The sequence below is a fragment of the Acinetobacter sp. VT 511 genome (assembly GCF_001077515.1).
GTDB classification, from domain to species: domain Bacteria; phylum Pseudomonadota; class Gammaproteobacteria; order Pseudomonadales; family Moraxellaceae; genus Acinetobacter; species Acinetobacter schindleri.
Genome location: NZ_LFRE01000047.1, coordinates 1 through 56289, shown reverse-complemented (window position 1 = coordinate 56289; position 56289 = coordinate 1). Strand labels below are relative to the sequence as shown.

Below are 56289 nucleotides of genomic sequence, written 5' to 3'. Positions count from 1 at the left end.
GCCTTTGGAAAGTACTGTTTTCGGATTCTGGATCAGCGTTTCACGTAACAAGGCTTCAATCTGTTGTTGTGCAATTCGGGTTTGCTGGCGGGCCAAATTGCTGATATTAGATTTCAATTGAGTAACTTCTTTGAAAGCATCCGAGACTTTGGCATTGGCAATACTTTGAATCAATGTCATCAATTGATCATTCTGGTTTTGATAGGCCTGAATCTGCTGCCGGGAACTACGCTGAATAATTTGCAGATTGGTAATGACATCCTGCACACGCTCCACAATATGATTGCGAATCCCAGCGATGACTTTACTCGGGGTATCAAAGGAGCGATGTGCAATTTCATCTAGAATGGTTCTGTCTTTTTCATGACCAATACCAACCCAGATTGGCACACTACGCTTACACAGTAGGGCAGCCAGTTCATAATCATTCAGGTAGGCCAGATCATTGACCGCACCACCACCGCGGATAATCACGATTAAATCAGGCGCCCTTGTGTAATCTTCTGCCCACTGTTTCAGCCCTTGTGCCAGGCTCTGGCGAATACTTTGCGGTGCAGTATTTCCCTGAAAAGTCGCCGAGTGATAAACAAACTCACATACCTGTGCATCCGCTAGTGCATCTGCATCCTTTTTAAAATCCCCTAAACCAGCAGCATTTTCAGGAGCAATCACCAGAACCCGGTTTAGGTCGAATGGTGTCGGTAATTGCCGGTTGCGTTCAATCAAACCTTCTGCCGTGAGTCGTTGTAGGATTTCCTGATAACGTCTGGCGATATCACCGAGGGTATAACTGGAATCCATTTCAACAATATTCAGGGAAAAGCCATATTGCGGATCAAAACTGGCTTTGACCTTAATCAGAACATTTAAATCACGACTTAACTCAATCCCGGTTTCCCGTTCAAATGGGGTCACAATTTTCTGTGCAGCAAATTTCCAGATGGTGGCACGGCAACTGGCAATCACCTGATCATTGTCTGGATCTTTTTCTGCCAGTTCCAGATAGTAATGACCTGCCTTGATATTCAGGTTGCGTATCTCTGCCTTGACCCATACCGGTGTATCGAAAGTTAGTTTAACCACCTCCTGCACGGTAGAGAGATATTCCTTGAGCGAGAATTGGGGATCTTGCATAGCCGCAGAAAAGTTTAAAATTCAAGCAAATTTTAGCTTAAACCTGCATATCACTCAAACCAGATTACTAAGTATTCTTGTGGCTTAATTGCAGCAGGGCAATATAAAAGCATCATGATTTATCGCTGATAGTAGCTTCAGCATTGATTTACATACATTTAGATAAACTTTCTTGAGTATGACTATGTTAAATTAAGTCGGAATGGTCCTTTAGAAGAAGATCGCCAATGAAAAGAATCATGTATCTGGGCATGTTGATCGCCCTATTAACAGGATGTGCAGCACAGCAACCAGAAGAAACACCGCGTATTGGCATGCCGAATCCTGCCAGTGCTTATTGTGTGGATCAAGGTGGGAAGCTTGATATCCATAATGAAGTGGATGGTCAGGTGGCCTATTGCCATCTGCCAGATGGTAAAGTGGTAGAGGAGTGGGCATTGTATCGTAGCAATCAGGACATCTGCCTGTCTGAAGCAGCACATAGTCTGATCGGTCAGTCTGGTCTGAGTGAAGCGCAAATCAAAGCCAAAACCAAAGCTAAAATTGTGCGTATGATACAACCGGGACAAGCAGTAACTATGGATTTCCGTGAAGACCGTGTTACGGTCACCGTAGATCCAAAAACTGGAAAAATTGTTCAGTCCAGCTGTGGTTAAATCATTTTGACAACAAAGCCCTGTAGAGGGCTTTTTTGTTGCAGCCGGACTTGGCAAATTAAATGACAAATGCGCTGTGATCTTTTATATTGCCCTGCGTAAGGAGAAGTTCATGAAAAAGTTATTTGCTTTATCTGTTTTGGTGGCTTTGGCTGGCTGTGCTGAAAAGAAACCACTCACCCCTGAAGAGCAGTGGCAAGGTTATTGTCGTAGTGTGGGCAATGCTGCACGCAGTATCATGCTGGACCGTCAAAATGGCATTGAGAAAGAAAAAGCTGTTGAACATGCCAGCAAGGTTGAAGATGAAACCACCAAAGCCTTCGTCATGACCATTATTGATGACGTCTATAAAATGCCATTGGATGAAATCACCAAAGATGTGAAAGAATCGCGTGAAAAAATCCGTGCCGAATATACTGAAAAATGTATTGCGACACCGCATGACGAATTGCCAGATTATAAACCGTTCTAAGGAACGGTTTTTTATAGCTTTGCCATATTCAAATTATTTTATGCAAGCATGAAGAAGTTATTTATCTGACTGCTGATTTCTTATAAAAATAGCCTAAGCCCTTTGTACAATTTGTGACAAATTCTAAATCTAAAATATAGCAATACTTATCTAAATATCGAATAATGAAAATATCTCCAAAATAATTAGAAAGGAGCAACATTATGAACGTTGTGGGATATTTACATCATGCAGATCTGTTGCTCGAAGATGAACAGGGCATGGCGATCATTGGTGGTGGAAACTACGTGCTGAGCGTTGGTGATAAAGTCAGTTTAAAACGTATTCTTGATCAAAATAAAAAACTCTATCTGGTGCATATTTCCTTTGCCAGTAATAATCATAACGGCACCTACGAAGACCAGTGTGTACTTAAATTTGAAGGCTGTCGTGATGCATTTAACCAATATTTGAGCACAAGCACAGTACACTAAGGTGGAGTATCTTTTTTCTTATAACTCAGGCAACATTCGTGTTGCCTTTTTTATAAGTGAAATTCAGCTAAAAGTGCTCAATTGGAGCTTAATTTATGCAAGAAAACAGATTTTTGATTATCAAATAATCATTATGCACATCATTTATTTACAAAATAATGAGCATCACAAAGAAACACTTTACTTGCATTAACTTTTAACTGGAATTTTAGTAAAATTTGAGAGTCCATATTATTTGTGAAGCTTTATAAAGTAGGAATTCACAGATAATTTTTTAAAAAAGAGGAATAAACCGTGCTAGAAGCTTACCGCCAACACGTTGAAGAACGTGCTGCACTCGGAGTCCCACCGAAGCCACTTGACGATGCTCAAACTGCTGCATTAGTTGAATTATTAAAAAATCCACCAGCGGGTGAAGAAGCATACCTAGTTGACTTGCTTGAAAACCGTGTTCCTGCAGGTGTTGACCAAGCTGCATACGTAAAAGCTGCGTTCTTAGCTGCATTGGCAAAAGGCGAAGCGACTTCTCCACTAGTTTCTAAAGAACGTGCGGTTTACTTACTGGGCACTATGCTTGGTGGTTATAACGTTGCTCCTTTAGTAGAACTTTTAGACGACGCTGCACTAGGTGAACTTGCTGCAGAAGCGTTGAAGAAAACTCTTCTTGTATTTGATGCGTTCCATGACGTTGCCGACAAAGCACGTGCAGGCAATGCAAATGCGAAAGCAGTTCTTCAATCTTGGGCTGACGCTGAATGGTTCACAAACCGTAAAGACGTTCCTGAAGAAATCAAACTGACAGTTTTCAAAGTAACTGGCGAAACGAATACTGATGACCTGTCTCCAGCACAAGACGCTTGGAGCCGTCCAGACATTCCATTGCACGCAAATGCAATGTTGAAAAACGTACGTGATGGCATCAACCCAGAAGTTCCTGGTGAAGTTGGTCCATTAAACCAGATCAAAGAACTGATCGCGAAAGGCAACCAGGTTGCTTACGTAGGTGACGTTGTTGGTACAGGTTCTTCTCGTAAATCTGCAACTAACTCTGTGCTTTGGTTCTTCGGTGACGAAATTCCGCACATTCCGAACAAGAAAGAAGGCGGTTACTGCTTAGGTTCTAAAATTGCTCCGATTTTCTTCAACACGATGGAAGATGCTGGTGCGTTACCAGTTGAAATCGATGTAGCAAACATGAACATGGGCGATGAAATCACCCTGAAGATCGACAAAGCTGCTGCTAAAGTAACTGCGTTCAAAGACGGTGCTCAAATCGCTGAAGCTGAACTGAAAACTCCGGTACTTCTAGACGAAGTTCGTGCGGGCGGTCGTATTAACCTGATCATTGGTCGTGGTTTGACAACTAAAGCACGTGAAGAGCTTGGTCTTGAGCCTTCAACTCTGTTCCGTACTCCAGTACAACCTGCTGACACTGGCAAAGGCTTCACCCTTGCTCAGAAGATGGTTGGTCGCGCTTGTGGTCTTCCTGAAGGTCAAGGTATCCGTCCAGGTACTTACTGTGAACCACGTATGACTACAGTTGGTTCTCAAGATACAACTGGTCCTATGACTCGTGACGAATTGAAAGACTTGGCTTGCCTAGGCTTCTCTGCTGACCTGGTAATGCAATCTTTCTGTCACACAGCTGCGTATCCAAAACCAGTTGACGTTCAAATGCAACACACGCTTCCTGACTTCATCATGAACCGTGGTGGTGTTTCTTTACGTCCAGGTGACGGTATTATCCACTCTTGGTTAAACCGTATGCTTCTTCCAGATACTGTTGGTACTGGTGGTGACTCACATACTCGTTTCCCAATCGGTATTTCATTCCCAGCGGGTTCTGGTCTTGTAGCATTCGCTGCAGCAACTGGTGTTATGCCACTTGATATGCCAGAGTCTGTTCTTGTGAAGTTCAAAGGTAAAATGCAGCCTGGTATCACTCTACGTGATCTAGTACATGCAATTCCTTACGTAGCGATCCAAGAAGGTGACCTGACTGTAGAGAAGAAAGGTAAGAAAAACATTTTCTCTGGCCGTATCCTTGAGATCGACCTGACAGAAATGGAAACTGACCTGACTGTTGAGCAAGCATTCGAACTTTCTGATGCTTCTGCTGAACGTTCTGCTGCTGGTTGTGCGATCACGCTTTCTGAAGAGAAAGTTGCTGAATACCTACGTTCTAACATCACTATGCTGAAGTGGATGATTTCACAAGGCTATGGCGATGCTCGTACTATGGCGCGCCGTGTTGAGAACATGGAAAAATGGTTAGCTAATCCATCACTTCTTAAAGCTGATGCTGATGCTGAATACACTAAAGTGTATGAAATCGACCTTTCTACAATCACAGAACCAGTTCTTTGCTGCCCGAACGACCCAGATGATGCGAAACTTCTTTCTGACGTTCAAGGCGTAAAAATTGATGAAGTATTCATCGGTTCTTGTATGACTAACATCGGTCACTTCCGTGCAGCTGGTAAACTTCTAGACAAAGTACCTGGTGGTTCTTTATCTACTCGTCTATGGTTGGCTCCTCCAACTCGTATGGACGAACACCAATTGATGGAAGAAGGTTTCTACAATACTTATGGTAAAGCGGGCGCTCGTACAGAAATGCCAGGCTGTTCATTATGTATGGGTAACCAAGCACGTGTAGCTCCAAACACTACTTGTGTATCGACTTCTACTCGTAACTTCCCGAACCGTCTAGGTCAAGGTGCGAACGTTTACCTGGCATCTGCTGAGCTTGCTTCTGTTGCTGCTGTATTGGGTAAATTACCTTCTCCAGAAGAATACCAACAGTACGCTGCTCAAATCGACAGTATGTCTGCTGACATCTACCAATACTTGAACTTCGACAAGATGAGCGAGTATACAGATGCTGCTAAAGACATCGATACCAAGAAAATTGCTGCTGCTCAATTGGCTTAATTGATCAAAAAGTAGTTTAGAATAAGGGCTGATTTATCAGCCCTTATTTTTTTATAAATCTAAAGTTTAAATTATGAATCCATTGCATTTATTATTAATAGAAAATTTTACAAAATTAACCAATTTATTTCTTAATTTAATAAAGTTTGGGGCAGGTATAGGGGGATTGAGTTTAATATATTATCTTTTACTTATAAGTTATTTACCAAATGAGTTTGCAATTGGCGATGGATTGCTATTGTTTATGCTATCTATAGTAATTGGTATGATATGTTGCGTAATCTTTTTATTACTATGGATTCAAGGAAAATTAATATTTGATGTATTTTTTCTAATTTATAAAAAATCACCTAAAATAGTTAAAAATATTATTAGCAGGAAAGTAGCTGGAGATATTAAATTAATTATTCCTAAATTTGATAAATTTACTAGTTTTCTTATTTGTCTAATATCATTTTTTATTTTTTTAGTTGTTTCCTTTAGTCTTGAATCTGCTGAATTTTTATACTATATAATTGTATGTATTTATTTATATATCTTTTATATATTGATCTATAATATCTCTCTAGAATATAAATATTTATCTAAAATATTGAATAATAATTCTAGTATTGAAAATGCTTATGAAAAAATTCTCAAAAATAAACTTAGAGAAAGAAAAAATGCTTTATCTATTCTTATGGGGGCTTTTTTGATCATACCATTTTTAATGGGTGGTCAATATAATGTAATTGAAAAAATAGTTAACTTTTCAATGGAAAAAACTAATGTGAGAGTCATGAAAACTAGTATTTATATTAAAAATGATTTTGCACAGTTGATATTAATGAAGAGTATGGGGGGAAATAAAATAAATTATACTAGAATTAATAATGTTGATATTCTTTTTAGGGGCGGAGGTAAAAATACATTAATAGGCTTCTTAAAGAATGGGGTTTATATAAAAATGGAAGTGCCAAATGATTCTCTTTTAAACGTTTATCATGTTAAGAATTAAATTATAATATTAATATCTTCAATTATTGATGTAGATACATGCCCAAATAATCCCGCTTTCTCTGTATCGGTGGCTTCCTAAACGCAACCCAAGTGAAAGACCAAGGCGACAGTTTTATCTGTGTCGAAAATGGTAAACAGGTGACTTACCATAAAAAAGAAATCTTCCATCAAGATGCTTGGGATCACGATTATTATGTCTGTGAAAGTATCACAGACCAGCAAGCGCGCAACTGGGTCTATGATATTGCACCGCATTAATTGAATCCATTCAGGTTATAAATTAAACAATTACTAGAAACAGTAACTTGCATAACATTTCTAAAATTGATTTTTCATACTGTTTTCCTAAAACTGTATAAAAATAAAGCCAATAGGGAATGTTATGAATTATGAGATCGATGCCTTTGGCACCTTGGTGATTGCAGTATTTTTTCTTTTTATTGGGCGGTATCTGGTTAGTAAAATTGGCTTCTTTAGAAATTATAATTTACCTGAACCCGTGATCGGCGGTTTAGTCGCAGCGATTACAGCTTTTATTCTCTATAAATTTTTTAATATCAGTGCCACATTTAATTCAGAGATTCAAACCATCCTGATGCTGATGTTCTTCACCTCCGTTGGTTTAAGTGCAGACTTTTTAAAGCTCAAAGAAGGCGGAAAATCACTCTTGATCTTTCTGGTCTGTGTCATTCTATTTGTAGTCGTACAAAATGCGGTTGGTATGAGTTTAGCGACAGCACTAGGACTTGATCCATTAATCGGACTAATTGTCGGCTCGATTACTTTAACGGGTGGACATGGTACTGCCGGTGCTTGGGGTGAAGTTCTGGAAACTCAACATGGCATTCAGGGGGCGATTGTCCTCGGTATGGCAAGTGCTACTTTTGGTTTGATTATTGGCGGACTTGTGGGTGGTCCGGTTGCCAAATACCTGATTAAACGTAATCAACTGGCTGAAACAGTGGCGCAGGAAACCAATGAACAGCAACTCGATGCTAACATTAACACGGCACCCTTTGAATATCCAAAGAAGACCCGACTCATTACAGCCAGTAATGCGGTATCAACTTTGGGGATGTTCGCCCTATGTATTTTTGTTGCCAATCAGATGACAGAAATCAGTCAGGGGAGGTGGTTTGAACTGCCAACCTTTGTTTGGGCTTTAGGGACAGGGGTGATTGTACGTAACATCCTGGAGCATGTGCTAAAAGTCGATATCTTTGATCGCGCCATTGATGTATTTGGGAATGCCTCATTATCCTTATATTTATCTATGGCTTTACTGTCACTACAACTCTGGTTGTTGGCCGATCTGGCAGGCCCGCTTATTACGATTTTATTGGTGCAGACAGCAGTATTGATCCTATTTACTGCAATTGTGACCTTTAGAATCATGGGGAAAAATTACGATGCAGCGGTATTGGTGGCAGGGCAGTGTGGTTTTGGTATGGGGGCAACACCGACCGCAATTGCAAATATTCAGGCAGTAACCAATAGCTATGGTCCATCACATAAAGCCTTTTTAATCGTGCCGCTGTGTGGTGCATTTTTTATTGATATTGTGAATGCTGTGGTGATTCAGAGTATCATTGCATTTTTCGGTTAAATTTTAATACGACTTCAAAATCATACAGACATGAAAAAGCCCCATGGTTAGGGGCTAGTCGTATGCACATCTAAGGCACATACTGTAAGAGGCTCATCTCATACTGTAAGCATTAAAACATAAATCTCCAGTAAAAGATAATGAAACATCAACTGTTTAAAATGATTCAATGTAGGAACATCATTTTAATTTAAGTTTGTTCAAACTATAAAATTCAATTTAAATACTTTAGCTTAATATTGAAAATGCTTTTTACATTCTCTGCCAGCAAAGGTTCGGATACTGAGCCGTATCAATTTCAATCAAAAGGTTGAGAGAGATCATATTTCTAAAATTTAAATAAAAAGAATTGCTTTTAAATTAAACAATAACATCAAAAGTTTGCTATAAAAAGCCTGACCGAGTTCTTAGAATAGCGGCTATTTTTCAATCTTAAAGCGCATTGATGCCAACGTAAGAACAGCTTTTATCCGTCATTCATACCCAAACAGAAATTATAAAACTAGACCATGATCTGAATGCAGTCATGACACTGATTGCAGATAAAATTCAACAGATTACTGGTGCTCAAGGTGCTGTGGTGGAATTGGATGAAGGCGAAGATATGGTCTATCGCGCAGTGTCGGGCGGGGCAGCACATTTATTGGGTTTACGCCTTGCAAGAGAGAATAGCTTGTCCGGCTTATGTATCGCAGAAAACCGTATTTTATATTGTGAAAATGATCCACGGGTAGATCGTCAAGCCTGTCATCGAGTCGGCCTACGCTCTATGGCAGTCGTGCCTTTAATTCATGCCAATGAAGTGGTCGGTGTACTTAAAATCTATTCTGATCAAGTTGCAGCATTTAAACTTCGTGATTTAAAATTATTAAACTTGATGTCCGAAACATTTGCCGCAGCGATGTATCATGCCACCAAATTTGATGCACAAGTATTATATAAAATGGCAACTCAAGACAGCCTAACCGGACTTGCCAATCGGGCATTATTTTTAGATTGTCTACGGCAACGCATGAGCTTGGCGGAACAGCAACAGCAATCACTAAACGTTTGTATGCTGGATATGGATAGACTGAAATCGATTAATGATCAGTATGGGCATCGAGTAGGAGATGCAGCATTAAAAGAAATTGCAACACGACTAAAAGCAATACTAGACGATGAGGTTGTCATAGCTCGGCTGGGTGGGGATGAGTTTGCACTTATTTTAGACATGAATACTGACCGAAATCAGGCACTATTAACGATGCAAGATATTTCTCAAGCCTGTGATGCAGTTTTTAATTTTGAAGAAATGAGCTTACAGATTGGTTTAAGTATCGGACTGGCAGTTTATCCTGAAGATGGTGTAGAAATTGAGACATTATTAGAGTGTGCCGATTTACGCATGTATGCGCAAAAACACCAACGTAAGCAACAGGGCATAAATAAAAACCATCAGGTCGGGTTACAGGCCTGATGGTATAAATCAACAAGTTGAAAAAGTATTAGATTGAAGCCATTTCCTGTTCAATCACAGGCCATAAATTCTGATGGCTACGTTTAAACATCAACATATGACCAATGGCCTTATGTGCATAACTTTTAGGTTTGAGCTCAATCATCTGGGTTTTTGCGTTCGGGTATAAACGCAATAAATCTTTTACATTGGCTTCAGTGGCAATTTCATCATCCGATGACCAGATTGCAGTCACAGGGCAGGTGATCTGGTCATGATAATCATGTGATGGCGAAATTTTTTTACCAATCGCATTGATCACATAACCCGGCTTGCTACAGAACTGTGCCCATTGTTTAGCCACATCTTTAGGCAGGTTTTCCCCCATACCAATCTTGCTGGTCGGTCCATAACCCAGTGTAAAACGTGACAGTGGAAAAATTACATCAAACATCACAGGAGCGAGTAGTTTGGTTCGACCTTTTAAGCCTTTCACATGACCGGTTGAGCCAGATACAGCTATAACTTTGGCTACTTTGTCATAGTTCGGTACGATCCCGAGTAACTGCCCACCAGCACTATGACCGACCAGAATGACTTGTTCAGCTTTGGTTTTATCTCTCAAAGCATCAATCGCTGCAGGAATATCTAACTGTCCCCATTGCACGATACTGGCTTTAGATTTTTTTAAAGGACCATTTAAGGACTGACCAATACCGCGAAAGTCAAAACACAATACATCATAACCTTGTGCCTGCAGCCACACATTAAAACTGTGATAGAACTGTGCTGTAATTCCGGTCGCCGGGCAGATTAGTATAGGTAAAGCTTTTCGGCTAGCTGCATTGGTGGCGTAAAAACGTGCTGTCAATGGATAGCCATCCTTGCACTTAATGGTCAATGTTTCAAATTCGGACATGCGCTACACTATATTTTTGGGATCATTATCAAGAATTAATCTACACCTGTTCCGGGTAGGAGCGGTTTTAAAACATGACTAAAAAGTCAAAATAATGAACATAATGGAATTAGGATATGCAGCTAATCGAGCTTAGTCTGGCAGTTAAACTGGCAATTTTATTTAGTGGAATTTTCTTATGGGTAGGGATGTTGACAGGAGTGTGGAAATATCTGCAGATCCGCAATTCAGCCCAGTCACGGGCACATTATTATGTCGATATTGCCCATCGTAGCAGCTTGCTGTATGCACCAGCAGCACTAATTCTTGCGGTATTGGCTTATTATTCTCAATTTTCAGAGACTATAAATCTGATCTGTGTAGTATTGAATCTGGCTTTTTTCAGCTTCTCAATTGGGGCTTATATTCTGCATGGCATGCTAAAAGACACCACCAACCAATTCAAAAAACCGCATCAATTGGGCAAGGTTCAGTTACCGGGCATATTGATGACTTTGGCGATGATCGGGTTAATTGTGGCAGAGCTGGGTGGAACAGGAATTTTACTTTGGGGCGCAGCACACGGGCTGTTTTAGATTATTTTTATTCTGATTGGAAGGAGAAATACTTGAATTGGACTTTTCTTTTTCTTCTACCACATGGATGAGTGGCGAAGTCATCCATGTGGTTCAACATCAAGGTTGATTAGCGATATTTCTGGTCAATGACCACCCATAGGTAAAATGCAGCCGAGACGATCAGCGCATACGCTAAATACTCTGGCTTTAAATTGCCTTGAATTACGCAGTGAACGATTAAAGTCAACATCAGCGCAAAGGTGGTGCTTAGAAACACCACAAGGTTAGAATTGGCTTTAAGAGCGTCAATGAAGACTTGCTTTTTGAAATGTACTGATAACATCTCCATCCCTCCTATTTTTAGTGTTATTGATGTCCAAAACTGAGTGGATTGATCAGAATTGAACATACAGTTGTACTTCGAATACCAGAACTTTTCAATAGCTCCGGATGACTGTTCTGGTGAAATACAGCAACTTTAGTCGTAGAGCTATAAAAATTGTCAAAGTACAGCAATTTACCTGGACCATTTAAATGCTTAAATTAGGGTTTAAGGTAGTGCTGGGTGATAAAATTTAAATGGTACAAGCAGGAAAATGCAAATTTTACGCCACAATATGTAGTTTGGTCGGCAGAGAATGTAAGCACATGTATGCGGGATGCTGAAGAATTATAAAATTTGTTAGAATATTGATATAAGTAAATGAAATTGAATAATTTTGGAAATGATTAGGTTAGTTTAGCTAAACGAATGGTTAAATTGTGTATCAGCTAAATTTTTATCTACTTTTAACTGAGCGCTTGCTTAGCGATAATCATGCAGTGAATTGAACCAATAAATGTCCGTTTGGGTAAAACCTGACAATTATTGATCACGCTTAAATCGTATTCTGGGTAAAAAGACGATTTATTGACACTGCGCAGAAAGATTAGTTTCTGATACGGTCAATCAAAGCTGAAATCACGAGAACAATCAGGGCAGGGATAAGCCATGCCATGTTTTGCTCAGAAAGCGGCAAATTCTGAAGTGCAGCAGGTAAATCAAAACCGGCAACTTTAAGACCATCAAATATACCGAAAATAAATGCAACCAGTGTGGTGGGTGCAACAACTTGAGCAGGCTTTTTAAAGAAATGTCCACAGAAGCTCAGCAGGATCACTGCAATTGCAGGCGGATAAATCGCGCTCAGTACAGGCACAGAAACGGCAATCAGTTTGGTCAAGCCAAGGTTTGAAATCACCAGCGAGAAGCCAACCAGAACAAATACAAAGGCTTTGTACGGTAAACAGGTAATCGATGAGAAATATTCAGCACATGCACAGGTCAGCCCGATCGCAGTTACCATGCAGGCAACAAAGATCATGATTGCAAGGAAATAGGCACCCATATCACCAAAGGCATGTTGTACATAAGCATGCAGAATAATCGCACCATTGGCAGCATTTGGGGCAACTTCATGACTACCCAGACCCAATTTAAACAAGCTGAGGTAAACCAAGGTTAGGCCGATCCCGGAAATAATGGCAGCATTTACCGCATATTTGGTAATCAGCTTACGGTCAGTGACCCCACGAGAAGTAATTGCACGCACAATCACGATACCAAAGACCAAGGCACCCAAAGTATCCATGGTCAGATAACCATTGACGATGCCCTCAGTGACCGGGCTAGAAACATAATTACCAATCGCAGCAGGTGGGTTACTCGCAGGAATAAGAACTGCAGCCACACCTAAAATGACCAAGGCGATAATTTTCAATGGAGACAGGAAGTAACCCACAGTATCCAGAATTTTATTTGGATACAGTGAAACCAGTGTCACCACAGCAAAATAGATCACGCTATAGATCAACAGATTGCTTGGCTCATTGCCAAAATAAGAGGAGAAACCAATTTCATAGGAAACGGTTGCAGTACGTGGCGTTGCGAATAAAGGTCCAACAGTGAGATAACAAACTACGGTCAGTAAAAGACTTGCAGCTTTACCTAAAGGTGAACTTAAGATCTGGATTGAACCTTCAACACGAGACAGTGCCACGATGGTGATAACAGGCAGGCCAACTGCAGTAACCAGGAAACCTAGAGCAGCTAACCATACATGCTCACCGGCTTGTTGAGCCACAATCGGTGGAAAGATAATGTTGCCGGCACCGATGAACAGTGCAAAGGTCATAAAACCTAAGGCAACAATATCCCGAGTACGGAGACTTGTCATAGAGGGAGAATAAACGCAAAAAAGAAAGCGATTTTAAAGGAAATATGCTGATTTTTGGAGCACCTTTTGGCTTGAGCTTCGATGAATTTCTTTGAGTGATTTTCTGTTTAACTGATGGGTAGAAGTTTGGTTAAAATAAATTTATGAATTCAATCAAATAAATTTATAAATTATAAAAATCATCATAAATTATCAATATTTCTAAAAAATCCTGAATAGTTTTATTTGTTTAATCTATAAACAATACATGTTTTAAATATACATTTTCCGATCGCTGTTATTGAAGGAATTCACCGCATCTTTCAGAAAAAGGGTCTATAATTCAAGGATTGACCAAGAGGATGAACACATGAGAGCTTCGACGATAAGTCTTAAAACTGAACAGGATATCGAAAAACTTCGTATATCGGGCCGTCTGGCTGCTGAGGTTTTAGCAATGATCGGAGAGCATGTGAAGCCGGGTGTCACGACAGAATACCTGGATGACATCTGTAATGATTTTATTGTGAATAAACTCCAAGTTATTCCGGCGAATGTGGGGTATTACGGTTATACCAAGACTACCTGCATTTCACCCAATGAAGTGGTGTGTCATGGCATTCCATCAGCAACTACCGTATTAAAAGATGGCGATATCATCAATATCGATGTTGCGATTATTAAAGATGGCTATTTTGGTGATACTAGCCGAATGTACTATGTCGGTACGCCTTCGGCTGAAGCAAAAAAACTGGTTGAAACCACTTATGAAGCCATGGTTGCCGGGATTCATGCAGTAAAACCGGGTGCAACCTTGGGTGATATCGGTTATGCAATCCAGTCTGTGGCACATCGCGAAGGTTATAGTATCGTACGTGAATACTGTGGTCATGGTATCGGTAAGGTGTACCATGAACAGCCAAACATTCTGCACTATGGTCAACCGGGCCAGGGTCTGGTGCTAAAAAAAGGCATGGTATTCACTATTGAGCCAATGGTGAATCTGGGTAAAGCGCGTGTTAAAGAACTTAAAGATGGCTGGACAGTAGTAACTGCAGATAAATCGTTATCTGCGCAGTGGGAGCATATGGTTTATGTGACTGACACTGGCTTTGAATTGTTATCTCCATGGCCAGAAGGCACGGGCTTTTATCCTGCAATTTAAATAAAAGATAAATCTCTGATTATGAAAACACTGATTTTTAAAAAATCAGTGTTTTTTTTTAATTGTAAATGAGCATACACATACGTTTTCAAAACAATACAAAATACTACGACTTGCAGTGGTGCAAATGAGATTCATTCTCTATATTATATGAGTTAGATAGATAGGCTGTATCAATCTCTTTTATTTATTCTTGCTCATATAATTAACTGATTAAGAGCCAAGAGAACGATCTAAGCGATATATTTTTTGATTTACAGAGTAAATATTGTTACCCCTTAATGCTGTAGTGACTCTGACTAGCTCATCCTCCGTAGATGAGCTTTTTTTTACTTATTATTTTATTTTACTTAGATGCTCATTAATCTAATCATGATGCAGGTGCTCAACCAGATAATCGATAAAGACCCGAACAGCAGGTAACAAGCCACGACGTGACGGATAAACCATATGGAAAATACCATGAGCTGCTTTCCATTCCGGAAGTACACGTACCAGTTCACCACGTTCCACATATTGCTGCACGACGTTATCAGGTAACAGGGTAATACCACAGCCTGAAGTAGCCAGTTGTGCCAGCATGCTTAGATCGGAGCCCAGTACTGTTGGCATAACGCGGATCTTTTTCTGTTGTTGCATATTATTGTGTAATATCAAAAACTGTTCAGTATGTTCATCCGCCATGCTCAGGATTTTATGCTCGGACAATTCTTCCGGATTTTTCAGATGACCAAATTCATTCAGATAGCCTTGACTGGCAAATAGATGCTGTTCGATCTGGTCAAACTGACGGATTACCAGATTTGGATCATCATCCAGACTGGAACGGACGCGTAGGGCAATATCAAAACCTTCATTGATAATATCCACACGACGATTCGTGACCATCATCTGAATTTTGATTTCAGGATATTGTTTCAGGAATGCAGGGAGAATGCGCGCGATTTCGTTTTGTGCAATGGATACTGGCAGGCTGAGTTTAATAATGCCGCGTGGTTCAGTACTGAGATGATCGACCAGATCATGGGCGGCTTGGGCGGCACTGAGCATAACCTGGGCATGACGGTAAATATTCATACCGATATCGGTTACGGCAAAATGACGTGAGCTGCGTTGAATTAGCCGAACACCAAGACGTTCTTCCAGATTATAAACCCGGCGACTGAGTTTGGATTTAGGAATGTCAGTGGCGCGTTCTGCTGCACTAAAGCCACCATGTTCTACGACTTGAGCAAAACAATAAAAGTCATCTAGATCCGTCAGCATGAGTTCATTCCATATACGCAACAATAAGGTGATTAAAGAATTATTGTTGCAATGTGTCAATGCTGACTTTGTCTTTTTATTGACTATCTAGCTTAATTAAGCAGTTTATCTTTCAGATATTGCATGCCTTGGGTAGCAGTCATGGCAATTTTCTCAAACTGAGGAGGTAAGTGCTGCTGATTGGCTTTAGGATCAATATAGTAAGCGCTGCAATTCAATGGAATCTCATGAATCAAGCCAGCAACCGGATAAACCTGCAAGCTGGTGCCAATCACAATAAAAATATCAGTATCCTGCACACAGTCCTGTGCTTCTGCATAAGCAGGTACAGCTTCGCCAAACCACACGACATGCGGACGCAGCGGATAGCCATCCGTACAAAGGTGTTTATTAAGATCCAGTTCAGCTCCATCAATCGGATAAAACTCGGTGGTGTATTGCGCCTTCGGTCCAGATGTTTTTGCCATCCGGATATTGCCGTGCAGGTGAATGACTTTTGAACTTCCAGCACGTTCATGCAGATAATCAATATTCTGGGTAATCACATGTATGTCATAAGCAACTTCCAGTTCAGCAATCAGTTGATGCGCAGCATTGGGTTGTGCAGCCAGAATCTTTTTGCGCCGTTCATTATAGAAGCGCTGTACCAGTTCAGGATCACGTCGCCATGCTTCTGGTGTTGCCACATCTTCTACGCGATGCTGTTCCCAAAGACCATCACTGTCGCGGAAGGTATTGATTCCGCTTTCAGCACTCATACCTGCACCAGAAAAGACCACCAGTTTTTTCATCTTGTTTCTTTTCTCCTTTAAGCTGCATGATTGTTATGTTTGGTACTGGCTTTTAAGAATACCGCGATTTCCTTGCTAAATTTTACCGGTTCAGTCAAAAGTGGAGTATGCCCGGATTTTTCGAAACGTACCTGTTTGGCATGTGGAATACTTTGGGCAACCAGGGTTTGACCTTCAACTGGATAAAGTTTGGATTGTGAGCCGCTAAGGAAAGTCACCGGGCATTTTAGTTTTTGAATCGCCGCACGGTAATCTTCTCGATGGTAAAGATAATTATTGATATACCAGGCCATATAGTCGACCCGGTTTGATGGTAATAGCAGACTTTGCAGGCGTGGCTGATTCAGAATCCATTCAATGGCTTTCAGGCTGTATTTATTGTTATTTTGCAAGCCAATAAACTGCAGCCAAAGTTTGGCAATCTGATGACGAGTGTTACTGTCCAGATCCTTAATGTATTTTACATCCTGATGTGGTGCCAATAATTCTGAAATCTGGGTCAGAATAGAAATAAATACCGGATGATGTTCACCGAACAGACCATAGCCCCAACTGTCATCTACCGGGATTTTTGGGGTCTGGTCAATATGCAGATAAGCAGTGATATGCTCGGCGAAATTCGCATAGTGCATACCATGCATGGCCGTAGTGGCACCCATGGAATATGCAATTACCATCACCTTATCAAGATGTAATTGCTGGATTACCGATTGCACATCCAGCCAGTGACTGGAAATTGCATTCATATCTGGAATCTTGCAATTACTGGAAGCCCCAAAACCGCGCCACTCCGGAATAATAAATCTGAACTGATGCCGATGCGGATAGAGGAAAGCCGCCCATTGCCAGCTCAACATCCCCAGGCCGGACAACACCACTACCGGCTGACCCTGTCCATATTCGCGTACAAAAAGCATTTCGCCATCGGGCATTTTGTAATATGACATCGACTGAGTCCTTATTTTTATATGCTAGCCAGCAGCTGCATTATTAAATTGTTTTAATTTTGGAATCATGATTTCTAACCAGCTAATCCAGCCTACTTCCAGATCGATACCCAGTTGCAGAATCATTTTATGAATATACAGTGTGCGGTTATTTTCGTCAGCTGTTGCAAAATCTTTGGCAAAAATCTGTCGGTAAATATTCAGTTTTTCCCGGTGCAACTCTAGGTGCCTTTCCAGTTCTGGCAAGATAGTATTGCTGCCCATTTGGGCTTCAGCACGTAAGCGTACCATTAGTTCTTCACGCAGTTGAGCCGGTGGACTTTGTTCCAGCATCCAGTTGGTCAGTTCTTCACGTCCTGGACGTTCTACCTGATAAGTCTTTTTACGTGAACCGCTGTCTTCATCTTCTATGGTGGAGATCCAGCCTTTTTGTAACATGGCATTCAGTTCACGATAGATCTGCTGATGGGTGGCATTCCAGAAAAAGCCCATCGAACGGTCAAAGCGGCGTCCTAACTCAATACCGGTACTTGGTTTTTCCAGTAAACTGGTCAATAGAACATGCGATAAAGACATAAACGTCTCAAGAAAAATGACTCGGGATTATTATGCAACATGTTGCATAAAAATCAATTCTGAACTATAAATTAATGCAACAAGTTGCATAAAAGCTGATGACTGAGGGGAATTTCACATCAGCCGATATAAAAAATAGCCAGCTGACAGGCACGCTAAGGAGTCGAAATGTCAAAGTATCCGCATTTACTTGCCCCATTAGATCTGGGCTTTACCACATTAAAAAACCGGGTTCTGATGGGTTCTATGCACGTCGGGTTGGAGGAAGCCCCGGGTGGTTATGATCGTATGGCGGCATTCTATGCTGAACGTGCCAAAGGGGGTGTGGCCCTGATTGTGACTGGTGGCATTTCGCCAAATGATCACGGTGTGACTTTCCAAGGTGGCTCTAAGCTCGATACGATAGAAGAAGCTGAGAAGCACAAGGTAATTACTCAAGCAGTGCATGAAGCTGGCGGCAAGATCGCCATGCAGATTTTGCATACCGGACGTTATTCCTATCAGGCTGAAAATGTCGCGCCGTCTGCGATTCAGGCGCCAATCAATCCGGTCAAACCACATGCCCTAACTTCGAGTGAAGTCCAGCAGACTATTGATGATTTTGCCAACTGTGCACGCTTAGCCCAATATGCCGGTTATGACGGTGTGGAAATCATGGGATCGGAAGGCTATCTGATCAATGAATTTATTGCCGCGCGTACCAACCACCGTGATGACGAGTGGGGTGGCAGTTATGAAAACCGTATCCGTTTCCCGATTGAAATTGTGCGCCGGACCCGTGAAAGCGTAGGTGAGAACTTTATTATCATCTATCGTCTGTCGATGCTGGATCTGGTCGAAGGTGGTTCAACGCTAGAAGAAGTGATTCAGCTGGCACAGGAAATCGAAAAAGCAGGTGCAACAATTATCAATACAGGGATTGGCTGGCATGAAGCGCGTATTCCAACCATTGCGACCAAAGTGCCACGTGCAGCTTTTACCTGGGTAACTGAAAAGCTAAAAGGTTCAGTCAAAGTTCCTTTAATTACCTCAAATCGTATCAATACTCCAGAAATGGCAGAATATGTCCTGGCTGCCGGTCATGCGGATATGGTTTCCATGGCGCGGCCGATGCTGGCGGATGCCGAATTTGTCGTGAAAGCCGAGCAGGGCCGTAGTGATGAAATCAATACTTGTATTGGCTGTAACCAGGCCTGTTTGGATCATATTTTCTCGATGAAAATTGCGACCTGTCTGGTCAATCCGCGCGCCTGCTATGAAACTGAACTGATTTTCAAAGAAGTGTCTACACCAAAAAATATAGCAGTAATTGGTGCGGGTCCAGCTGGTTTAAGTTTCGCGATTTATGCTGCAGGTCGTGGTCATCATGTCACTGTTTTCGAGGCATCCAATCAGATTGGCGGTCAGTTTAATATTGCCAAAACTGTTCCGGGCAAAGAAGAATTCTACGAAACCATTCGTTACTTTAAACGCCAGATCGAATTGCAACCCCGTATTCAGCTCAAACTGAATCATACAGCGACTTTTGAGCAGCTGCTGTCTTCAGAATTTGATGAAATCGTCGTAGCGACTGGGGTGAATCCACGTCAGCTGGATATTCCAGGCATTAATCATCCAAAAGTGCTGTCTTATCTGGATGTGCTAAAAGAGCGTAAGCCTGTGGGTCAGCATGTTGCCATTATTGGTGCAGGCGGTATTGGTTTTGATACCGCGGAATATTTAAGCCATGAAGGTGAAAGTGGCAGCGTCAATCCGCAGAAATTCTATGATGAATGGGGAATCGATACCGATTATGACAATGTCGGTGGTTTAAAACAGCCAAGTGTAGAACAGCCAAGTCGTGAAATTTACTTGATGCAGCGTAAAGCAAAATCCGTGGGCGCAGATCTGGGCAAAACAACCGGATGGATTCATCGTGCAGGTCTGAAACACCGCCACGTAAAAATGATCCCTGGTGTCAGCTATGAAAAAGTGGATGATCAGGGCTTGCATATTACAGTCAACGGTCAGCCAACGTTGCTTGAAGTAGATAATGTCATCATCTGTGCAGGTCAGGAATCTTATACTGCAATGTTTGATGAACTGAAACAGTCAGGTAAAAATGTACATCTGATCGGAGGGGCTAAAGAAGCCGGTGAACTGGATGCCAAGCGCGCGATTCGTCAAGGTGCTGAATTGGCAGCAGTGATTTAATAGCTTTCAAGTCCTCTCTTGCGCTTTGAGTCAAAGCTCAGGGAGAGGATTTAGGAGAGGGTAAGTGAATTCTTTACCTCTCCCTGACCCTCTCCTTAAAGGAGAGGGAACTACTTTTAAATAAAATGCTTAAGGAAGTCCCCCTTTGAAAAAGGGGGATTTAAGGGGATTGAAAATATGAAAAATCCCTTCCAACCTTCCTTTCTTGCGCTTCATTTTAAAGCACTGCTTTAAAACTTGCTCAGGGAGGAGCTCTAAATTAAAAAATACGAATAACAAAAAAGGACCCAAAAATGACTCTACAAACCACCAAAGCTTCACTCGCATTCTGGCACGAAATGTTGGAAAGCCGTGACATGAATATTCTGAATGAACTGCTGGCAGATGAAGTGGTATTTCGTTCACCAGTGGCATTTAATCCATACTCAGGTAAGCCTGTAGTCTTTTTTATTCTGGCTAATGTGATTCAGGTCTTCGAGAACTTTACGTATCACCGTACTTTCTATTCAGAAGACGGTAACCATGTTGTACTTGAGTTTTCTGCCAATGTGGGGGATAAGAAATTAAAGGGTATCGATATGATTCAGTTCAATGATGAAGGCAAAATTATCGACTTTGAAGTGATGATTCGACCGAAGTCAGGTCTTGAAGCGGTTGCTGCACAAATGGGACAGCGGATGATGGCCTTCCAAAACTAGTCTGATTCAGGAGCCATCATATAACCCGGCATGAAATTTGTAAGTTACTGAAGGACAACTGGATGGAAAGACAAATGAAAATGTTGATAAAAAAAGTAGTTCAGCTTTCAGGTGAATATTTGGACCGTGTGATTGGTGCGGACACGCCTACTTTATATTACAACCCAAATGGCGTATTTCAGAACCTGATTGATCATTTACCACAATTAAAGCAAAAATACCGTCCTACACCGTGGCTATGCAATGCGCATGCCCATATTCTGTATTTTGACTTGATCAAAAAGAAAACTATCAAACTAAAATATGATGCAATTGAGCAGCTGAACATGTCTGATGGCGGAATCACTGGTATTGCCTGGTATGGACTCGACCTGCCAGTAGATACGCCAACGATTGTTTTACTACATACCATTACCGGTTCACCAGAATCAATGGGTGAGCTGGTCAGAGATCTGCATCTGCACACGGGTTGGCGAGTGGCATTATGTTTACGCCGTGGTCATGCCAATTTACCGATGCCTGTTCCAAAAATGAACCTGTTTGGCTCCACTCAAGATTTACGTGAACAGTTACTTTATATTCAGGATAAATTCCCGCAATCCGAACTATATGGTGTAGGTTCTTCCGCTGGAACAGGTTTGTTGGTGCGCTATCTGGGAGAAGAGGGTGAGCAAACCCCACTCAAAGCAGCTTTTGCACTGTGTCCGGGCTATAACACTGAAAGTGGTTTTGCTTATGTGCATCCATTTTATAGCAAGGTTATGGCTAAAAAATTACTGAAAAAATTTATTCATCCTTATCAGGACACCTGGAAAAATATACCTTCCTGGGAGCAGATTCTTTCCGTTCAAAATCTGGCCGATTTTGAGAAGCTGTATTTTCAGTTGGCTGGCTATGAAGACTATGAAACCTATACCAAGGCCACGAACCCAATTTATGTCTTTGAAAATGTCAAAATCCCATTGATGATTCTGAATGCAGAAGACGACCCAGTCTGTCATATTAACAATCTGCATCCATATAAAGACCGTATCCGTGCCATGCCGAATATTATTGTAGTTACTACGAAAAGGGGCAGTCATTGCGGTTTTTATCAGGGCTTAACCAGAACTGAATCATGGGCTACTCGTCTTATGGCACAGTATCTGAAGCAGCTTTCTATGGCCGCGGCAGAAATAGAAGAAGCAGAACCTGAATACGTAGCATTAAAAAACCCAGCATAAGCTGGGTTTTTTAACTGAAAAATAATCAGTTTTCAAGTGCTGGCGTAGCAGCTGCAATGGCTTCTGCCACAGCATCATCCTCTGACTGTTCTGCACCTGAATTGATTTTAGGCTTGTATTCAGTCTCAGAATCCTGGGTGTTTGGTGCTTGAGCAGGTTGTGATGCTGCCGGTGCTGTAGCAGGAGTACTTTGAGCAGGTCGAGTTTCACGACGAATTTCAGTTGTGGTATTCGGCGTTTCTTCACGAATCACTTCAACTGTTTCAGGAATTTCTTCAATTAAAGGCTGATCTTGTTCTGCTGGTTCCAGTGTTTCGAAATTCGGCTGTTCTACTGGGGTTGCTTCCGATGCTGCAGCAACTTCAGTCTGTTCCTCTTCCTTTGGAGCTTCTTTCTTTACACATGCAGTAAGTAAAAGTCCGGTTGCAAGCGCGCCACAGATTAAAAGTTTCTTATTCATCATTACTTCATAGGTAAATGTAGAGGGGATTACAATATTATAGCAGTAAATTAGCAGATAGAAATGATCTGAACTTACTCTAATTTTTTATCGGAAATGCTGCTAGAATAGTCAATTGTTTATTGTTCTTTGAATTGATGCGGATTGACTTTGCTTTCTAGGTGCAAGGTAAAGTAAAATTGCGCAACATTGCAGGCCTATTTAGGCTCGATTGTACGAGAAACCCAATGACCCATTTTATTTTCGTTACTGGTGGTGTTGTATCATCACTAGGTAAAGGTATTTCAGCTGCTTCTGTTGCTGCACTTTTAGAAGCCCGTGGTTTAAAAGTGACCATGGTAAAAATGGATCCATACATTAATGTCGATCCGGGGACCATGAGCCCATTCCAACATGGTGAAGTTTTTGTTACAGAAGACGGTGCTGAAACAGACTTAGACTTGGGTTACTACGAACGTTTCTTACGTCGTGCGAAAATGACCAAACTGAATAACTTCACATCAGGTCGTGTTTACCAGGATGTTCTGAATAAAGAACGCCGTGGTGACTACCTGGGTGGTACTGTGCAAGTTATTCCACATATTACTGATAATATTAAAGAACGTGTACTTCGCGCCGGTGAAGGTTATGACGTTGCGATCGTTGAGATCGGCGGTACAGTAGGTGACATTGAATCTCTCCCATTCATGGAATCTGTACGTCAGTTAATGGTTGAACTTGGTCACAAGCGCACGATGCTTATGCACTTAACGTTACTCCCATACATTAAGTCTGCAGCAGAATTAAAAACCAAACCAACACAGCACTCTGTTAAAGAACTTCTGTCGATTGGTATTCAGCCAGACATTCTGATCTGTCGTACTGAACACGATGTTGATGCAGATACTACGCGTAAAATTGCACTGTTCACTAACGTTGAAGCACGTGCAGTTGTCGTATGTAAAGATGCGCGTACGATTTATCAGATCCCACGTACTTTCTATGAACAAAATGTTGACGATTTAATCTGTGAACGTTTTGGTTATAACGACCTTCCTGAAGCTGACTTAACAGATTGGGATAACGTTGTAGAAGCTTTACTGAATCCTGAATACACTGTACGTGTAGCAATGGTCGGTAAATACGTTGAACTTCCAGATGCATATAAATCTGTGAATGAGGCACTTTTACACGCAGGGATTCAAAACCGCGTTAAAGTTCAGATCGACTATGTGAATGCTGAAGAGCTTGAAAGTCAGGATGTAAACGAAGTATTAAAAGATGCTGACGCTATCCTGGTTCCAGGTGGTTTCGGTGAACGTGGTACTGAAGGCAAGATGCAGGCAATCAAATACGCCCGTGAAAATGGCGTACCGTTCCTGGGTATCTGCTTGGGTATGCAGCTTGCGGTAATTGAATATGCACGTAACGTGGCTGGTATTGCTGACGCAACCTCGACTGAATTCAACCGTTCAACTAAATCTCCATTGATTGGTCTGATCACTGAATGGTTAGATGAGCGTGGTGAAGTGCAACAGCGTTCTGTAGATTCTGACCTTGGCGGTACCATGCGTCTAGGTGCACAGAAGTCTGAACTGGTACCAGGGACCAAGACTGCTGCTGTGTACGGTTCTGATGAAATCATCGAACGTCACCGTCACCGTTACGAAATGAACAACCGTTATATCCCAGTGCTGGAAGAGAAAGGCATGAAGATTTCTGGTTATTCACCGATCCAGCATTTAGTAGAAACTGTTGAAATTTCTGAACATCCTTGGTTTATTGCGGTACAATTCCACCCGGAATTTACAAGTTCACCACGTGATGGTCATCCATTATTTGCTGGCTTCATCGACGCTGCAAAAAAACAGCATCAAAAAGCACAATAATTGGTGTCAGGACACAACTAGGAAGTTTAAATGTCGCAATTAAAACCACAAGAGATTGTACGTTTAGGCAATATACAAATGGCAAATCATTTGCCATTTGTACTATTCGGCGGGATGAACGTACTCGAGTCCAAAGACCTGGCTTTTGAAATTGCAGAAACTTATGTAGATATCTGTAAACGTTTGGGAATCCCATACGTATTCAAGGCAAGTTTTGATAAAGCCAACCGTTCAAGTTTGAACTCTTTCCGTGGCCCAGGTCTGGAAAAAGGGATCGAGTGGTTAGCGGACATAAAAAAACACTTTAATGTGCCGATCATTACCGATGTACATGAGCCGTATCAAGCGGCTCCTGTGGCAGAGGTTGCCGACATTATTCAGTTGCCAGCTTTCTTAAGTCGTCAGACTGATCTGGTTGAAGCAATGGCAAAAACTGATGCTATTATCAACATCAAGAAAGCGCAGTTCCTTGCTCCACATGAAATGCGCCACATTCTGCACAAGTGTCTGGAAGCCGGGAATGACAAACTGATTCTTTGTGAACGTGGTTCAGCATTTGGCTATAACAATCTGGTTGTAGACATGCTGGGCTTCGACATCATGAAGGAAATGAATGTACCGGTGTTCTTTGATGTTACCCATGCGCTGCAAACTCCTGGCGGTCGTGCTGACTCTGCTGGTGGTCGTCGTGCCCAGATCACGACACTTGCACGGGCAGGTATGGCAACAGGTCTTGCAGGCCTGTTCCTGGAAGCACATCCGGATCCGGAAAAAGCCAAGTGCGATGGTCCTTGCGCATTGCGCCTGTCACAGCTTGAGCCTTTCCTGGCGCAGCTGAAAGAATTAGATACCTTGGTCAAAGGTTTCGCAAAGCTAGATACACATTAATTCAATACACATTGATGCGTCTTTTTTGACGCATCATTTTTATTAATCAACTGAGGAATAGTTCATGAGTCAAATCGTTGACATTCGTGCACGTGAAATTTTGGACTCTCGTGGTAATCCAACCATCGAAGCAGACGTTATCTTAGCATCTGGCGTAGTTGGCCGTGCATGTGCACCATCTGGTGCTTCAACTGGTTCTCGTGAAGCTTTAGAACTTCGTGATGGCGACAAGGCACGTTACCTGGGTAAAGGTGTTAAAACTGCGGTTAACAACGTAAACACTTTGATCCGTGAAGCTTTGGTTGGTAAATCAGTATTTGAACAAAAAGACATCGATAACACGATGATCGCTTTAGATGGTACTGAAAACAAAGAAAAACTAGGTGCAAACGCAACTCTGGCAGTTTCGCTTGCTGCTGCACGTGCTGCGGCTGAAGAAAAGAAAATCCCACTTTTCCAATACATCGCAAACCTTCGTAACAACAGCATTCTGACAATGCCTGTTCCAATGATGAACATCCTGAATGGTGGTTCACATGCGGACAACAACGTTGACATTCAAGAGTTCATGATTGAGCCTGTAGGTTTCACTTCATTCTCTGAAGCACTTCGCGCTGGCGCTGAAATCTTCCATTCACTTAAATCAGTACTTAAAAAACAGGGTTTAAATACTGCTGTTGGTGATGAAGGTGGTTTTGCTCCGAACTTACGTTCAAACGAAGAAGCGATCACTGTTATTCTTGAAGCAATTGAAAAAACTGGCTACAAAGCTGGTTCTGACATCATGCTTGCGCTTGACTGTGCGTCTTCAGAATTCTACAAAGATGGTCAGTACATTCTTGCAGGTGAAGGCAATAAAGCATTCACAAGCAACCAATTCTCTGACTACCTTGCAGGTCTGGTAAATCAGTACCCGATTATCTCGATTGAAGATGGTCTAGATGAATCTGACTGGGAAGGCTGGTCTTACCTGACTTCGATTCTGGGTGACAAGATCCAGCTGGTTGGTGATGACCTGTTCGTTACGAATCCTAAGATTCTGCAACGTGGTATCAATGAGAAAGTAGGTAACTCTATTCTAATCAAGTACAACCAGATCGGTACTTTGACTGAAACTTTAGATGCAATCTACCTTGCAAAAGCAAACGGTTACTCTACTGTAATTTCTCACCGTTCAGGTGAAACTGAAGATTCAACTATTGCGGATCTTGCAGTTGGTACAGCAGCAGGTCAAATCAAGACTGGTTCACTTTGCCGTTCTGACCGTGTAGCGAAATATAATCAATTACTTCGTATCGAAGAATTGACTAATGCTGCATATCGCGGTAAAGCTGAATTCAAAGGTTTGAACTAAGCGATTATCGTTGATGTTAAATGTATTCGACTCTTTGATGAGTAAAGTACTGTTGGGCCTTGCGATCCTTGTGATCGCAGGGTTTCAATATTTATACTGGTTTGGTGAGGGTGGCTATCAAGACCATCAGGCACTGACACAGAAAATACAACAACAAGTAGAACTGAATGAAGAGCTGAAAGAGCGCAACCGTGTGCTGGCAGCTGAAGTTTATGATCTGAAAAATGGTGATCAAGCCATTGAAGAACATGCACGTCTGGATCTGGGTTTAATTAAGCCGCATGAGACTTTTGTGCAGATGAGTACCATCAGTACCCAATATAAACCGATTTATCTTGATCAAAATTCTAAAGTAGACCTGCGTACCAATGAGTCAGCTGAAAATTCAAGCACACCATAAATTATGGGCTATCATTCCAGCTGCAGGTTCGGGTAGCAGATTCTCTAAAACAGAACTAAAGCAATATCAAATGATTCAGGAGCGTACTGTTCTTGAACATACGGTTGCACGTCTGAATCAACTTCCGCTGACCGGTTATGTGCTGGCGATCGGTAGTCAGGATGATGTTGCTATAACCTTGCCATTTTCTAATCAGGATAAAGCCCATTTTTGTGCCGGCGGTACAGAGCGGGTCAATTCTGTCCTCAATGCCTTAGCTTACCTAACTGAAATCACTTCAGAAGAAGATTGGGTATTGGTACATGATGCGGCACGTCCATGTGTCAGTCAAAATGCATTGATTGATCTGGTCAATACGGCGACTGAAACTGATCAAGCTGCTATTTTGGCAATTCCAGTCCGCGATACCTTAAAGCGCGTCGTACAAGGTCAGGATATTGAAACTACAGTAGACCGTTCGACTCTCTGGCAGGCTCAAACACCACAAATGGCCAAACTAGGCCGGTTAAAATATGCTATCGAACAGGCATTACAAGATGGTGCCAATATTACCGATGAAGCCAGTGCACTTGAGCATGTAGGTGAAACCGTACGTGTAGTTCAGGGGCGATCTGATAATCTCAAAATTACCTATCCGGATGACCTGGAACTGGCTCGTCTGATTCTGGCAGCACAAGCCTAAATTTATTTGAAGAAATACATAATAAATAGAGCACTGGCGATCAATTCTCCGCTGCTTTCACTTATAATTTCGCCATTGTTAGTTTTGAACCTTTTGTCACAATGATACCTTCACAGCAGTATCGTTTTTTACGACAATCCGCACGTGATGGATTGAGTATAAAACACGATTCCTCAAGATGGACCAAGCTACATCTGGACCCGTGGTTGCTATGCTTCCTGTTACTGAATGCTGCCTTGGGGTTGATGGTAGTTTATAGTGCGACCTCTGAAAACTCAGGCATGGTGATCCGTCAGGCGATCAGTTTTGGTGTCGGTTTTGTGGTGATGTTTATCTGTGCGCAGGTTCCGCCAAAAGTGTATCAAGCCGCCAGCCCGTATTTTTATGCCTTCGGGATCTTTATGCTATTGCTAGTCTTTGTGATTGGGGAAAGGCGACTCGGAGCAACACGCTGGATTACTTTGCCGGGCGTGGGAAGTATGCAGCCGAGTGAAGTGATGAAATTTGCGATGCCACTGATGATGGCCTGGTACTTCGCGCGTAAGCCATTTCCACCGAAGTTTATGCATATTGTTGGTGCCTTGATTTTACTGGGTATTCCTTTTGTGCTTGTAGCATTGCAGCCTGACTTGAATATCGGTCTGGTGATTCCGGGGATCTTTGTTTTATTTTTGAGTGGTATGTCCTGGCGCTTGATTGGCGGTGCAATGGCAGCATTAGCTGTGGTCGCACCATTAATGTGGATGTTCCTGTTACAGGAATATCAGAAAAAACGTGTCCTGACGCTATTTGATCCTGAATCAGATGCACTCGGTGCAGGCTGGAATATTATCCAGTCTAAAATCGCCATTGGTTCTGGAGGAATGACTGGCAAAGGTTATTCGCAAGGGACACAGTCACATCTGGGTTATCTGCCAGAGCATCATACTGATTTTATTATGTCGACTTATGCCGAAGAATTTGGCTTTATCGGTGTATTTTTATTATTTAGTCTGTTTACCGCTATTATTATTCGTTGCTTGATGATCGGAATGAACAGCTTTCATAACTTTGGCCGTCTATATGCGGGTGCTACAGGTCTAACCTTTTTCTTTTTCGTATTCCTGAACTCAGGCATGGTGAGTGGTATCCTTCCAGTGACAGGCGACCCATTACCACTGATGAGTTATGGCGGAACCGCTGTGATTTCTTTGCTCGCCGGTATGGGTATTGTGATGTCAATCCATACCCATCGCTAAATAATAGAAGAAAAGAAAAAGCCAGATTTATTCTGGCTTTTTTATTACTTGAGATTTTATGTTATAAATATTCAATAACTTAGATAAATAACTATATTTGCATATTGGGGACAAGATGAAGAAGTTAATGTTGGTGATTGGACTTGTAGGATTGTCAGCAACTATATGGGCAAAGCCATTGAGTTCAGCGGAATTTAAATCTCAAGTTAAGCAGCATTATGATGCATTAGAATTGAAACAGGCTGCACTCAATGTGTCGGTGGATCGTCGCGAGCATCCAGCAATTATGATTGCTAAAACATGTGAATATTCTAAAGGTCTAAAACAGCTTAAGCACTTTTCCGAACAAAATCTGCATCTGGCTGAAGCCAAGGATGAACTGCAATTTGTTCATTTATTGGATACAAGCTTTAATCAGTCCTTCATTGATTTGGGTACTACTTATGAAATGGGATGCCTAAAACGGTAGGGGGTGAATTCTACCTATACGGTTCACAAAGGCTCTAAAGACGCTTTAAAAATGGCATTTTTATTTGAGTAAAAGTTAGGCTTTGTATTGGTTGGTTTTTTCGGGTCTATGATTTTGCTTTAGTCGCCATCCAGCAAAGCAGTGAACCAAAACACACCATCAATGCACCTTTCCAGAAGCTGAAGGTTAATTGTGTGCTCAAAATCAATGCTGAAACCACAGAAGAAAAAACCGGGATAAAGTATGAAGCTGTTGCCAATACAGTCACATTTCCATGCATAATTCCGATATTCCATGCCCCATAGCCAATGCCCATTACAAAAGCAGCTAATACCAGATAAATGCTGGAATTCAATTCGAAATTCGGTATTGGCTCAGCAGAAAAAATCCATTGGGTCCATAGTACAATCGACACCAAAATAAAGAATAAGGTAATACCATTTTTACCATTGGCAGCACGAGCAGTCAGGGTGCAGTAGGCAGCCCATAGAAAGACACCGGTTAAAGCCAGTCCATAACTCAGTGGATTGGTCTGTATATTGGACAGCATTGTTTTAAAGCTAAATCCAGCTTCACCACCAAGCACCAGGCAGATCCCTGCCACAGATAAACATATCCCGGGAAAGATAAGAAAATTGGCTTTTTGCCTGTTAAAAATAATTGAAAACAGAATCGTGGCTGTCGGCCACAGATAATTCACCATTCCGATTTCTATAGCTTGTCTATTATTGCTTGAATAGCCAATAGACAGGGCAAGACAAATTTCATAAGCCACAAAAAGCAGGCTTCCCCAAATCAGATATTTAAGGGGGAATTCTTTCAGATGTGTCCAGCCAAATGAGAACAATAGAATAATCGAGGCGCATGAATAGATTAACGCAGCTCCTCCGATCGGTCCAAAGTAATGACTGACTTCTTTGATGAGAGCAACAATGAGACTCCATAAGAAAACTGCCGTAAGACCAATCAATGTCGCTTTGTTTGAGTTCATTACTCTTGTTCAGGATAAATTTAGAAGATAGTTTAGGCCAAAATTGATAAAAATATCATTGTTCTTTTTAAAAATATGAGAGTAAAGATCTTGTATTTATCAAATTTAAGCTCTCCAAAGAGAGCTTAAATTTTGTTTGAATGCTCAGGCAATGAACCAGGTGTAATAACCCCAGAGCATCAGCGGCCATGAAAGGAAAGGGCTAAATAGCCATTTCCAGAACCAGTGGCGTGGCATAAAGCCTACACCATGAACAAAGCCTCCAGAAATGCCAATCATGATAAACATCATGGCTCGGTGACTATATGCACCATTATCATCCAGCATCGCAGCTGGATGTACCAGTAACACCGCTGCGAGTGGAAATGCCAGCAGGCAGGAAATCACCATCGCAAATTTGTTGGGTTTCTTGTCTATAACGGGTTTCTCTAGCGCAGCTTCAGTCATGATTTATTCCTCATCCAGGTCTTGGTGCTGTTCCATATAAATTGCAGCAATCACACTGGCAAAACACGCCATAAGTACACCTAGAATCCATGCAAAATACCACATAATTTTGTCTCCTTAGGACACAGTCTTAGTACAAGCTGTGTGAATTCTCTTGAATGTATTTATTGGTGATTACGCCCCACATCTTGTAGTAACACCAAGTGGTGTAAAGCAGGATGATTGGAACAAAGATACATGCAGCGACAGTCATTACCGTCAAGGTATTTTTACTGGATACTGCATCCCACATGGTCAAGCTGGCAACAGGGTTAATGCTAGATGGCATTAAGAATGGGAACAGGGCAAAACCGGCAGTCAGGATTGCACCGATCACCGCCATAGATGAACCTAGGAAGCTCAGGCCTGCTTTAGCTTTAGAGGCAGCCAGCACGACAATAATACCGCCAAGGATACCCATAATTGGCGCAATCATGGTAATTGGATAAGTTGTATAGTTATTCATCCAGCCAGGGTTGCTATTGATCAGTACTTCTTTAGCCAGTGGATTTGCAACACCATTGGTGTCATATGGAGTCACCAGTGTATAACCTTGAATACCGCCGAAATATAACCATGCGCCAGCAGCAAGGAAAGTCACCAGATAAACCAGTCCCATAATTTTGGTCGCTTGAGCAGAACGTTCACGTAATGCACCATCAGTACGCAGCATTAACCAAGCGCCACCGTGTGCGCACAACATGGACAAGCTTACAATACCGCAAACTAAAGCAAACGGATTTAGCAGAGCGAAGAAACTGCCGGAATAAGTTGAACGAACAGTTTCATCTAAAGTGAACGGTACGCCTAGGAACATGTTGCCGAAAGCGACACCGAAGACTAATGCAGGAACCGCACCGCCAACAGCCAGACCCCAGTCCCAGGAATTACGCCATTTGGTATTTTCCAGCTTGGAGCGGTAGTCGAAGCCGACAGGTCGCAGGAACAGTGCAAATAGTACTAACAGTAGCGCCCAGTACATGCCAGAGAAAGCAGTAGCATAGACCATTGGCCATGCTGCAAACAGGGCACCGCCTGCAGTGATGAACCAGACTTGGTTGCCATCCCAGTGTGGGGCAATCGTATTAATTGCCGCACGACGTTCCTGATCATTTTTACCTACAAATGGCATGATCGCCATTGAGCCCATATCGAAGCCATCAGTCAGTGCAAAGCCAATCAGCAAAACGCCAACCAATACCCACCAGATAATTTTGAGCAGTTCATATTCAATCATGATTTCACCTCGCCAGTTTCACCTTCTGGAAGAGCTGCAGCTGCGTCTTCTTGCTCGGCTATTACTTGAGAATTAGGTTTTTCGAAATGGTATTTGCCAGTATGTAATGAGCTTGGCCCCAGGCGAGCGAACTTGATCATCAGGTACATTTCAATGATCAGCAATACTGTGTAGAACGCTGCCAGTGCCAGGATTGAGCCCATCACATCGCCTGTGCTTAAAGTAGATGCAGACAGGTGTGTAGGTAATACTTCACCAATGGTCCAAGGTTGACGACCCACTTCAGCCACATACCAGCCAGTTTGTGCAGCAATCCAAGGCAGTGGTAAAGCAAACAGGGCAAATTTTAATAACCAAGGTTTGTTTTCAGCATTGCGTTTCGCTACAGTAAAAGTCGCTAATACGAACAGCAGCAACATCAGGAAGCCAGAACCTACCATGGCACGGAAGGCCCAGAACAGACTTGGTACATGTGGAATAGTGTCTTTGGCAGCAGCTTTGATGTGTTCGTCAGAAGCATCGACGACATTTGGAGTGTATTTTTTCAGAAGCAGACCATAACCAAGATCTTTTTGGGTATTTTCAAATGCTGCTTTTACTTCAGGAGATTGATCGCCTGCACGTAATTTTTCAAGCTGTTCGTATGCCAGCATACCGTTGCGGATACGACCTTCATGTTCAACCAGCAGGTCCTTGATCCCTATCACTGAAGTATCTATTGAACGGGTTGCAATGATCCCCATGACATAAGGAATTTTGACTGCATAATCTGTACGCATGGTTTCCTGATTTGGAAAACCAAATAAAGTGAATGCGGCTGGGGCCGGTTCTGTTTCCCATTCTGCTTCAATCGCAGCCAGTTTAGTCTTTTGTACATCACCAATTTCGTAGCCAGATTCATCGCCTAGTAAAATCACTGAAAGTGTAGAGGCTAGGCCAAAAACTGCAGCAATAGCGAAAGAACGGCGGGCAAAAGGCAAGTCACGTTTTTTTAGCAGATAGAAGCTTGAGATTGCCAGAACGAAAATCGCACCTGTTACATAGCCTGCAGAAACAGTATGAACAAATTTTACTTGAGCGACCGGGTTAAAGATCAGTGCACCAAAATCAACCAGTTCCATACGCATGGTTTCATAGTTGAATTTAGAACCTACCGGGTTTTGCATCCAGCCATTGGCAACCAGAATCCATAATGCAGACATGTTGGAGCCAAGCGCCACTAACCAAGTTACACACAGATGCTGAACCTTAGACAGACGATCCCATCCAAAGAAGAACAGGCCAATGAAAGTAGATTCCAGGAAGAAAGCCATTAAGCCTTCAATCGCTAGCGGTGCACCAAAGATGTCACCTACATAGTGCGAATAGTAGGCCCAGTTGGTACCAAACTGGAATTCCATGGTCAGACCGGTAGTTACCCCGAGTGCAAAGTTAATCCCGAAGAGTTTCCCCCAGAATTTGGTCATGTCCCGATAAATTTCCTTACCGGAAATCACATAAGTGGTTTCCATAATGGCCAGGATAAAAGCCAGGCCTAAGGTCAACGGAACGAAAATAAAATGATACATCGCAGTCATAGCAAACTGGAACCGCGAAAGATCGACCACGCTTTCAGCAATCATCAACGTGTCTCCTTGATTTGGGAAGGACTGCCGGCAATACGCTCGGCAACTTGAGAGTCAAAATTTTTGGGAATCGTAGGCGCATCAAACCAGATATGTTTGATTGTCAGTAATAGAATGACCTTGATGATTAAAATCAAAGTGATCTCTCTTACGACTTTTTTATTTAGATTTTCTGGAACTAAGCTCATGTAAATAAGCCTGTCTTTATAACGTGTTAATTTATTATTAATCTAATATGATAAAAAATAAATAGACTAAACAGTTTAAATAAATATATATTTATAAGTATTTGAATATTAAAAATTTAAAATTATATTTTTTTAAAAATAATCAAAATATTTGTGATTATTTTGTGTAAACATAATTATTTTTAAATCCGACTTTTTTGCTTATATTTAAAAATTAATATCCTATTAAAATAGTTGGATTAAGAAAAAATAATATTTTAAATTCTGATTATTTTACTTGGTTTATTATATTTTTATTGAAAATGAGAATAGATTAAAATTTTAGGGATTAAAACGAGAAGGGTCTTTCGTGGAATCTAAAGGTGAGGTGAATTCTTATTGCTGAGAAAAAGCAGGCAAAAAAAAGAACATGCATGTAGCATGTTCTTTTTAAGCTTTTGGAGGAGTGTAGAGCTTAGAAGTCGTAACGCATACCTACAGACAAGCCCATTGCAGTTTCACCTGCTGCATTTACACCTTGGGATGAACCTGCTTTATTACTACGTGCTTGTGACCAAGGTGTCAGGTTAGCAGCGTCATCATTCAGCATGGCTGCCAGGTTGCCATAAACACGGAACTGTTTATCTAGGCGATGCTCTAAGCCCAATGCAAGTAGGGTTGAGTTAGCATCAGCTGTATCAATATCACGATGGAAAACGTGACCGCGTAATGTATTTTTATCTGTTAGTTTATATTCCGCGCCTACACCGAAAACATTAGCATCCGCATTGGTGCCACTGCCATCATCCAGTGCAGTAAACTGGTAAAGTGCGCCCACATTCAGTTCAGGCGTTAATTTATAAGCTGCTGCTAAACGGATACCATCTCGTTCACCGCGGCTCACATCTTCTGCATAATGTTCATAAGCAGCTGCGACATCCCAGTTACCCGCGTTATAATTTAAACCTAGGTCATACGCTTGAGATTTTTCATTACTATCCTCAGTCGTATCATTGCTGATCATCGTGCCATCATGTAAAGATAAAGCTGCTGTTGCAGTGAAACCACCACCAAATTTTGGTGTTTTATACTCAATCGTATTCGGGTTACGTTCATCGAAGCGGTGATTGTAAGCACGAGTGATATTACGCAAGTCGCCGACCTGGTCACCAAAGAAGTTTGCCGGACCACGTGCCGCTTTAAATGGGCTGTCAAAACGGCCCACTTTAACTTGACCAAAGTTACCTTTGACTCCGACATAAGTATCTCGGGTAGAGAAGTTTATAGAATCCTCACTATCATCCGATCCGCTAGAAAAGTTGATTTGCTGTTCGATCTGAGCGAATGCAGTCAGATCTTCATTAATCTTGTGATCAACTTTAAAGCCTAAGCGTGATGAGTTTGAGGATAAAGCCACCTCATTATAGTCCTTGCCGTCATCCAGATAATCCAGAGAAACGTGTGCACGACCATATACTTTAACGTCAGCAGCAGCTGCCATTACTGGTGTTAAAATTGTTGCCCCAACTGCCAATGCGCAAAGAGTTTTTTTCATGTGTAGCTCCAATAAGACTTGTTTTGGTCCTAACAAGGATGTTGTGGTAGCTTTGTTAAATTTTGCTACCGTCCTGTATTGGTGCTAAGTATCGATTACAAATAAGACAATAAGATTAAGGAAATATTTCAAATATATTAAATGTTTCGTTATGTAAAAATATGAATAGTATATGTTTTATTTTAATAAAGTTATTATTAATCAATATATTAAATTGTTTTATTTATCGGCTTTCACAAAGATTAATATTTTTCATTTTTTGGGTGGTATAAAAAAGGAGCCGAAGCTCCATTTCTATATCGGTTTAATCTAGCATTATAACGCTGCTTTGATTTTCTCAGCTAGCGCCTTGATTTTCTCCTGATCACCCATGACCAAGGCATGTTTGCTCAGATTGTGCAAAGAGGTAGGAACCAGATGGAAATGTACATGGGGTACGGTCTGACCCGCTGCGGTACCTGATAATTGCATCAGCACGATACCCTCTACACCTAGGCCTTTTTCGATGGCTTTGGCAATCTTTTGTACGATCTGAATGGTATATGCAGCCACTTCAGGATCCAGATCAAGTAGCGTCACCGCAGGCGATTTAGGAATGACCAAAGTATGACCGTCTGCCTGAGGCATGATGTCCATAAATGCAAGAACTTGGTCGTCTTCATACACCTTGATTGCAGGCAGTTCACCGCGCAGAATTCGTGCAAAAATATTTTGATCATCGTAAGTCATGAGGGCATTCCTTGAGCGTCATTGAATTAAATTATTTACAGTTCAATTCTTTCTGACGATCTTTGATCGCGTCAAGACGTTGTTGCTCTTTTTCTGAAAATTTTGGCTTGGTTGTGTAGCAATTGTCATTGCCATACTTTGCTTTGGCATCTGGATCTTTAAAACAGAAGCCCTTAGAAGCATAAATCACATCATGATCATTTTTCAGTTTTTTGCATTCTTGTTCAGAAGCTAAAACTGAAGTTGAAGCCCCTAGCAATGCTGCAAAACTCATCACTGTCGCAACAGTCAATTTTTTCATGCGAGTTTCCTCTGGTGTTGAATCATGTGTCTATACCTAAACACAATATTGGGTTTTGTTCTCACGATTCAATGGCGATATATTACTCAATAGTAATTTTACTCCATGATTCATACATTTTTATTGCAGCAGAAAAGTCACTATTTTCTTCTGCCTGAAGGTTAGCTGCCTGAATCAGGTTCTGGGTTAGCGATAGCAATGGTGCAGACAGCTTGGCATCACGAACCAGATCTACCGCAATCCCTGTATCTTTGGCAAGTAACGGTAATGCAAAGGTAAGCGGGAAACTGCGGTTCATAATACGCTGCGGCATCACGGTCTCAGTTACGTTACTTTTACCGCTTGATGCATTAATACATTCCAGTGCTTCATTCAAACTTACACCATGCGCTTTCAGCGTCATAAAGCCTTCTGCAACTGCACACAGGTTTACAGCCATTAACATATTATTGACTGCTTTCACTGCAAAGCCCGCGCCAGATTCACCAACATGCTTGATCAGCTTGCCGAAAGCCTGAATCGCGGGAAGGGCTTGTTCAAAACCTGCTGCACTACCCCCAATCATAACAGTTAAAGTGCCATTTTCAGCACCGATCGTCTGACCGCTGACGGGCGCATCCAGAAAAATCACGCCTTGATTTGCTAAAGCTTCTTCCAGACGACGAGCGGCATCAGGTACACCACTGGTGCAGTCGACCCAGATACTGCCTGCTTTTAATTCCAGACCTTGGACTAAAGCTTCAACATCGGCACTGGTAGGTAAGCAGGAGAAGATTACATCTACCTGGACGGCCTGTTCCAGACTTGCTGCCTGTGTACCATATTCAGTTGCATGCTGCTCTGCCTTGGCAGCAGTACGGTTCCAGACATAGACCGTATCAAAATGCTTTGGTAAATGCGCAGCCATGCGATAGCCCATAGCACCCAAGCCAAGAAATGCAACTGATTGAATCATGATAACCCTCAAAATCTTTTAATTAAAAATTATAAGCTTGAGGGCATCTCTCGAATTATTGCGCTAGTCGAGTAGAACGCTGCTCAAGCCAGGTGGTTAGTTTAGGCCAAAAAGTGTTGGCTGTCTTTTGATTTGACATTAAACCAAGGTGCCCACCTGGAATCAGGGTAAAAGTAATATCTTTGCTGCTGGTCAGCTGGGTGAGTGGTTCTGCAGCTTCTCGGGTAACAATCTGATCCGTCAAACCAGCACCGACCATGAGTGAGCAGGAAATATTTTTTAAATCAATCTTATTGCCATGCAGATTAATCGAACCATCTTTAAGAGGATTCTGTAACCACAGGTGCAGCACCATATCCTGATTGATTCCACCCGGGTAATCGATCATTTTATTCAGGAAATGACCCATGGTGGCATGTTCATAGACATGGTCGGGTTTTTCCAGATTCAGCAAAAACTGTTTCTGACTTTTGAACCAGCCCACAGGATCCAGCAGTTTAAAGCCTAAGGCATTCAAAATACCTGGCGTATGAATATATTGTTTGGGGATTAATCCCTTATGTACGGTATTTCGCAGGGCTGGATTTTGTGAAATCAGTTTGTTGGTGGTTTCAAACAGTTTGCCGATTCGGCCAGAGGCATAGCTGTCAATTGGACTGCCCATGACCATCAGGTTTTTCACATGCTCTGGAGAGTGTAGCGCGGTATATAGGGTGACAAAGACACCTGCCATACTCCAGCCATGCAGGGAAATATAAGGACTGTCTGCATGTTCACAAATATGCTCTATGGCATCTGGAATGGATTGATCGATAAAGGACAGAAAATTCAGCTCTTTGTGTTTGAAGCTGAAACGGTTCCATTCCACCAGGTATACTTCAAAACCGCTATGCTGGAAATGCTTTACTAATGAACGGTAGGGATACAGATCATAAATACCCATGTTAATCGCCAGCGGCGCAACAAATACCAAAGGTTCCTTAAACTTTCTTTCAGGTGCTGGATAATGCCGGACTTTATATAATTCAGTTTCCTTGATGTACTCAAACGGGGTTTTTTGAGACAGTACCAGTGAGGAGCTGTTGAAAAACCGCGCACGCAGGTGCTTGAGTTTTTTCTGTTGACGTTGCAGATTTTGTTTTAACTGAATCATAAAGATAAATTGTCCGTGTCCGGTAGGGAGTGATCGAAGTCTAGGCAATAATTGCTTATTATGCCTTGACCTGAAATAGCATAGGCGCTCAAAATGTTGGCAATTTTTTACAACAGGCAGTCCGCCAGGGCTGAATTAGAGCGATGAGCCAACAAGACGATTATCAATTAGATACTTTAGCCATCCGTACCGGTCATACACGTAGCTTTGAGGGTGAGCACGGAGAACCGATCTTCCTGACATCTTCTTTCGTCTATGAAAATGCGGCTGAAGCGGCAGCAAAATTCTCAGGTCAGGAACCTGGCAATATTTACTCACGCTTTACCAATCCTACGGTAGCAATGTTTGAAAAACGTCTGGCTGCGCTTGAAGGTGCTGAGCGCGCCGTAGCGACCAGTTCGGGTATGGCTGCGATTATGGCAGTGGCAATGGCCTTCCTGAAAGCAGGTGACCATGTGATCTGTTCACGTGCAGTATTTGGTTCTACGGTTTCTCTGTTTGAAAAGTATGTAGGCAAGTTCGGTGTGGCAGTTGATTTTGTGGACCTGACTGATGTCGATGCCTGGAAAAATGCAATCAAGCCCGAAACGAAACTGTTCTTTGTAGAATCTCCATCTAACCCACTGGCTGAAGTGGCTGATATTCAGGCGCTTTCAGATCTTGCACATGCTCATGATGCATTACTGGCAATTGATAACAGCTTCTGTACACCTGTATTACAACAACCAATCAAATTTGGTGCTGACCTCGTTGTATATTCAGCTACGAAGTACCTGGATGGTCAGGGTCGTGCATTGGGTGGTGCAGTTGTCGGTAATCACAAATTGCTTGAAGAAATCTTCGGTTATGTGCGTACCACAGGTCCATCTATGAGTCCGTTCAATGCCTGGGTGTTCCTAAAAGGTCTGGAAACCTTACGTCTGCGTATGCGTGAACACTCCGCAAGTGCACAGAAACTGGCTGAATACTTAAATGCACATTCAAAAGTAGAAAAAGTGTACTACGCAGGCCTGCCTGAGCATGTAGGTCATGAGCTGGCGGCAAAGCAGCAAACCGGCTTTGGTGGTATCGTATCATTTGAAGTGAAGGGTGGTCGTGAAGGTGCCTGGAAAGTCATCGACAATACTCAGTTTATTTCCATAACGGGTAACCTGGGTGATGCGAAATCAACGATTACCCACCCGGCAACCACAACGCATGGGAAACTTTCACCGGAAGCAAAAGAAGCTGCAGGTATTCGTGAGGGTTTAATTCGTGTTTCTGTTGGTTTGGAAGATATTGATGATATTATCCGTGACATTACACGCGGTTTAGATCTAATCTAATTTTTATAAATTTATGTTCGGAGATTTTTATGAACATTAACATGTTGATGCAGCAAGCTCAGCGCATGCAAAAGGAAGTAGAAACCAACCTGAAAAAAGCCAAAGAAGAGCTTGCGCTGGTAGAGGTTCATGCTGAAGCAGGCGGTGGTCTGGTAAAAGTAACGATGACTGCACGTAATGTGGTAAAACGCATTCAGATCGATCCAGAACTTCTACAGGATGATCCGGATATGATTGAAGATCTGATCGCGGCTGCAATGAATGATGCGGCACGCCAAGCTGAAGCAATTTCAGAAGAACGTATGAAGTCTGCAAACCAGGGCATGGGCTTACCTCCAGGTCTGGCTGGCCTGTTCTAAGGAAATTTGCGCAATGTTTAGTGATCGTTTTGATCAACTGGTTCAAGCATTACGCATCTTGCCAAGCGTTGGGCCCAAATCGGCCCAGCGTATGGCATTGCATCTGATCATGAAAAACCGTGAAGGTGCGATTGGTCTGGCACATGCATTGACTGAAGCAACCAACCATATTCATGAATGTTCAATCTGTCATTCACTCACTGAAGATGAAGTCTGTAATATCTGCACCTCAACTGAACGTGATGATGAGCTGCTTTGTGTGGTGGAATCACCAGCGGATGTGATGGCTATTGAGCAGAGTGGCAGTTTTCGTGGTAAATACCATGTACTGGGTGGACATTTGTCACCACTAGATGGAATTGGGCCTGAAGAAATTGGGATTCCATATCTACTCGAGCGTTTAAACAGAGGTCAGATTCGTGAAGTGATTCTGGCTACAAATGCAACTGTAGAAGGACAGGCCACTGCGCACTACCTCATGGAAGCCAGTAAGCATTTACCGATTCAGATTACCCGGATTGCCCAGGGTGTACCACAAGGTGGTGAACTGGAATATGTAGACAGCCATACCTTAAGCCAAGCTGTACATAACCGCATGCGGATGAAATAAACCTGTTTCTCTGCATGCGTTTTACTAAAGAGAAGAACAAGTTAGAAAAAATATGAGAATATTCATTTAATTTATCGATATTGTTATTGCGAAATTTTATAGCTAAATGTTTATTTTTTTATCATAAATATTATAAATATCAGTTAAGATAACTATATTCGGACATCCACATTACGCTGATTCAGTCATTTATGTTTCAATTTATTCAAGATCAAGCTGGACTCGATCAAGTACTCGCACAAATGGATCAAAGCTCGGTTTATGCTTTGGATACAGAGTTCATCAAGGTCGATACTTTATGGCCGAAACTTGGTGTGTTCCAGATTAATGTCTGTGGCAATGTCTATCTGCTCGACGGTACGACCCTGGATCTGACCGAGTTCTTCAAGCGTCTCTTTGCAGCACAACAGAACATTTTCCATGCCTGTGGAGAAGACATTGATCTGATCTATCACTATACCCAGCAAAAATCTCTGAGTAATGTTTTTGATACCCAAGTAGGGATGGCGTTTCTGGGGCATGGTTTACAGGTCAGCTATCAGAATGCCTTGAAGCAGATGCTGGATGTGGAAATTGAAAAAGATCAAACCCGTTCAAACTGGTTGGCACGTCCTTTAAGTCATGAACAATTGTTGTATGCAGCCAATGATGTGCATTATCTGGTGCACTTAGGTGATCAGATCAAGCAGGAGTTGAAACAAAAGCACCTGTTAGACTTGGCACTGGAAGATTGTCGCTTCATGACCCGGGAAATTGGCGAGGAAACACCAACGGCCTTGTTATATCAGGATGTTGGCAACTATCGTCATTCACGCCGTCAGCTGATGCAGCTACAGCAGCTTGCAGTATGGCGTGAGCAGATTGCCAAGGCACTGAATATTCCGCGCAGTTTCATCATGAAAAACTCGGCTATGATTAATCTGGTGGAGAAGAACCCTAAGAATATGTTCCAGCTCAGCACTGTGAAAGATCTGCGTGCCAATATTATTCGTGATCATGGCAAGATGATTCTGGACCTGCTGAAATTCTTGCCAGATCAATCCGAGTGGCCATTACGTCTGGCACGTCCAATCCGTCATTCTTCAAGTGAAGTCGGTACAAAAGTTGATGCCATCATTCAAAATGTTGTAGATGAAACTTCTATCCCGAAAGAAGTCCTGATGCGTAAAAAATGGATGAATGCGTTGTATCAGCATGTTGTTTTTCACAATGATGAACAGGATTTGCCGGAATTTTTACTTGGCTGGCGTTATGACCATCTGACCAAGCCCCTGGTTGAACTGCTACGTCAGGATGAATCCTATCTTTCTAGACAGATGAAAGTTGTCGACTAAAACCTGGATAGAAACTTAACTGCAAAACTGATTAAAGAAAGAGCAATTATACAAAATCACGACTGATGCGTTAATTATGGCTAATGCCTCAGGTGACGTTTTAAGGTATCCTTGCTACTGATTTTTCTAAATTGTTGTCTAAATCAAAATCATGCAAGTGTCTATCTACAAATCGAGCAAAAAGGATGAAATGTACCTTTATGTGGCTCGTCCAGCTGAAGAAAATGAAGCTGAAACTTTCGATCCACTTCACGTACTGGGCGAAGCTGTCCGCGTAGCATTTGGTCGTGCGACTTTTGTCATGCATCTTGAACTGAGCGAAACCCGCAAGCTGGCACGTGCTAATGTGCTGCACGTGATCGACTCGATTGAAACCCGTGGTTTCTTCCTGCAAATGCCGCCTGAAGGTTTGATTAACCCGAATGCTGTAGAACCAGAAGGTCTTCGTGGTGCTTAATGTTTATTCAGGAGTTGTGAAATGAATGGTTATGTAACTGTATTAGATTCAATTCCTGAAGAATCGATTGCCATCGCGGTATACCTGATAGGCAGTATAATTGCACTGTTGTGCTGGTATGGCGTGACTAAGCGCCTGCCAAAACCGGCAGGTGGCTTTCTCTGGATTTTAGTGTTTGCCATCCTGCTAACGCCGACAGTATCCGAAGGTCCGAATGCCTCATTAGCCCCGGCGATTTTCGGACTGATATTTGGTGTATTGACCAAGGAACAAGAACTGGTCTGGATCAATGCCTCACTCATTCTGTTTGTGATTGGTATTGCTTCACTGATCGGCTATTGCTGGTCAAGCTATGTAACAAATAAAGCAAAGATTGCTGTAAACAAAAAAACTTCACCACTGTAAATAAAAAAATAAGGTTAAATCATGTCTGTGGATCATCAACAGTTTTCTGGTACAAGTCAGTATATTGCAACTGATAGTTTAAAATTGGCTGTCAAAGCCGCACGCAGTTTACAAAAACCGCTGCTGGTCAAAGGTGAACCGGGTACAGGTAAAACCCTGCTGGCAGAACAGGTGGCTGAAAGCCTGGGAATGAAACTCATCACCTGGCACATCAAGTCCACCACCAAAGCCCAGCAAGGCCTTTACGAATATGATGCAGTATCGCGTCTGCGTGACAGTCAATTGGGTGATGACCGTGTCTATGACATCAAAAACTACATCAAGCCAGGAAAACTGTGGGAAGCATTTAGCAGTGAAGAGCGCTGTGTATTGCTGATTGATGAAATCGACAAGGCAGATATTGAATTCCCAAATGACCTGTTACATGAGCTCGATAAGATGTCGTTCTTTGTGTATGAAACAGGCGAAACTATTACTGCAAAACAGCGTCCAATTGTCATCATTACCTCAAATAATGAAAAGGAATTGCCGGATGCTTTCCTGCGTCGCTGTTTCTTCCATTACATCGAATTTCCTGATGAAGCGACCATGCGTGACATCATTGATGTGCATTTCGAGAATATTTCAGCAACCTTGGTAAATGAGGCATTGCAAGTATTCTTTAAATTACGTCAGGTTCCAGGCCTGAAAAAACCACCTTCAACTTCTGAATTAATTGACTGGTTAAGTCTGTTAATGGCAGATGATATGCCAGAAGATGTATTGCGTAATGCCGATAAATCTAAAGCCATTCCACCGCTCTATGGTGCGCTGATCAAAAACGAGCAGGATGTCCAGCTGCTTGAACGCCTAGCATTCATGTCACGCCGTTAAGGGAGAAACACGCATGTTCGTGCGACTGTTTTATACCTTGCGCAAATACGGTGTACCGGTATCTACCCGTGAGCTGATTGACCTGAATCAGGCAGTTGCTGAAGGTATTGTTTTTGCCGATCAGGACGAGTTCTATCAGCTGGCCAAAACCGTCATGGTCAAAGACGAGCGCTATTTCGATAAGTTCGATCGTGCCATGAAAGACTATTTTGATGGGATCGCCACTTTCGATCTGGATGAATTGCTGAATCAGGTGCATAAGCTGCCCAAAGACTGGTTTGATCTGGAACTACTGGAAAAGCATCTGACACCAGAACAGCGCGAAGAGCTGAAAAAAGCCGGTTCACTGGAAGAACTGATGAAAATGCTGGAAGAGCGCTTGCGTGAACAGCATAAAAAACATCAGGGCGGCAACAAGATGATTGGCACTGGCGGCACTTCACCTTTTGGTGCTTATGGCGATCATCCTGAAGGTGTGCGTATTGGCGGGCCGGGGCGTAAGCGTTCAGCAGTCAAAGTCTGGGAACAGCGTCAATACCGTAATCTGGATGATGAACAGATTTTGGGTAGCCGTCAGATGCAGCTGGCACTGCGTCGCCTGCGTAAGTTTGCCCGTCAGGGTGCTGCTGAAGAACTGGATATTGACAGTACCATTCGTGAAACAGCAAAGCAGGGCATTCTGGATGTGCAGTTGGTGCCGGAACGCCGTAATCGCATCAAAGTGCTTATGCTATTTGATGTGGGCGGCTCCATGGATGCACACATTGCCCAGTGTGAGAAACTGTTTAGTGCTGCCAAAACCGAGTTCAAGACTTTGGAATATTTTTATTTCCATAACTGTTTGTATGACTATGTCTGGAAAGATAATTTTCGTCGTTCCAGTACCCGTATGAATACCTGGGATCTGCTGAATACTTATGGTCGCGATTATCGGGTAATCGTGGTTGGTGATGCCAGTATGGCGCCATATGAGCTGCATTCAGTGGGAGGCTCGGTGGAATATATGAATGATGAAGCAGGACAGGTCTGGTTACAGCGTCTGCGTCAGCATTTTGAAAAAACGGCCTGGTTAAATCCGGAAGAAGAGCGTTACTGGCACTATACGCAAACCATCGGATTGATTCAGCAGATCTTTGAAAAGCATATGTATCCAATGACCCTAAAAGGCATTGAAGATATGACCAAATATCTGGCGCGCTGATTCCATTTATCTATTGATGACTTTATTTATAGTTATTAGTCCTTTAAAACAAAACATTTTAATATAAAGTAGTTTTTATAAATTTAGTCCAGATTGTTAAGGATCGCTATGGATCATCAAATTAATGGTATTGCATTGCCAAATGAAGAGGGTTTTTTTGGGAACTACGGCGGTCAGTTTATTCCACCCGATCTGAAACAGGCCATGGATGATATTAATGTGGCCTATCAGGAAATTCGTCAGACTGAAGAATTTCAGAATGAACTGAAAGACCTGTTTGTCCACTATGTCGGTCGCCCAAGTCCTTTATTTCATGCCAAACGTCTTTCTGAACAGCTCGGCGGTGCCCAGATTTATCTGAAACGTGAAGACTTGAACCATACTGGCGCGCACAAGATCAATCACTGCTTGGGTGAAGCACTACTTGCCAAATATATGGGTAAAACCAAAGTGATTGCTGAAACAGGTGCCGGGCAACATGGTGTTGCTTTGGCAACGGCGTGTGCATTGGTTGGTATTCCATGTGAAATTCATATGGGGCAGGTGGATATCGAGAAAGAACACCCGAACGTGGTAAAATGAAAATTCTCGGTGCCAAACTGATTTCAGTCACTCGTGGTACGGCTACCTTGAAAGATGCGGTAGATAGTGCCTTTGAAGAATATTTAAAAGACCCGAAAAACTACATCTATGCAATCGGCTCGGTAGTAGGGCCGCATCCATTTCCAATGATAGTGCGTGATTTCCAGTCGATCATTGGGGACGAAATCAAGGTGCAAAGTAATGATCGTTTTGGTGCAAACCCGGATTATATCGTAGCTTGTGTAGGGGGTGGTTCCAATGCGATGGGCGCATTTACCGCTTTTTTAAATGAACCAGAAGTAAAACTGGTGGGTGTGGAGCCGGCAGGTCATGGTCTGGATACTGACAAACACTCTGCAACGCTCACTTTAGGTAAGCCTAGCCAGATTCATGGTATGGCATGTTATGTATTAGAAGATGAGCAGGGTGAACCTTTACCAGTGCATTCAATTGCATCTGGTCTGGATTATCCGGGTATCGGTCCGCAGCATAGTCTGCTTAAAGATTTGGGTCGTGTGGAATATACGACGGCAACAGATCAGGAATGTCTGGATGCCTTTATGACTTTATCACGTGTAGAAGGTATTGTGCCTGCGCTGGAAAGTTCACATGCAGTGGCTTGGGCGATTCGTGAAGCAGGTAAATTGCCAGAAGATGTGAAAATTGTTGTGAATCTATCAGGTCGTGGTGATAAAGACTCTGACTATGTGGCTGAAAAGTTAGGTCTCAACTAATCTAGCTATAGCTGTAAATAAAAAAACCGCTCAAATTGAGCGGTTTTTTATGTTTATCATTTCTTTGTTAGTCTAATGTCATTACAAAAGGGCTTTTTGAATTAATATTTAACCCGAAATATATTGTTGCAGTTGATCAATCAAAATTTGCTGATCATTCATGGCTGCTTTAACCAAGTCACCAATTGAAGCCAATCCCACCAGTTTTCCTGCTTCTACCACTGGTAAATGACGCAAATGTTTATTGGTCATTAAGCTGAGACAGTCCGGTACAGAAGTGTGGCAATCTACCATGATTACATTAGAAGTCATGATCTGGCTGACAGTCGTATCAAAGGAAGTACGTTCCATCAGCACAATCTTTCGAGTGTAATCACGTTCGGAAAGAATTCCGACCACTTTATCTTCTTCGACCACTACAATCGCACCGATGTCTTTATCTGCCATTAAAGTAATGGCTTCAAGAACCGTTGCTTCTGGATGAATGGTATAGATTTCTTGAGAGGGCTTGTCTTTGAGTACTTGCGCTACATTCGTCATTATTAAGTCCTTAGCTGTTATTATTTATCCTGAAGTTTAAGCTGTTTATCTTCAGATAATTGCTGTGCTGACTCTATAAATAACATGTTATGCAGCGAAGTGCAGCCCTTGTCCTGAAAAAAAGAAATGACGCACCTGTCCAATTGTCAGCTTAATCTGTTTGCCACTGCCACGTACCAGAACAGGAGTGACATTCAGACGATGCAAGGTGGGTAACAGTGCCCGCTCAAAATCCTCAGGTGTGATTTTGCGCGGAGTATAATTTGGCCAGTTCTTTTTGGCATAATTTGCCGCATGAGATGAATTAAGCCAGAACGGGAACAGGGTTTCATCCTGATCGCGCATCATGCCCCAGCCTTCATGAAACAGTCCCCAAAGTACCCCGCAGTACATCATCGATTTCAGGATGGTGATTTTGACCGCAAGGTCCTTAGGCAGTGGTTGGATATCTTTAATATTTGGCATTTTCATTATGATCAAGCTATCGTAGAACAACGCTGTCATTGTAAGAAAACTATATGAAATTACTGTTTCAGCTTTGCAAGAAATCGTTATGTTAATGCTTCATCATGTATAAGTAATATTGTAACTATAAAAAAAACGCCACCGGGGTGACGTTTTTTTAGGCTTGCATGGTGGCCATGTTTTGCCAGTATTGGGCTTTCATTGAGTCGCGCTCGACACGGAAACCTTGATAATAAAGTTCAGCTAAAAAAAGCGCCGCTTTACCATGGCCTGCACGTGCAGCATCTTCAAGTTGTTTGACAGCATCTGAAAAATTCATTTGTGACTGGATTGTATTCACAGCTTCAGCATACAGATGTTCAAGTTCATGTGGAGAGAATTGTTGAATCATATAAAAACTCCTTAATTTTAATTATGATTACGGATAGACTTTTTAGTCTAACTACAAATATAACTGAGTAATGTTAAACTAATATTACAGAATGGGTGAAAAGTCAATTATTTCATCGAATTTTATTTTTGTTATGTAGTTTACATGATTAAACTATCATCAAATATATTTTTTATTACTATAAGAAGTAACTATTAAGCTAACAACAAGGAGAATAACATGTCGCGCACATTAGATGGAATTGATTTTGATATTCCCCCGACAGCTGGCCAAGTAATGGCATTGGCGCAACTGCACCGGAAAAAATTAGATGCAGCTATTTTCCATAAAGAAATCCATCTAGGGGAGTATAGTCTGGCACAGCGTAAAGCAGTCTATGATTTTACCCGTCAGCTAGACGAGAATCAGCGTGAACAATTCTACAAACTTTATAATTCAGAACTGGTACGTCTTGCCGATCCCGACCGCCTGCACCCAGCCAGTGCAGAGTCTGGGCTGAGCAAGTTTGCTATCTTCCTGATTCTGGCAATTACTGCGGGTATGCTGGGAAGTACCGTTTTTATCGCTTTATTTAAATAGAACAGGCAATACTCAACTAAAGTAAGCCGTCTGCAAATCAGGCGAATTTCCGGTTGATTACTTGAACTTATTGCAATGCAGCCATACACTACTTTGAATTAGAGGTAGTGTATGGCTATTGACGTAGAAAAAATCAGGATATTTCTGTCCAAATTAACGCTGGAGCAAATTTATAACAGCGTTTTTATTTTTATTTTTTTATTTATTATGGTGCTGGCAAGTATTGCACTTTATCGTCCTGTCACTACGGTTCAATCTGAACAAATTCAGCAACTTTCCATACAGCAACAGTTACCACAAACGCAAGATATGGCTATAGCCTTGCTTGAGCGGCCAGCGGTTTATCGTGGACAATATCTTAAATTGATGCAGGCATACCAGCAGGAATCAGTCCGTGCACATCAGCTACCTGCAGTAAAAGCGGATCAGCCTTAAAATTTAAGGTGTGAGTATTAATTCCTCAGCCGTAGCCGTACTTGTTAAATTCGCTTTTAAGGCTGTTTTTAGTTTATCTTTATCCAGTGTCTGACTGACCACCACTACGGTTAAACGGTCTGGATGCAGATGTTTGTCTACTGCATTTTCAACATCTTTTGAAGTGATTTTGGCTAATCGTTCTGGATAGGTGACGAGATAATCGCGTGGCTCTGCATAGAATCCCATCGTTCCGAGCTGGGCGTTAATGGTAGCATTGCTACTGTAGTTATTTGGAAATGCCCTTAACATGCCAGATTTGGTTTCTTCCAGTCGTTTAGTATCTATCGGCTGATTTACAAAGTTGATCAATGCCTGATGCGCGACCTGAATACTGTCTAATAGCTGGTCTTGACGGGTCGCATAGCGGAAACTGAATACACCCGGTGCCTGAGTAAAGCTAAAAGTGCTGTAAGCAGCATAAGTAAAGCCACGCTTGATTCTTAACTCCTGCATCAATACCGCATTAAAGCCACTACCACCAAATATACGATTCACAACTTCTAAAGCCAGCCTATCTTTGTTAAAGCGACTGGGTCCGAGATGCCCGAACATTACATGAGCCTGACTTGAGTTATAGGGAATATGGATTACCTCAATATCATTTTTTAGCTGTGGATCAGGCAATAACTTTGCTCGTGTGCCTTGCTTGAAATTTCCTGCAATGCGTTCTGACAGGTCTAAGGCCTCTTTGGGGCTAAGTTTTCCGGTAATCGCAATATTCATATTTTGCGCAACCAGAAACTGATCACGGAACTTCTTTAAATGTTCAGGATTTACTTTTTGAGTGCCGCCAATGGTGCCTGTGATTGGCTGTGCGTAAGGATGCTGACCATATAGGGTTCTATAAAAGCGGATATCCATTAAGCGGCCTGGATTTTCCTGTAGCTGTTTTTGACCAACATTGGTGTTGCTAACAGCCAGGCTGATGCTCTGATTTTTAAATGAAGCATGTTTAAGTACTTCCATCATCATTGCCAGTGCGGGTTCCAGTTTTTTCGGATCAGACATTACACGTAGGCGGATGACAAACATATCCCGATATGCCTGTGCACTAAATTGTGCGCCACTTTGATCAAAAACAGCCGCAATTTCCCGCGCAGTATATGTATCGGTTCCTTCCCGGATCAGTTTGGCTGCCATACTGGCCAAACCAAACAAACCCTTCTGAATTTCCTCATCCCGTGCTGCACCAGCATTAAAGGTTAGTTGAATATCGACCATCGGCAGATCTTTGGTTTCGACAAACAGCGTACGTACTTTGTAGCGATTATTCAGCTCATGTACATAAGGTGCATGAAACTGTCTTTCATTCTTCAGATTCTTTAAGCTTTGTAGCAAGGGAATAGATTGCAACTGGGTGGGATTATCTTCCGGTATAACTTCTGTATTTTGAACACTTTCGGCCCAGACCACAGAAGCACAGTTCAACGCAACAATTAATAAACTATTCGAACATGCAGACTTGAACTTGATCATCATTGTGATTTTGTTTCCGGTGCGAGGTATAAGGTACTGAGATTTTCACGAATAAAATAGCTATTCGCGACACGCTGAATATCGCTCATACTGACATTTTCATAATATTTAGGAAGTTCATCCATCAGTCGGTAACTTAAGCCGTTCACTTCCAGATTGCCGATCATTTTAGCCTGACCAGCAATACTATCCTGATTATAAATAAGATTGGAGACAAAGCGGGTAGTGATGCGTTCAAGTTCATGCTTGGGAATATCTTCAGTTTTTAATGCATCAACTTCTGCCTGAATGGCTTTTTGCGCATCTTCAAAACTGACGCCATTTGCAGGTAATGCAGAAATACTAAACAGGCTGTCACCACGGTTATACGGATCATACGACACACTGACAGAAGTCAGTAGTTTGCGGTCTCGTACCAAGCGATCTTGCAGCCTTGAGGAAATACCACTGTCCAGCAAACTCCGGATAATTGTCAGGGCATAAGCATCCTGCGGATTGATTGCGGAAGCCAGTGATTTGACATTCCAGGTCATGTACAGGTTGGGCACTTGCACATCGGTATTGATTTCCATGTGACGATAGCCCAAGTGTTCAAACTCAAGTACATCATTGCGTTGCGGTGTGGCACGTGAAGGTGTGTCAGCAAAGTATTTCTGTACTTGTAACAGCGCTTGTTCAGACTCTACGTCACCAACAATCACCAGAATCGCATTGTTCGGCGTATACCAGGTCTTGTACCACTGCTTTACATCGTTCAGCTGGATATTGTTCAGGGTTTTCATATGACCAATCACCGGTTGGCGATAATGGCTGGTGGGATAACTGATCCATTTAAAACGTTCAAAGGCACGTGAACGAGGATTGTCCTCGGTGCGCTGGCGGCGCTCTTCCATAACCACTTTGATTTCTGGCTCAAAATCCTGTTGGCGTAGCAGCAGATTACTCATACGGTCAGCTTCGAGTTCGAGCGCCATCGGGAAGTAGGCCTTGGGATAAAGCTGATAATAATTGGTGTAATTGGTAAAGGTTGCAGCATTAATACTGCCCCCATAAATCCGGCTAATCCGTGTAAATTCATCATTTGGAACTTTGCTGGTGCCCTTGAACATCATATGTTCCAGCACATGTGATATACCCAGAGTGTTGCCGGATTCATCCGCACTGCCGACTTTATACCAGATCTGGGTCATGACCATCGGTGCACGGTGGTCTTCCCGGATAATGACTTTTAGACCATTTTTCAGGGTAGTTTCAAAGGTACTACGCGTCAGTTCAGATTTGGCTTTTTCTGTAGTTTGTGCCTGAAGCTGACTACTGCTTAAACATATCAGTATTGTACCAAGCGAATACATGTATCGCTTAAACTGGATTGGACGAGCGTGTATAAAAATAAGTGATTTGAACACTGGATATTCCAAAATAAGCAGATGTATTTATAAGCCATTTTAAGAATTGTGCAATCGAAAGCAAACCGGTGCTGTTGCTTTTTGGTGTAGTAGAAATGGAATCTTAATCTAAAGCTAAAACCTTATAACTTATGGTAGAATCCCATTTTTTAACGCAATGCTTTTCAAGGATTCGGCATGCAACAGCAATCTAATGAGCAAAACAAATTTTTGATTGATGCTGATATCGGAGATGACGATGTCACATTACCGAGTTTACCTGCGGTCAATGTGCCAATTATAGAAACGCCACGCGAACAAGCCGTTGTTTCAGCGCCTGCCGCAACAGAAATACCGAGTGAAGAATCTGCTCCTAAAGGCGGTTTCTTTAGCCGTATGAAGGAAGGTTTAACCAAGACCCGCAAAAACTTTGCAGATGGTATGGTCAATATCCTCATCGGTGGCAAAGAAATTGATGACGAATTACTAGAAGAAGTAGAAGAGCAATTATTGGTTGCAGATATTGGTGTAGATGCAACCAAGACCATTATTGCCAATCTGACAGAGCGTACAGCACGTGGAGACCTGATTTACTCTCATTCATTATATAAAGCGCTTCAGGAAGAACTGGTGGCTTTATTGGCACCGCGTGTAAAACCGTTACATATTGACCCGAACAAAAGCCCTTATGTAATTTTGGTTGTCGGTGTAAACGGTGTAGGTAAAACCACAACCATTGGTAAGCTGGCAAAACGTTTACAAGGCGAAGGCAAGAAAGTCATGCTGGCAGCGGGGGATACCTTCCGTGCTGCGGCAACTGAACAGCTGCAAATCTGGGGTGAGCGCAATAATATCGCCGTAGTTGCTCAAGGTCATGGTGCCGATTCTGCCTCTGTTATTTTTGATGCTTTTGAAAGTGCACGTGCCAAAGGTGTAGATGTCCTGATCGCTGATACAGCAGGCCGTTTGCATAACAAGAGCCATCTGATGCAAGAGTTGACCAAAGTGAAACGTGTGATGCAGAAGATTGATGCAACTGCACCGCATGAAGTGATGCTGGTTGTGGATGCGGGTACAGGTCAGAATGCCATTAATCAGGTAGAAATGTTTGATGAAGCAGTCGGTCTGACGGGTATTACGATCACCAAACTGGATGGGACTGCGAAAGGGGGTGTGCTGTTTAACATTGCCAGTCGTACCCATGTGCCAATCCGCTTTATTGGTGTAGGTGAGAAAATTGACGATCTTCGTCCATTCTCTGCCAAGTCATTTGTGGCTGCATTATTTGAAACTGAAAATAAATAAGCGTGTAATAAGTCACATAAACTCCGCTTAGCGCGGAGTTTTTTATTTTTAGGTCGATTGTTTGCTGTAAAAAGCAACAGGCTTGAAAGCTTATGTCATAAGCCTTTTAGTCAAAACCTTTACAATAAACAAGTCCACCTATTGGTAGGCATGTGTTGATTGGGGGGAAGTGTAAATGGCGTTATTAAATAAGATTGGGCATGTACTCACGGCAGACCTGACGAAAGATTTTAAATTTTCAAAAAAAGCAAAACTGTACAGGGAGATGAGCTGACTTTTATTGATCAGCTGAAAAAGCGCCGTAGTATTTATGCTTTAGGAAGACGAGTTCATTATAGCCAAGCGTATATTGCTGAACTGATCCAAGCTGCGATACGTAGTTGTCCTTCAGCATTCAATTCACAAAGTGCACGAATCGTGATTTTGTTTGGTGATTCACATTATAAATTCTGGGAAATCGTGAAAGAGGTCAAACGTCAGGAAATGCCTGTTCAGGTATTCGAAGGAATTGAAATCAAGCTTGATCAATGTGCTGCTGCCTTTGGAACTGTTCTATTTTATGAAGATCAGACAATTATTCAGCAGTTACAAAAGAAAATGCCAATGAGCGCTGAAGATTTCCCGGTCTGGTCTGAGCAAACTTCGGGTATGGCGCAGTTTGCTGTCTGGACAGCACTTGCAGATTCAGGATTAGGAGCATCCTTACAGCACTACAATCCAATGGTGGATCAGGCAGTTGCAGCACATTTTAAAATAGATGAAAACTGGATGCTACGTGCCCAGCTTTGTTTTGGTTCTATTGAGCAGCCTGCAGAAGCCCGTCCAGATCCTAACTTTCAGGATCGCTTCCACATATTTACCTAAAATCATAAAGACCAAGAACCCGCTGGAAATGTTTGCCAGTGGGTTCAATACAAATATTAAACATTAAAAATCCTCTTATTGTTCTATAAATAAAACACTACGTTTTTTATATACGCCTGTTTTTGGGTGATAAAAAGATTAATCTTTCTTTATCAACTTTGAACAAGACAAGATATACAAGAGGTTCTTCATGGCATTTTTAGATCAGATCAAACAACGTCGCAGCATTTATGCAATTGGTAATAATGTAAGCCTAGATCAGACAGAAGTTGAAAATACCATTAAGGAAGCGGTACGTCATAGCCCATCTTCTTTTAACTCGCAAACTTCTCGTGTGGTGATCCTGTTTGGTGAATCGCATCAAAGTTTCTGGAATATTGTTCGTGATACTTTAAAGAAAATTGTTCCAGCTGATGCCTTTGAAGGAACAAATAATAAAATTAACAGTTTTGCAGCGGGTTATGGTACAGCCTTATTTTATGAAGATCAGGAAATAGTGAAAGAGCTGCAAGCACAATTCCCATTATATGCAGATAATTTCCCGGTATGGTCAGAGCATTCTTCAGCAATTGCCCAATTTGCCACTTGGACAGCGCTAGCGGAGAAAAATATTGGTGCCTCTTTGCAGCACTATAATCCGATCATTGATGATGAAGTTGCAATTGCTTTTGATGTGCCTTCAAACTGGAAGCTACGTGCCCAACTTGTGTTTGGTTCGATCGAAGCACCAGCAGGTGAAAAAACCTTTATGGATGATGCAGAGCGTTTTAAAACTTTTAATTAATTGAGTTAAATAATAAAAAAAGGAGTGCTTCGGTGCTCCTTTTTTTATTTTGTATTCATTCAAGATAAAGTGCTTAGCTGAATAAATCAGATGGATATATAAATATATGCTTAAAGTCTTGGCTGTTTGTCTAAGTGATTTATCATAAAATTGTCACGTATACTCGGCATAGTGCAAGCAGATTTAAATAATCAGGAAAAAGAAGCGAATGAATTTACGTATTATGATCGCAGTTGCGACTTTAATGGGAAGTACTTCTGTTTTTTCAGCAGTGACCTTGACGGCACCAGAAGAAATCAAGATTGTCGGGGTGAATGAGCGAGAAGTGAATAGTGGATTAATCCGTAAAAAACAGACTTATAAGCTAGATCCGGGTTCAAATAGAATTAGTGTACGTTATATTGAATTCTTCCAGCATAATGATAACAGCCATGACATTTTAAAATCGGATGTAGTAACAGTTAAAACACCTGAATTAAAAGATGGCGAAAGTTATCGTTTGGCTTTGATTAATGCACCTAAAGATTTTGATACTGCACAAAAATATAAAGACCAACCGATCATTGGTTTATATGACGCCAGAAATCAATTGTTGGTACAACAGTCAGGCGCAAATAGTGAAACCAAACCATTATTGGGTAAAAGTGTATTAGGTAAAGCACTAGACTTGACAACTAAAACAGTTGCTCCTGCAAATCAGCCTGCGCCTGTTTATGCACAGGCAGTGGTATCACCAATGGTAGCAAATCTAAATTCAGCTGAAACAGCAATAAAAACTCCTACTGACCAAAAGCTGATTCAGCTTTGGCAACAAGCATCTAAAGAAGAGCGTCGGAAGTTTATGTTATGGCTAGCAGAGCAAGGGAATTAAAAAAACATGAAAAAGATCGGTTTATACCGATCTTTTTTAGTTTGAGGGCTAAAGGTTACACTTTGAAAATATATTTCAGGCCAGAATGATGGATTTACGCACCTAAAGCTGCTAAAAATACGCATTCAGAGTAAAAAATGAACGACCAAATTATATTTTCATATATTTTTATGAAAAGCACTTGCGCTCATTGTGAAACTGTATAGAATACGCAGCACACCAACGCAATGCATGAAACGAAAGGTCAAGTGATTGGGTTGGAACTTAAGACTGACGAGGTTTTAAGTAAGATCATTAAAAGATTATGAAGAACAACTTGTGTGGATTTTTACTGGTTGATTGATCGAAATTATTTTCATTGATTGATGGTAGAAATTACTCGAAGTTTATTTGAGAAATTGATGTCAGAAAATTGATGAGCCAGATTTGGTGTTTTGAATAAAGCACTATTGATTTTAAACTGAAGAGTTTG

At 41.9% G+C, this 56289-nt stretch carries 58 protein-coding genes and 2 pseudogenes (1 of these 60 only partly in view); 35 read left to right on the top strand and 25 right to left on the bottom strand.

The genetic code is table 11. The features are described from left to right. Nucleotides 1-1134, bottom strand: the 5' portion of a protein-coding gene (gene xseA, locus ACS72_RS03645; RefSeq protein WP_048881254.1) for an exodeoxyribonuclease VII large subunit. 126 nt of this gene lie to the left of the window's left edge; the window shows 1134 of its 1260 coding nt (coding positions 1-1134); its start codon is at nucleotides 1132-1134; its stop codon lies beyond the left edge, outside the window. Between the two features lie 227 nt (nucleotides 1135-1361). On the opposite strand from xseA, the gene ACS72_RS03640 reads away from it, so the two are divergent. The 8 genes from ACS72_RS03640 (at nucleotide 1362) to ACS72_RS03605 (ending at nucleotide 9733) form a co-directional block, all read left to right on the top strand. Next, complete coding sequence (locus ACS72_RS03640) at nucleotides 1362-1790, top strand: I78 family peptidase inhibitor (RefSeq protein WP_048881253.1); 429 nt, start codon at nucleotides 1362-1364, stop codon at nucleotides 1788-1790. A gap of 112 nt (nucleotides 1791-1902) precedes the next feature. After that, nucleotides 1903-2262, top strand: coding sequence for a hypothetical protein (locus ACS72_RS03635; RefSeq protein ID WP_004892990.1), 360 nt, complete (start codon nucleotides 1903-1905; stop codon nucleotides 2260-2262). 203 nt (nucleotides 2263-2465) lie between these two features. After that, the gene (locus ACS72_RS03630; RefSeq protein ID WP_005222398.1) at nucleotides 2466-2735 is read left to right on the top strand and encodes a hypothetical protein; all 270 of its coding nucleotides are present in this window, start codon (nucleotides 2466-2468) and stop codon (nucleotides 2733-2735) included. Nucleotides 2736-3029: 294 nt separating this feature from the next. Next, nucleotides 3030-5669: a bifunctional aconitate hydratase 2/2-methylisocitrate dehydratase gene (locus tag ACS72_RS03625; RefSeq protein WP_048881252.1), complete on the top strand. Its 2640-nt coding sequence runs from the start codon at nucleotides 3030-3032 to the stop codon at nucleotides 5667-5669. A 73-nt stretch (nucleotides 5670-5742) separates the two neighbouring features. Beyond that, complete coding sequence (locus tag ACS72_RS03620) at nucleotides 5743-6666, top strand: hypothetical protein (RefSeq protein WP_008304145.1); 924 nt, start codon at nucleotides 5743-5745, stop codon at nucleotides 6664-6666. A gap of 65 nt (nucleotides 6667-6731) precedes the next feature. Next, on the top strand, nucleotides 6732-6926 hold the full coding sequence (locus ACS72_RS03615; protein WP_228152957.1) for a hypothetical protein: 195 nt from the start codon (nucleotides 6732-6734) through the stop codon (nucleotides 6924-6926). A 124-nt stretch (nucleotides 6927-7050) separates the two neighbouring features. Next, nucleotides 7051-8274 (top strand): sodium/glutamate symporter, encoded by a 1224-nt coding sequence (gene gltS, locus ACS72_RS03610; RefSeq protein ID WP_048881251.1) that lies wholly within the window; start codon nucleotides 7051-7053, stop codon nucleotides 8272-8274. A 475-nt stretch (nucleotides 8275-8749) separates the two neighbouring features. Further along, nucleotides 8750-9733 carry a sensor domain-containing diguanylate cyclase gene (locus tag ACS72_RS03605; protein WP_228152956.1) on the top strand — a complete coding sequence of 328 codons (984 nt, stop codon included), beginning with the start codon at nucleotides 8750-8752 and terminating at the stop codon, nucleotides 9731-9733. A 28-nt stretch (nucleotides 9734-9761) separates the two neighbouring features. Here ACS72_RS03605 and ACS72_RS03600 read toward each other — a convergent pair whose 3' ends face one another. Further along, on the bottom strand, nucleotides 9762-10631 hold the full coding sequence (locus ACS72_RS03600; RefSeq protein ID WP_048881250.1) for an alpha/beta fold hydrolase: 870 nt from the start codon (nucleotides 10629-10631) through the stop codon (nucleotides 9762-9764). A gap of 116 nt (nucleotides 10632-10747) precedes the next feature. Here ACS72_RS03600 and ACS72_RS03595 point away from each other — a divergent pair, with 116 nt between their 5' ends. After that, nucleotides 10748-11206 (top strand): hypothetical protein, encoded by a 459-nt coding sequence (locus ACS72_RS03595; RefSeq protein WP_048881249.1) that lies wholly within the window; start codon nucleotides 10748-10750, stop codon nucleotides 11204-11206. A gap of 109 nt (nucleotides 11207-11315) precedes the next feature. Here ACS72_RS03595 and ACS72_RS03590 read toward each other — a convergent pair whose 3' ends face one another. Beyond that, nucleotides 11316-11531 (bottom strand): hypothetical protein, encoded by a 216-nt coding sequence (locus tag ACS72_RS03590; RefSeq protein WP_004893017.1) that lies wholly within the window; start codon nucleotides 11529-11531, stop codon nucleotides 11316-11318. Between the two features lie 586 nt (nucleotides 11532-12117). Then, entirely contained in the window at nucleotides 12118-13404 is a 1287-nt protein-coding gene (gene brnQ, locus ACS72_RS03585; RefSeq protein ID WP_048881248.1) for a branched-chain amino acid transport system II carrier protein, read from the bottom strand. Between the two features lie 349 nt (nucleotides 13405-13753). Between brnQ and map the strand changes: the two genes are divergently transcribed. Continuing rightward, the gene (map, locus tag ACS72_RS03580; protein ID WP_048881247.1) at nucleotides 13754-14548 is read left to right on the top strand and encodes a type I methionyl aminopeptidase; all 795 of its coding nucleotides are present in this window, start codon (nucleotides 13754-13756) and stop codon (nucleotides 14546-14548) included. 366 nt (nucleotides 14549-14914) lie between these two features. On the opposite strand, the gene ACS72_RS03575 is transcribed toward map, so the two are convergent. From ACS72_RS03575 to ACS72_RS03560, 4 genes are all read right to left on the bottom strand, one after another. After that, nucleotides 14915-15814 (bottom strand): LysR substrate-binding domain-containing protein, encoded by a 900-nt coding sequence (locus tag ACS72_RS03575; protein WP_048881246.1) that lies wholly within the window; start codon nucleotides 15812-15814, stop codon nucleotides 14915-14917. 92 nt (nucleotides 15815-15906) lie between these two features. Continuing rightward, the gene (locus tag ACS72_RS03570; protein ID WP_048881245.1) at nucleotides 15907-16605 is read right to left on the bottom strand and encodes a Sir2 family NAD-dependent protein deacetylase; all 699 of its coding nucleotides are present in this window, start codon (nucleotides 16603-16605) and stop codon (nucleotides 15907-15909) included. Between the two features lie 17 nt (nucleotides 16606-16622). Further along, the gene (locus tag ACS72_RS03565; RefSeq protein ID WP_048881244.1) at nucleotides 16623-17552 is read right to left on the bottom strand and encodes an alpha/beta fold hydrolase; all 930 of its coding nucleotides are present in this window, start codon (nucleotides 17550-17552) and stop codon (nucleotides 16623-16625) included. A gap of 24 nt (nucleotides 17553-17576) precedes the next feature. Continuing rightward, on the bottom strand, nucleotides 17577-18128 hold the full coding sequence (locus ACS72_RS03560; RefSeq protein ID WP_048881243.1) for a PadR family transcriptional regulator: 552 nt from the start codon (nucleotides 18126-18128) through the stop codon (nucleotides 17577-17579). 168 nt (nucleotides 18129-18296) lie between these two features. Here ACS72_RS03560 and ACS72_RS03555 point away from each other — a divergent pair, with 168 nt between their 5' ends. From ACS72_RS03555 to ACS72_RS03545, 3 genes are all read left to right on the top strand, one after another. Next, complete coding sequence (locus ACS72_RS03555) at nucleotides 18297-20321, top strand: NADPH-dependent 2,4-dienoyl-CoA reductase (RefSeq protein ID WP_048881242.1); 2025 nt, start codon at nucleotides 18297-18299, stop codon at nucleotides 20319-20321. A 293-nt stretch (nucleotides 20322-20614) separates the two neighbouring features. Continuing rightward, the gene (locus ACS72_RS03550) at nucleotides 20615-21019 is read left to right on the top strand and encodes a nuclear transport factor 2 family protein (RefSeq protein ID WP_048881241.1); all 405 of its coding nucleotides are present in this window, start codon (nucleotides 20615-20617) and stop codon (nucleotides 21017-21019) included. A gap of 74 nt (nucleotides 21020-21093) precedes the next feature. Further along, nucleotides 21094-22242 carry a YheT family hydrolase gene (locus ACS72_RS03545; RefSeq protein ID WP_048881240.1) on the top strand — a complete coding sequence of 383 codons (1149 nt, stop codon included), beginning with the start codon at nucleotides 21094-21096 and terminating at the stop codon, nucleotides 22240-22242. Between the two features lie 25 nt (nucleotides 22243-22267). On the opposite strand, the gene ACS72_RS03540 is transcribed toward ACS72_RS03545, so the two are convergent. Beyond that, nucleotides 22268-22702, bottom strand: coding sequence for a hypothetical protein (locus ACS72_RS03540; protein WP_048881239.1), 435 nt, complete (start codon nucleotides 22700-22702; stop codon nucleotides 22268-22270). Between the two features lie 227 nt (nucleotides 22703-22929). On the opposite strand from ACS72_RS03540, the gene ACS72_RS03535 reads away from it, so the two are divergent. The 7 genes from ACS72_RS03535 (at nucleotide 22930) to ACS72_RS03505 (ending at nucleotide 29601) form a co-directional block, all read left to right on the top strand. Beyond that, nucleotides 22930-24570 (top strand): CTP synthase, encoded by a 1641-nt coding sequence (locus ACS72_RS03535; RefSeq protein ID WP_048881238.1) that lies wholly within the window; start codon nucleotides 22930-22932, stop codon nucleotides 24568-24570. A gap of 30 nt (nucleotides 24571-24600) precedes the next feature. Further along, nucleotides 24601-25458 (top strand): 3-deoxy-8-phosphooctulonate synthase, encoded by an 858-nt coding sequence (gene kdsA / locus ACS72_RS03530; protein WP_048881237.1) that lies wholly within the window; start codon nucleotides 24601-24603, stop codon nucleotides 25456-25458. A gap of 64 nt (nucleotides 25459-25522) precedes the next feature. Further along, nucleotides 25523-26812, top strand: coding sequence for a phosphopyruvate hydratase (gene eno / locus ACS72_RS03525; RefSeq protein ID WP_004815801.1), 1290 nt, complete (start codon nucleotides 25523-25525; stop codon nucleotides 26810-26812). Nucleotides 26813-26825: 13 nt separating this feature from the next. Next, nucleotides 26826-27212 carry a septum formation initiator family protein gene (locus ACS72_RS03520; RefSeq protein WP_004815804.1) on the top strand — a complete coding sequence of 129 codons (387 nt, stop codon included), beginning with the start codon at nucleotides 26826-26828 and terminating at the stop codon, nucleotides 27210-27212. Continuing rightward, a complete protein-coding gene (gene ispD, locus ACS72_RS03515) occupies nucleotides 27181-27894 on the top strand; it encodes a 2-C-methyl-D-erythritol 4-phosphate cytidylyltransferase (protein ID WP_004815806.1) in 714 nt (237 codons plus the stop codon). The genes ACS72_RS03520 and ispD overlap by 32 nt, the downstream gene beginning before the upstream one ends. A gap of 101 nt (nucleotides 27895-27995) precedes the next feature. Continuing rightward, on the top strand, nucleotides 27996-29132 hold the full coding sequence (gene rodA, locus ACS72_RS03510) for a rod shape-determining protein RodA (RefSeq protein ID WP_004815808.1): 1137 nt from the start codon (nucleotides 27996-27998) through the stop codon (nucleotides 29130-29132). Between the two features lie 115 nt (nucleotides 29133-29247). Beyond that, complete coding sequence (locus tag ACS72_RS03505; protein WP_004815809.1) at nucleotides 29248-29601, top strand: hypothetical protein; 354 nt, start codon at nucleotides 29248-29250, stop codon at nucleotides 29599-29601. A gap of 106 nt (nucleotides 29602-29707) precedes the next feature. Here the strand turns inward: ACS72_RS03505 and yddG are convergent, their stop codons facing one another. The 11 genes from yddG to ACS72_RS03450 form a co-directional block, all read right to left on the bottom strand. Beyond that, nucleotides 29708-30592 carry an aromatic amino acid DMT transporter YddG gene (gene yddG / locus ACS72_RS03500; RefSeq protein ID WP_048881236.1) on the bottom strand — a complete coding sequence of 295 codons (885 nt, stop codon included), beginning with the start codon at nucleotides 30590-30592 and terminating at the stop codon, nucleotides 29708-29710. A 144-nt stretch (nucleotides 30593-30736) separates the two neighbouring features. Beyond that, nucleotides 30737-31039, bottom strand: a complete 303-nt coding sequence (locus ACS72_RS03495) for a cyd operon YbgE family protein (protein ID WP_048881235.1) — start codon at nucleotides 31037-31039, stop codon at nucleotides 30737-30739. Nucleotides 31040-31042: 3 nt separating this feature from the next. Continuing rightward, nucleotides 31043-31144: a cytochrome bd-I oxidase subunit CydX gene (gene cydX / locus ACS72_RS17290; protein ID WP_004278713.1), complete on the bottom strand. Its 102-nt coding sequence runs from the start codon at nucleotides 31142-31144 to the stop codon at nucleotides 31043-31045. Between the two features lie 25 nt (nucleotides 31145-31169). Further along, nucleotides 31170-32315, bottom strand: coding sequence for a cytochrome d ubiquinol oxidase subunit II (gene cydB / locus ACS72_RS03485; RefSeq protein ID WP_048881234.1), 1146 nt, complete (start codon nucleotides 32313-32315; stop codon nucleotides 31170-31172). Then, nucleotides 32312-33937: a cytochrome ubiquinol oxidase subunit I gene (locus tag ACS72_RS03480; RefSeq protein WP_048881233.1), complete on the bottom strand. Its 1626-nt coding sequence runs from the start codon at nucleotides 33935-33937 to the stop codon at nucleotides 32312-32314. The genes cydB and ACS72_RS03480 overlap by 4 nt, the downstream gene beginning before the upstream one ends. Continuing rightward, on the bottom strand, nucleotides 33937-34128 hold the full coding sequence (gene cydP, locus ACS72_RS03475) for a cytochrome oxidase putative small subunit CydP (RefSeq protein WP_048881232.1): 192 nt from the start codon (nucleotides 34126-34128) through the stop codon (nucleotides 33937-33939). Before cydP ends, ACS72_RS03480 begins: the two co-directional genes overlap by 1 nt. A 454-nt stretch (nucleotides 34129-34582) precedes the next feature. Further along, nucleotides 34583-35662, bottom strand: coding sequence for a porin (locus tag ACS72_RS03470; RefSeq protein WP_004815820.1), 1080 nt, complete (start codon nucleotides 35660-35662; stop codon nucleotides 34583-34585). Nucleotides 35663-35977: 315 nt separating this feature from the next. Further along, nucleotides 35978-36391 (bottom strand): HIT family protein, encoded by a 414-nt coding sequence (locus tag ACS72_RS03465; protein ID WP_048881231.1) that lies wholly within the window; start codon nucleotides 36389-36391, stop codon nucleotides 35978-35980. A gap of 31 nt (nucleotides 36392-36422) precedes the next feature. Beyond that, nucleotides 36423-36692, bottom strand: coding sequence for a YARHG domain-containing protein (locus tag ACS72_RS03460; protein ID WP_004815823.1), 270 nt, complete (start codon nucleotides 36690-36692; stop codon nucleotides 36423-36425). A gap of 82 nt (nucleotides 36693-36774) precedes the next feature. Beyond that, nucleotides 36775-37647 carry an NAD(P)-dependent oxidoreductase gene (locus ACS72_RS03455; RefSeq protein ID WP_048881230.1) on the bottom strand — a complete coding sequence of 291 codons (873 nt, stop codon included), beginning with the start codon at nucleotides 37645-37647 and terminating at the stop codon, nucleotides 36775-36777. A gap of 55 nt (nucleotides 37648-37702) precedes the next feature. After that, a complete protein-coding gene (locus ACS72_RS03450) occupies nucleotides 37703-38800 on the bottom strand; it encodes an alpha/beta fold hydrolase (RefSeq protein ID WP_048881229.1) in 1098 nt (365 codons plus the stop codon). Nucleotides 38801-38943: 143 nt separating this feature from the next. Between ACS72_RS03450 and ACS72_RS03445 the strand changes: the two genes are divergently transcribed. From ACS72_RS03445 to trpB, 9 genes and pseudogenes are all read left to right on the top strand, one after another. Then, entirely contained in the window at nucleotides 38944-40125 is a 1182-nt protein-coding gene (locus ACS72_RS03445; protein WP_048881228.1) for an O-succinylhomoserine sulfhydrylase, read from the top strand. A gap of 29 nt (nucleotides 40126-40154) precedes the next feature. Continuing rightward, nucleotides 40155-40484, top strand: a complete 330-nt coding sequence (locus ACS72_RS03440) for a YbaB/EbfC family nucleoid-associated protein (protein WP_004815831.1) — start codon at nucleotides 40155-40157, stop codon at nucleotides 40482-40484. 13 nt (nucleotides 40485-40497) lie between these two features. Beyond that, complete coding sequence (recR, locus tag ACS72_RS03435; RefSeq protein WP_004815833.1) at nucleotides 40498-41094, top strand: recombination mediator RecR; 597 nt, start codon at nucleotides 40498-40500, stop codon at nucleotides 41092-41094. Between the two features lie 191 nt (nucleotides 41095-41285). Further along, on the top strand, nucleotides 41286-42428 hold the full coding sequence (locus ACS72_RS03430; RefSeq protein ID WP_048881227.1) for an HRDC domain-containing protein: 1143 nt from the start codon (nucleotides 41286-41288) through the stop codon (nucleotides 42426-42428). Between the two features lie 151 nt (nucleotides 42429-42579). Beyond that, complete coding sequence (locus tag ACS72_RS03425; RefSeq protein ID WP_026056700.1) at nucleotides 42580-42885, top strand: YcgL domain-containing protein; 306 nt, start codon at nucleotides 42580-42582, stop codon at nucleotides 42883-42885. 21 nt (nucleotides 42886-42906) lie between these two features. Continuing rightward, nucleotides 42907-43290, top strand: a complete 384-nt coding sequence (locus tag ACS72_RS03420) for a hypothetical protein (RefSeq protein ID WP_004815838.1) — start codon at nucleotides 42907-42909, stop codon at nucleotides 43288-43290. Nucleotides 43291-43311: 21 nt separating this feature from the next. After that, nucleotides 43312-44163, top strand: a complete 852-nt coding sequence (locus ACS72_RS03415; RefSeq protein WP_004815840.1) for a MoxR family ATPase — start codon at nucleotides 43312-43314, stop codon at nucleotides 44161-44163. A 13-nt stretch (nucleotides 44164-44176) separates the two neighbouring features. After that, the gene (locus ACS72_RS03410; protein ID WP_048881226.1) at nucleotides 44177-45364 is read left to right on the top strand and encodes a VWA domain-containing protein; all 1188 of its coding nucleotides are present in this window, start codon (nucleotides 44177-44179) and stop codon (nucleotides 45362-45364) included. A gap of 108 nt (nucleotides 45365-45472) precedes the next feature. Next, nucleotides 45473-46680, top strand: a pseudogene (gene trpB / locus ACS72_RS03405) (tryptophan synthase subunit beta). Between the two features lie 108 nt (nucleotides 46681-46788). On the opposite strand, the gene ACS72_RS03400 reads toward trpB, so the two are convergent. The 3 genes from ACS72_RS03400 to ACS72_RS03390 form a co-directional block, all read right to left on the bottom strand. Then, the gene (locus ACS72_RS03400; RefSeq protein ID WP_048881225.1) at nucleotides 46789-47220 is read right to left on the bottom strand and encodes a CBS domain-containing protein; all 432 of its coding nucleotides are present in this window, start codon (nucleotides 47218-47220) and stop codon (nucleotides 46789-46791) included. A gap of 87 nt (nucleotides 47221-47307) precedes the next feature. Then, a complete protein-coding gene (locus ACS72_RS03395; protein WP_008304198.1) occupies nucleotides 47308-47691 on the bottom strand; it encodes a DUF2750 domain-containing protein in 384 nt (127 codons plus the stop codon). A 151-nt stretch (nucleotides 47692-47842) separates the two neighbouring features. Beyond that, nucleotides 47843-48076, bottom strand: coding sequence for a hypothetical protein (locus ACS72_RS03390; RefSeq protein ID WP_004815850.1), 234 nt, complete (start codon nucleotides 48074-48076; stop codon nucleotides 47843-47845). Nucleotides 48077-48295: 219 nt separating this feature from the next. Between ACS72_RS03390 and ACS72_RS03385 the strand changes: the two genes are divergently transcribed. After that, a complete protein-coding gene (locus ACS72_RS03385) occupies nucleotides 48296-48655 on the top strand; it encodes a hypothetical protein (protein ID WP_004815853.1) in 360 nt (119 codons plus the stop codon). A gap of 111 nt (nucleotides 48656-48766) precedes the next feature. Beyond that, nucleotides 48767-49090: a hypothetical protein gene (locus ACS72_RS03380; protein ID WP_004815854.1), complete on the top strand. Its 324-nt coding sequence runs from the start codon at nucleotides 48767-48769 to the stop codon at nucleotides 49088-49090. A gap of 3 nt (nucleotides 49091-49093) precedes the next feature. Here the strand turns inward: ACS72_RS03380 and ACS72_RS03375 are convergent, their stop codons facing one another. Then, nucleotides 49094-50608, bottom strand: a complete 1515-nt coding sequence (locus ACS72_RS03375; RefSeq protein WP_228156252.1) for a pitrilysin family protein — start codon at nucleotides 50606-50608, stop codon at nucleotides 49094-49096. Then, the gene (locus ACS72_RS03370) at nucleotides 50608-51960 is read right to left on the bottom strand and encodes a pitrilysin family protein (protein ID WP_048881223.1); all 1353 of its coding nucleotides are present in this window, start codon (nucleotides 51958-51960) and stop codon (nucleotides 50608-50610) included. The genes ACS72_RS03375 and ACS72_RS03370 overlap by 1 nt, the downstream gene beginning before the upstream one ends. Before the next feature lie 231 nt (nucleotides 51961-52191). On the opposite strand from ACS72_RS03370, the gene ftsY reads away from it, so the two are divergent. The 4 genes and pseudogenes from ftsY to ACS72_RS03350 all read left to right on the top strand — a co-directional run bounded on the left by ftsY (nucleotide 52192) and on the right by ACS72_RS03350 (nucleotide 55817). Further along, nucleotides 52192-53298, top strand: a complete 1107-nt coding sequence (gene ftsY / locus ACS72_RS03365) for a signal recognition particle-docking protein FtsY (RefSeq protein WP_048881222.1) — start codon at nucleotides 52192-52194, stop codon at nucleotides 53296-53298. Between the two features lie 175 nt (nucleotides 53299-53473). Then, nucleotides 53474-54162 (top strand): annotated as a pseudogene (locus ACS72_RS03360) (nitroreductase family protein). 190 nt (nucleotides 54163-54352) lie between these two features. Next, entirely contained in the window at nucleotides 54353-54946 is a 594-nt protein-coding gene (locus tag ACS72_RS03355) for a nitroreductase family protein (protein ID WP_048881220.1), read from the top strand. 208 nt (nucleotides 54947-55154) lie between these two features. After that, nucleotides 55155-55817, top strand: coding sequence for a DUF2057 domain-containing protein (locus ACS72_RS03350; protein WP_008306641.1), 663 nt, complete (start codon nucleotides 55155-55157; stop codon nucleotides 55815-55817). The last annotated feature ends 472 nt before the right edge of the window (nucleotides 55818-56289 follow it).

What these genes read in the sequence shown, in the direction of transcription:
- ACS72_RS03640 (WP_048881253.1), top strand. Translation starts at nt 1,362, where the DNA reads ATGAAAAGAATCATGTATCTGGGCATGTTGATCGCCCTATTAACAGGA.
- ACS72_RS03635 (WP_004892990.1), top strand. Translation starts at nt 1,903, where the DNA reads ATGAAAAAGTTATTTGCTTTATCTGTTTTGGTGGCTTTGGCTGGCTGT.
- ACS72_RS03630 (WP_005222398.1), top strand. Translation starts at nt 2,466, where the DNA reads ATGAACGTTGTGGGATATTTACATCATGCAGATCTGTTGCTCGAAGAT.
- ACS72_RS03620 (WP_008304145.1), top strand. Translation starts at nt 5,743, where the DNA reads ATGAATCCATTGCATTTATTATTAATAGAAAATTTTACAAAATTAACC.
- gltS (WP_048881251.1), top strand. Translation starts at nt 7,051, where the DNA reads ATGAATTATGAGATCGATGCCTTTGGCACCTTGGTGATTGCAGTATTT.
- ACS72_RS03600 (WP_048881250.1), bottom strand. Translation starts at nt 10,631, where the DNA reads ATGTCCGAATTTGAAACATTGACCATTAAGTGCAAGGATGGCTATCCA.
- ACS72_RS03595 (WP_048881249.1), top strand. Translation starts at nt 10,748, where the DNA reads ATGCAGCTAATCGAGCTTAGTCTGGCAGTTAAACTGGCAATTTTATTT.
- ACS72_RS03590 (WP_004893017.1), bottom strand. Translation starts at nt 11,531, where the DNA reads ATGTTATCAGTACATTTCAAAAAGCAAGTCTTCATTGACGCTCTTAAA.
- brnQ (WP_048881248.1), bottom strand. Translation starts at nt 13,404, where the DNA reads ATGACAAGTCTCCGTACTCGGGATATTGTTGCCTTAGGTTTTATGACC.
- map (WP_048881247.1), top strand. Translation starts at nt 13,754, where the DNA reads ATGAGAGCTTCGACGATAAGTCTTAAAACTGAACAGGATATCGAAAAA.
- ACS72_RS03575 (WP_048881246.1), bottom strand. Translation starts at nt 15,814, where the DNA reads ATGCTGACGGATCTAGATGACTTTTATTGTTTTGCTCAAGTCGTAGAA.
- ACS72_RS03570 (WP_048881245.1), bottom strand. Translation starts at nt 16,605, where the DNA reads ATGAAAAAACTGGTGGTCTTTTCTGGTGCAGGTATGAGTGCTGAAAGC.
- ACS72_RS03565 (WP_048881244.1), bottom strand. Translation starts at nt 17,552, where the DNA reads ATGTCATATTACAAAATGCCCGATGGCGAAATGCTTTTTGTACGCGAA.
- ACS72_RS03560 (WP_048881243.1), bottom strand. Translation starts at nt 18,128, where the DNA reads ATGTCTTTATCGCATGTTCTATTGACCAGTTTACTGGAAAAACCAAGT.
- ACS72_RS03555 (WP_048881242.1), top strand. Translation starts at nt 18,297, where the DNA reads ATGTCAAAGTATCCGCATTTACTTGCCCCATTAGATCTGGGCTTTACC.
- ACS72_RS03550 (WP_048881241.1), top strand. Translation starts at nt 20,615, where the DNA reads ATGACTCTACAAACCACCAAAGCTTCACTCGCATTCTGGCACGAAATG.
- ACS72_RS03545 (WP_048881240.1), top strand. Translation starts at nt 21,094, where the DNA reads ATGAAAATGTTGATAAAAAAAGTAGTTCAGCTTTCAGGTGAATATTTG.
- ACS72_RS03540 (WP_048881239.1), bottom strand. Translation starts at nt 22,702, where the DNA reads ATGAATAAGAAACTTTTAATCTGTGGCGCGCTTGCAACCGGACTTTTA.
- ACS72_RS03535 (WP_048881238.1), top strand. Translation starts at nt 22,930, where the DNA reads ATGACCCATTTTATTTTCGTTACTGGTGGTGTTGTATCATCACTAGGT.
- kdsA (WP_048881237.1), top strand. Translation starts at nt 24,601, where the DNA reads ATGTCGCAATTAAAACCACAAGAGATTGTACGTTTAGGCAATATACAA.
- eno (WP_004815801.1), top strand. Translation starts at nt 25,523, where the DNA reads ATGAGTCAAATCGTTGACATTCGTGCACGTGAAATTTTGGACTCTCGT.
- ACS72_RS03520 (WP_004815804.1), top strand. Translation starts at nt 26,826, where the DNA reads ATGTTAAATGTATTCGACTCTTTGATGAGTAAAGTACTGTTGGGCCTT.
- ispD (WP_004815806.1), top strand. Translation starts at nt 27,181, where the DNA reads ATGAGTCAGCTGAAAATTCAAGCACACCATAAATTATGGGCTATCATT.
- rodA (WP_004815808.1), top strand. Translation starts at nt 27,996, where the DNA reads ATGATACCTTCACAGCAGTATCGTTTTTTACGACAATCCGCACGTGAT.
- ACS72_RS03505 (WP_004815809.1), top strand. Translation starts at nt 29,248, where the DNA reads ATGAAGAAGTTAATGTTGGTGATTGGACTTGTAGGATTGTCAGCAACT.
- yddG (WP_048881236.1), bottom strand. Translation starts at nt 30,592, where the DNA reads ATGAACTCAAACAAAGCGACATTGATTGGTCTTACGGCAGTTTTCTTA.
- ACS72_RS03495 (WP_048881235.1), bottom strand. Translation starts at nt 31,039, where the DNA reads ATGACTGAAGCTGCGCTAGAGAAACCCGTTATAGACAAGAAACCCAAC.
- cydX (WP_004278713.1), bottom strand. Translation starts at nt 31,144, where the DNA reads ATGTGGTATTTTGCATGGATTCTAGGTGTACTTATGGCGTGTTTTGCC.
- cydB (WP_048881234.1), bottom strand. Translation starts at nt 32,315, where the DNA reads ATGATTGAATATGAACTGCTCAAAATTATCTGGTGGGTATTGGTTGGC.
- ACS72_RS03480 (WP_048881233.1), bottom strand. Translation starts at nt 33,937, where the DNA reads ATGATTGCTGAAAGCGTGGTCGATCTTTCGCGGTTCCAGTTTGCTATG.
- cydP (WP_048881232.1), bottom strand. Translation starts at nt 34,128, where the DNA reads ATGAGCTTAGTTCCAGAAAATCTAAATAAAAAAGTCGTAAGAGAGATC.
- ACS72_RS03470 (WP_004815820.1), bottom strand. Translation starts at nt 35,662, where the DNA reads ATGAAAAAAACTCTTTGCGCATTGGCAGTTGGGGCAACAATTTTAACA.
- ACS72_RS03465 (WP_048881231.1), bottom strand. Translation starts at nt 36,391, where the DNA reads ATGACTTACGATGATCAAAATATTTTTGCACGAATTCTGCGCGGTGAA.
- ACS72_RS03460 (WP_004815823.1), bottom strand. Translation starts at nt 36,692, where the DNA reads ATGAAAAAATTGACTGTTGCGACAGTGATGAGTTTTGCAGCATTGCTA.
- ACS72_RS03455 (WP_048881230.1), bottom strand. Translation starts at nt 37,647, where the DNA reads ATGATTCAATCAGTTGCATTTCTTGGCTTGGGTGCTATGGGCTATCGC.
- ACS72_RS03450 (WP_048881229.1), bottom strand. Translation starts at nt 38,800, where the DNA reads ATGATTCAGTTAAAACAAAATCTGCAACGTCAACAGAAAAAACTCAAG.
- ACS72_RS03445 (WP_048881228.1), top strand. Translation starts at nt 38,944, where the DNA reads ATGAGCCAACAAGACGATTATCAATTAGATACTTTAGCCATCCGTACC.
- ACS72_RS03440 (WP_004815831.1), top strand. Translation starts at nt 40,155, where the DNA reads ATGAACATTAACATGTTGATGCAGCAAGCTCAGCGCATGCAAAAGGAA.
- recR (WP_004815833.1), top strand. Translation starts at nt 40,498, where the DNA reads ATGTTTAGTGATCGTTTTGATCAACTGGTTCAAGCATTACGCATCTTG.
- ACS72_RS03430 (WP_048881227.1), top strand. Translation starts at nt 41,286, where the DNA reads ATGTTTCAATTTATTCAAGATCAAGCTGGACTCGATCAAGTACTCGCA.
- ACS72_RS03425 (WP_026056700.1), top strand. Translation starts at nt 42,580, where the DNA reads ATGCAAGTGTCTATCTACAAATCGAGCAAAAAGGATGAAATGTACCTT.
- ACS72_RS03420 (WP_004815838.1), top strand. Translation starts at nt 42,907, where the DNA reads ATGAATGGTTATGTAACTGTATTAGATTCAATTCCTGAAGAATCGATT.
- ACS72_RS03415 (WP_004815840.1), top strand. Translation starts at nt 43,312, where the DNA reads ATGTCTGTGGATCATCAACAGTTTTCTGGTACAAGTCAGTATATTGCA.
- ACS72_RS03410 (WP_048881226.1), top strand. Translation starts at nt 44,177, where the DNA reads ATGTTCGTGCGACTGTTTTATACCTTGCGCAAATACGGTGTACCGGTA.
- ACS72_RS03400 (WP_048881225.1), bottom strand. Translation starts at nt 47,220, where the DNA reads ATGACGAATGTAGCGCAAGTACTCAAAGACAAGCCCTCTCAAGAAATC.
- ACS72_RS03395 (WP_008304198.1), bottom strand. Translation starts at nt 47,691, where the DNA reads ATGAAAATGCCAAATATTAAAGATATCCAACCACTGCCTAAGGACCTT.
- ACS72_RS03390 (WP_004815850.1), bottom strand. Translation starts at nt 48,076, where the DNA reads ATGATTCAACAATTCTCTCCACATGAACTTGAACATCTGTATGCTGAA.
- ACS72_RS03385 (WP_004815853.1), top strand. Translation starts at nt 48,296, where the DNA reads ATGTCGCGCACATTAGATGGAATTGATTTTGATATTCCCCCGACAGCT.
- ACS72_RS03380 (WP_004815854.1), top strand. Translation starts at nt 48,767, where the DNA reads ATGGCTATTGACGTAGAAAAAATCAGGATATTTCTGTCCAAATTAACG.
- ACS72_RS03375 (WP_228156252.1), bottom strand. Translation starts at nt 50,608, where the DNA reads ATGATCAAGTTCAAGTCTGCATGTTCGAATAGTTTATTAATTGTTGCG.
- ACS72_RS03370 (WP_048881223.1), bottom strand. Translation starts at nt 51,960, where the DNA reads ATGTATTCGCTTGGTACAATACTGATATGTTTAAGCAGTAGTCAGCTT.
- ftsY (WP_048881222.1), top strand. Translation starts at nt 52,192, where the DNA reads ATGCAACAGCAATCTAATGAGCAAAACAAATTTTTGATTGATGCTGAT.
- ACS72_RS03355 (WP_048881220.1), top strand. Translation starts at nt 54,353, where the DNA reads ATGGCATTTTTAGATCAGATCAAACAACGTCGCAGCATTTATGCAATT.
- ACS72_RS03350 (WP_008306641.1), top strand. Translation starts at nt 55,155, where the DNA reads ATGAATTTACGTATTATGATCGCAGTTGCGACTTTAATGGGAAGTACT.